Below are 57,671 nucleotides of genomic sequence, written 5' to 3'. Positions count from 1 at the left end.
ACCAGTCAACTTGCCTTTTTCAGCCACTGAATAGTTTTCCCTAACTGCTGTTACTGCAGCAGGTAAAGATCGTTTGAGGATCTCATAATCTGTATTGAATTGGTCTTTTGTGGCGATGTTGATTTTCCATACACCATAACGATTTGACAGTTGATTAAGCTGATTTAACGGTGCTGTTAATAGGATTTCATCGGTTTTGCTATCGATTAATTGGAATTTTCCTTCGTTTAACTTTAAACGTAGCGTTTTATCGAGGAAGTTTTGTGGCACCTCAAACTGACGAAATTCAAGTGCTTTTTCAGCGTCACGGAAAATGACCGCTTTGGGTAAGTACTCTGTGGCATAACTGGGTTTGCTGAGTAAACGCTGAGCAAAAGTATCTTCGACACTGGAAATACTGAGGTCAAGGTGCAATGCTTCAATCACTGAACCTAACACTAAGCGTGATTTTAAGATTTCGATCTCAGATTGAGCAGGAGACTTTTGATCGATCATTTGTGAAAGATCACCCAACAGCGCAGCAGAAGCACCTTTGCTGTTTTCAACCTGTACTAGGGCATCAACTGCGTATGTATTTGGTGTCGTGCGCAAATACAATAATGCACATACAAGACTCAGGATGACGCATAGCGCAATAAGCTTCCATTGCGCGAGCAAGGAGAAGAACAGTTCTTTTAGGTCAATTGTATCTTCAGTATTGGTATTTTGGCTCATAATCTTAAATCTAAAAGTTAAATGTAATTTTTCCAATCAGTCACACACTGCTGAATCAGCTGGCATGTACTATCAAAAAAAGCTTGATCGTGTTGATAGGGATCAGACACATTTTTATTTTGCCAATGTCCGAGGCGGAAGACTTTACCTTTAGCAAAGGGCCAGGTCTGCTCAATATGTTTTTGCTGATTTTGACTCATTACTAACACTAAATCCGCTTTTTTAAGATGCTCTGCGGTGAGTTTTTTGGCGATATGTGCACTCATGTCAATATTGAGTGTGCGCATACAGTATTGCGCTTTTTCATCCGCTGGATGGCCAGTCAGACCAGCGATACCAGCAGACTCAATATCGAGCTGGGGATGAGCTTGTTTCAGCAAATACTCTGCCATCGGGCTGCGACAGATATTTCCCACACAAATCACCAAAATACTTTTAATCTGCATCAGTTCCCCAAACGATCAATATTATATAAGGCGTTGGAGAAAGGAATGACTTGATTGATGACACGTTGCCAACGCGTTAAACCTGTTGCATCAACATACACAATATCATTGCTACGTAACTTAAACTGATTGGCCAAGCCAAAATCACCCAAGCTCATCAAGTTCATATGATAGAGCGCGGTGCTACGATCATTTGGATTACTTCTAAGTACATAGATCCGACTAGCACTGGCAGAGTTTGGATTGATGCCTAAACTTTCACCTAAGGCATCACTGAGGGTCATACCTTGATCACGCATTGGCAAGGCTTGGTTTTTACCAGACTCACCCATAACATAAATTTTTTGATTTTCTTTGGTGCTGACATAAATGGTGTCATTGGACTGGACCAAAAGCTTATGCAGTGAATAGCCAGCCTTTTCAAGTTCGATGGTGTTGAGATCGTAGGTTCGACCATTGCGAATCAACTGGATATAAGTATTTGCACCTTTATCATTGATACCACCTGCCATACCGAGTGCTGTATAAATACTGGTCGGTTGATCATTTAAATAGAATTGTCCACCTCTAAGTACACTACCCTGTACCGAATAGCGCTGTCCTTGGTATGACAAGACGCGAACAATCACATCAGGTGTTTTTACATACCGTGCAAACTGGTTGCGTAGTTCAGTATTGAGTTGAGCCAAGCTTTTTCCAGCGGCTTTATAGCGTCCAACTAAGGGGAGTTGAATATAACCGCTCGCATCAATTGGGTAGCCCAAAGCCTGAACAGCTTGTTCGTTGTTGACCGTTGTGGTCGGTGGGGTAATTTCTGGATATGCCCAAAGCTGGATCGAAAGTACATCACCAGCACTTAAACGATAGCCTGTTTGTTGTTTTTGAAATAGTGCTTTGTAGTCGTGCTGGTAGTCAACTTGCGCTGGTTGTACTGCATACATATTTTCTTGGTCAATTTTAATGACATTCACGGTTGTCCCAAGATCGGTGGTATACACCCCTTCAGTTGGAATATCATAGGTTTGCAAACCAGAGGTAACAGCACAACTTGTAGCAGCAATACTTATGCTAAGAATAGAAAAAAGCTGATAGTACTTCACACACGACCCTTGGATTATTTATATCTAATTAATATCAGTCGCCAAAACGATTCGTCTTGAGGCCCAGAATTTGTCCAATTCTAGCTGAAAAGTAGCAAAAAAGCATTGAGAAATGTCTTGGCTTTGTATGTTTAGTATTTCTAAAAAGAAATCCACACAAATGGGCTTTTGACTAAAATGTGAACCAGTACACAGCTTGTTAACACATTCATACAATTGAAATGTGGTAGTAATAAATATTCTGATATAGTACGCGCAAATATTCATGACTGTTTATATAAACAGCGAAAAATTGTAAGGATCAAGGCTTTATTTATGCTAACACTTGCCGAATTAAAAATAGCAATTATTGGTTTAGGATATGTTGGACTGCCGCTAGCAGTTGAATTTGGGAAAAAATTTCCTGTTGTTGGTTTTGATATTCATCAAAAACGTGTAGATGAACTTAAGAGTGGACAAGATCATACGTTGGAAGTTTCTCCTGAAGGTCTAAAGCAAGCAGAGTATCTCACCTATACAGCAAATCTAGATGACTTAAAAGACTGTAATTTTTTTATTGTCACCGTTCCTACACCTGTTGATCATGTGAATCGTCCAGATCTTAGCCCTTTGAAAAAAGCGAGTGAGAGCCTCGGTAAGGTGCTAAGCAAAGGCGATATTGTGGTTTATGAATCCACTGTCTATCCTGGCGCAACCGAAGAGGTATGTATTCCTGTATTAGAACAAGTATCGGGTTTGAAGTTTAATCAGGACTTTTTTGCAGGTTATAGTCCCGAGCGCATTAATCCTGGTGATAAAGTTAATACATTAACTAAAATTACAAAGATCACCAGTGGTAGTACTCCTGAAGTGGCGGATTTTGTTGATCAAGTTTATGCCAGCATCATTACTGCTGGAACGCATAAAGCTTCGAGTATTAAAGTGGCTGAAGCGGCTAAGGTGATTGAAAACACCCAACGCGATTTGAATATTGCTTTGGTGAATGAACTCTCTGTAATCTTTGATCGGATTGGCATTGATACTCTAGATGTACTTGAAGCTGCTGGTAGTAAATGGAACTTTTTACCTTTCCGCCCAGGTTTGGTGGGTGGACATTGCATTGGTGTAGACCCATATTATTTAACCCATAAAGCCGAAGAAGTTGGTTACCATCCGCAAGTGATTTTGGCTGGACGTCGTATTAATGACAATATGGCGCGTTACGTTGCACGTAATACGATTAAGCTCATGTTGCAAAATGGAATTGATGTGCCACGTGCTAGAGTTGGCGTCTTGGGTGTTACTTTTAAGGAAAACTGTCCAGATATTCGTAACAGTAAAGTCTCAGATTTAATTAAAGAGTTTGAGTTGTGGGGAACTCAGGTTGTTGTTGCTGACCCATGGGCAGATGCAAACGAAGTGAAGAGTGAATATGGCATCGAATTGGGAATTGTGGACGCAGATCATCCTGTCGATAGCCTAGTGGTTGCTGTAGGGCATAATGAGTTTCGCTCACTATCAGCAGCAGAACTTAAGTCATATGTCAACAGCGCAAAACCAGTATTGGCGGATGTGAAATGTTTGTTTGACCGCGAAGAGATGGCAGATCAAGGCTTTACTGTATTCCGCCTCTAACTGATAACGATTGAATTAAATGGTTTTAAATATGAAAAAATTTGCCCTTATTGGTGCTGCTGGATATATTGCACCACGTCATTTGAAAGCGATTAAAGAAACTGGAAACACATTAGCTGTTGCCATGGATGTAAATGACTCAGTTGGAATTATGGATAGCCACTTCCCAGAAGCGGAATTCTTTACTGAATTTGAAGAGTTTGAGGCATATGTCGAAGACCAAAAACTCAAAGGTGAAAAGCTGGATTATGTCGCGATTTGCTCTCCGAACTACTTGCATGCACCACATATGAAATATGCTTTAAAAAATGGCATTGATGTGATTTGTGAAAAACCATTGGTATTGACATCGGAAGACCTTGACCTTTTATCAACCTATGAAAAACAATATGGTGCAAAAGTAAATTCAATTTTACAGTTACGTTTACACCCTTCAATTATTGCCTTGCGTGATAAAGTGCAATCTGCGCCAGCAGGTAAAATTTTTGATGTTGATTTAACGTATTTAACTTCACGTGGTAAATGGTATTTAAAATCATGGAAAGGAGTAGACAATAAATCAGGTGGTGTAGCAACCAATATCGGTGTGCATTTTTACGATATGCTGCATTTTATTTTTGGCAAAATTGTAAAAAATGAAGTGCATTTCCGTGATGAAAAAACAGCATCTGGTTACTTAGAGTATGAGCGTGCTCGTGTGCGTTGGTTCTTGTCTATTGATGCGAATAACTTACCAGAGAATGCAGTGCAAGGTGAAAAACTGACTTATCGCAGTATTACCATTGAGAATGAAGAATTAGAATTCTCGGGTGGTTTCACCGATTTGCATACACAAAGTTACCAACGTATTTTAGAAGGTAAAGGTTACGGTGTAGAAGAAAATCGTGCAGCGATTGAAACTGTTGAAGTGATTCGCGTATCTCCAATTGTTGAAAACCCTGCGAATCCTCATCCACTTATGGCGAAGGTGAAGCAAAGATGAGTTTCTACAAGCATGACAGTGCAATCGTCGATGATGGTGCGCAGATTGGTGAAGACTCCCGAGTTTGGCACTTTGTTCACGTATGTGGTGGTGCCAAAATTGGTAAGGGTGTATCCCTAGGACAAAACGTCTTTGTTGGTAATAAAGTCGTGATTGGCGACTATTGTAAAGTACAAAACAATGTTTCTGTTTACGATAATGTGACTTTAGAAGAAGGTGTCTTTTGTGGCCCAAGTATGGTCTTTACCAATGTCTATAACCCTCGTTCGCTTATTGAGCGCAAGGATCAATATAGAAATACTTTGGTGGAAAAGGGTGCCACGCTTGGGGCAAACTGCACCATTGTGTGTGGTGTAACGATAGGTGCTTATGCTTTCGTTGGGGCAGGGGCTGTCGTAAATAAAGATGTTCCTGCCTATGCACTTATGGTTGGTGTTCCTGCAAAACAAATCGGCTGGATGAGTGATTTTGGTGAACAACTTGATTTGCCATTACAGGGGCAAGCCCAAGCAGTATGCCAACATACAGGCGCAGTTTATCAACTTGATGGAACGACACTGACAAAGCAAGGTTAATATGATTGACTTTATTGATTTAAAAGCACAGCAACACCGAATTAAAGATAAAATTGATGCAGGTATTCAAAATGTATTGACTCATGGTCAATATATTTTGGGTCCAGAAGTCACTGAGCTGGAAGAAAAATTAGCCTCATATGTTGGCGCAAAGTACTGTATTACTTGTGCCAATGGGACTGATGCCTTGCAAATTGTGCAAATGGCATTTGGTATCGGATCAGGTGATGAAGTCATCACGCCAGGTTTCACTTATATTGCAACGGCTGAAACAGTTGCCTTATTAGGAGCAAAGCCAGTCTATGTCGATGTTAACCCTAAAACTTATAATCTTGATGTAGAAAAACTGGAAGCGGCGATTACACCGCGTACCAAAGCCATTATTCCTGTAAGTTTGTATGGTCAATGTGCGGATTTAGATGCGATTAATGCAATCGCTGCGAAATATAATATTCCAGTAATCGAAGATGCAGCACAAAGTTTTGGTGCAACCTATAAAGGTCGTAAAAGTTGTAACTTAAGTACGGTGGCTTGTACCAGTTTCTTCCCAAGCAAACCTTTAGGTTGCTATGGTGATGGTGGTGCTATTTTCACCAATGATGATGAGTTGGCGAAAGTGATTCGTCAGATTGCACGTCATGGTCAAGATAAGCGTTATCATCATATCCGTATTGGCGTAAATAGTCGTTTGGATACGTTACAAGCCGCAATTTTGTTACCAAAACTAGAAATTTTAGATGATGAAATGCAGGCACGCCAAAAAGTAGCTGAAGTTTATAATCAGTTGTTTAGTGAAGCAGGTATTCATACGACGCCATATCTTGAGTCACATAATACCAGCGCTTGGGCACAATATACGATTCAGGTCGATAACCGTGCAGAAGTTCAAGAGAAATTAAAAGCTGAAGGTATTCCGACGGCTGTACATTATCCAATTCCTTTGAATAAGCAACCTGCTGTGGCTGATGCAAGTGTGATGTTGCCTGTCGGTGATGCGATTGCTGAAAGAGTGATGAGTTTGCCGATGCATCCTTATTTAACTATTGAAGCTCAAGAAAAAATAGTTAATTTTATAAATGATAGTCAATTTTCGCTATGAGTCCCGCAGTTCAGAAAAATAGTTTTGCAAAGAATGTAATAACACTATTAACAGGTACTGTTGTTGCTCAGGCATTGCCAATTGCGGTAATGCCTATTCTTACAAGACTATATTCTCCGAGTGATTTTGGTGTTTTAGCAGTATTTGTAGCTATTATTACAATATTGGGAGTAATCGCTAATGCTCGATATGAATTAGCAATTGTCTTGCCAGAAGAAGATGAAGATGCTGTTAACTTAGTTGCTTTAGGCTTGTTAATAGCTTTGGTCTTATTTTTTATATCTCTTGTAATCGTTGTACTCTTTGGGTCGTATATAGCAGGTTGGATTGGTTATACAGATTTTTGGTGGTTGTATTTAATACCATTTAGTTTGCTTTTTTCTGGTTTATATAATGTTCTCAGTTATTATAATATTAGAATCAAGGCTTACAAGGATATATCTCTATCTAATGTATATAAAGGTATTGTTTTAGCAGCTAGTCAGATTTTGTTAGGGATATTATCCTTTAATAAGGTCGGGTTGATTGTAGGGCAGTTTTTATCTCAGTTTTTTTCTAATTTCCGTCTCCTTAAGAATATTTGGGGTAAAAGAAAGCTTGTGACAGTTGAATTAATAAAAAGTAATGCAAAGAGGTATATTGATTTTCCAAAATATTCAGTATGGGGAGTTTTTGCAAATAGTTTATCTGTGAACTTAATACAATTAATTATGCCTATTCTTTACAGTTTAACCATACTTGGATTTTACTCTGTTGTACAAAAGTTACTAGGAATGCCTACAAGTCTTATTGGGAACTCAATAGGACAAGTATATTTTCAAGAGGCTAATAAAGAAAAAAAAGAAAAAAACAACTGTAAATCAATTTTCGAAAGAACTCTAAAAAAATTAACCTTAATTAGTATAGTTCTTTTCGTTCCATTATACTTTTTGTGTGAATTCTTATTTGGTTTTTTCTTGGGGAGAGAGTGGTCTGGAGTATATCAGTATGCACAAATATTAATTCCTATGTTTGCAATTAGGTTTGTTGCTATCTCATTAAGTAATACTACTAATATTTTTGAGAGACAAAAGCTGGCTCTCTTGTGCCAACTTTTATTACTTGTGATTAACCTCTTAGTTATAGGATTTGCTTTAGTTTATCATATGGAAATATTTTCATTTTTAAAGCTTCTTGCATTTAGCTTGTCAATTTATTACATAGCATTATTATATGTTTTGTATTGTGTTTCGAGAGGTGAGAAGTGAAAATTTGTTTAACTGGTGATGTTTTTTTGGGTGGTGATCTTCTGAATTTTGATAGTAAAGTGATCTATTCGGAAGTTTTTAATCAATCTAACGTTAGAATTATTAACTTGGAGCAATCGGTAAGTAATAGTGAATTTAGTGAAAATAAATCTACACTATATACTACATCTTCAGCAATAAAGAAGTTGAAAGACTGGAATGTCAATGCTGTTAATCTTGCAAATAATCATATTCATGATAAGGGGTTGGATGGTATTAATGAAACCATTCAACACCTTAATGATGAAGAAATACCTTCTTTTGGTGCTGGTAAGAATATAAGAAATGCTAAAGAGTTCTTTTCTATTGGAGATGGTATTGTAATATTAGGGTATTGTGATTTTAATAAACCTACCCTAAATAATATCGCTGTAGCATCAAATGATTGTAGCGGGATTAACCCTCTGAGATATGAAAATATAATTGATGACTTGTCTGCTTTAAAAGGAAATATGCGAGCTATTTTATATTTTCATTGGGGGCGTGAGCATATGTGGTTTCCATCTTATGAAAATATTCAGTTAGCTAGAAAATTATTGGAACATGATAAGGTGCTTACAATTGTTGGAATGCACCCTCATAGAATACAAGGGTATATCAAACATAATAACAAGAAAGCCTATATGTGTTTAGGTAATTTTATTTTCCCTAATTTTTTTATGCTTCCACCTACTGCTATTTGTGAAAACCCAGTACATGGAGAGAGTTATCTAATAACAAGAAAATATCATGTTGTAAGCAAGCTTACTTATAAAAAATGGAGCGTAGTGAATCGGATTTCTATGATACTTGAGCTTGATTCAAAAAGTAATAATATTGTACATCATTTTGTTTACCAAAAGGATGATAAACCTGAGGTGCATGATGTTTCAGTTTTTTGGCAAAAAATATTGAACAGTTTTGTAGCGATGCTATCATTTATTTATTGTTTGCCAAGAGTCTTATATCTACCAATAGAGAAAATAAATATTATTTTGTTTAAAATTTACTGGAATATATCTATATATATATTCAGGTTGAAACAAGATGGTTTCATGATTTTTTTTAAAAAATGTTTAAAAAAGTTGAAATTATTATGAATATGAAGAATTCTGTAGCACTCGTTCTGGGTGGTTATATCAATGGTTACTCAATTATAAGAGAGCTAAAACAAGAGGGCGTTGACAATATTTGGCTTTTTGACTATGGAAACTCTATTTCTAGGCATAGTAATTTGATTTCAGGTTTTACAAAAATAGAAAAAAACTCTGAGAGTATAAGGCAGGCATTGCTCCCGTTAAAGGATAATTTCGATTATATAGTTTGTTATCCAACGGATGATATACAGTTGGAGCTCTTTCTTGAATTGTATGATGAAATTAAAGAATTCTGTTTTTTGCCTTTTAATCAGAAAAACTTAAAGAAAGGTTTAGATAAAAGCATTCAATATCAATTTTGTGAAAAACTTGGAGTACCATATCCAAAAACCGTAGAATTAAAAGTTGAAAGTGATTTTTTTAATGTTGAAAAGTTACTATTCCCATTACTTATAAAGCCGAATACTAGACAAGATGTTGTAAGCAATGTTTTTAGAAGTCTATATGTAAATAGCATGGATGATTTTAATAAAAAAAAGCAATTGTTAAAGGACTATTTAAGTCAAGGTTTTAGTTTCTTAGCATCTGAATTCGTTCCTGGTGATGATACTCAAATTTATGCTTATACAGCATATAGATCAAAAAATGGTGAAATTTTAAATGAATGGACTGGGAAGAAATTAACACAATTTCCAGATGCTTTCGGTATTTTTTCCAGCGCAAGTAATGAAGCTCCGGATATTGTTTTAGAGCAGGGGCGTAAACTATTAAATGGGATGGATTTATTTGGAATCGCAGAGCCAGAATTTAAATATGACCATCGAGATGGACAGTATAAGTTAATGGAAATTAATTTACGGTCAATGATGTGGCATCGTGTTGGTAATTTATCTAATGTGAAGTTGCATATAACACAATGGAATGACGCACTTGGATTACCAGTTAAGAAATACACTCAAGAAAAAGAAAAAATTATTCATTTTGTGTATATGAAACATGAACTTTTGAATTTGATCTCTCGTTGGGGATATCTGAAATTTTTTATTAAGAATGTTTTTTTAGGTGGTAATAGATATTTTGCCGTACTTAATGGTAAAGATTTAAAACCCTTTTTTATTGATTTGTTGACCTATCCAAGGAATGTGGTGAGTGTATGGATAAAAGTCTTACGCAGATTGTTCTCTTAATGTTTAGAAAGTTCATTTTAAAGACAAAAGGAGTCACAATACATCATCATACGGCTTTTTCTAATATTGTCTTTAAAGGAAAAGCAACAATAGAGCCTTATTGTCGGTTAATTGGACTGCCTACAATCACGATTGGTAAAAATTTTTATATGAATTCAGGCTGTCATCTATTAGGTGAAATAGTAATTGGTGATGATGTTATGATTGGTCCTAAAACCGTTATTTGGGGGCGTGATCATGGTATTGGAAAAGGAAGGTTAGTTCGTGAACAGGAACATAGTGTAGCTCCTATTGAAATAGGTGATGATGTCTGGATTGCTGCAAATGTAACGATTCTTAAAGGTGTTAAAATAGGAAAAGGTGCTGTAGTTGGAGCTGGAGCTGTAGTCGTTAAAGATGTTCCTGATTATGCAATAGTGGTGGGAAATCCTGCAAAAGTCGTTAAGTATCGAGAGTAGGCATAGATGAACATAGCTTTTTCATTTGAGCAATTAGATTGGTTCCAGCGAATCCTTGGCGAGCGTTTTGGTATTGCATTTTTGCTTAGAAAGGCGGATAACTCTTTAATTCTAGGCGTGGCTGGTAGTGGAAAAAGTATAATTTTTCCAGTCAACAAATCATTCTATGAATTTGGTGAGACTGATTTAAACTGCTATGAATGGAATGCTCAAAAAGAAAACTATCATGGTGTTGTTGAAGCTACTCTTAAAGCACCTGCGAGTAATGAATTTTTAGCTCCTATTGTTGATTTACATGTAAATGGTGCCACAATCAATTACGATATATTAGGTTTAACCTATTGGATGCTAAACCGATTGGAGGAAATAGGTAGGGTTGATTTAGACAATCATGAGCGTTTTTCAGCAAAAGCCTCGCATGCTTGGAAACATAATTATTTAGATAGACCGATCGTAGATGAATGGTTGGAAATATTAAAACAAGTAATTCAAAGGGTTTGGCCTAACCTTAAAGTAAAAGAACATCAATTCCAATTAAATGTTACACATGATGTTGATAGACCTGCTCGTTTTGGTTTTGCAACTCCTGTTAACTTGGTAAAGTCTATACTTGGTGATGTTATAAAGAGAAAGGATTTTAGTAGTTTATTATTAGGCCCATATATTCGTTTTAATACGAATAGTGAACTACATTCTAAAGACCCCTTTAATACATTTGAATGGATTATGGATATTTCTGAACAAAATAATATTAAAAGTTCATTCTATTTTATTTGTGGGAACACTGACCCAAAAAAAGATGCAGATTATACTTTAGAGCATCCAGCGATCCAACAGCTTTTACTGAATATTCATGCAAGAGGCCATAAGATAGGATTACACCCTAGTTACAATTGTTACACAAATCCACAAGCTTTGATGGGCGAATTTACTAATCTAAAAAAAATATGTAAAAGTTTAGGAATACAACAAGATGTATGGGGTGGACGAATGCATTTTTTACGCTGGAAGCATCCTGAAACAATGTTGTACTGGAATGAGTGTGGATTAAGCTATGACAGTACTTTAGGATATGCTGATTGTGCTGGGTTTCGAGCAGGTAGTTGCCATGAGTACACTGCTTTTGACCCAGTTAACCATAAAGTACTGAATTTGAAAATTAAACCTTTGATTGTCATGGAGTGTACTGTTCTACATGATAGATATATGGCGATAGATGAAAATCCTTTAGAAGTATTTTTGGAGCTAAAGGAAAAATGTCAAAAGGTTAATGGTTCCTTTACATTGTTATGGCATAACTCAGAATTTATCTCAACGAAATTTAGAAACATATATCAGGGTATATTCTGAATGCTATATGAAATACTTATTCTTTCTCTATTAACGATATCAATTTTATTTATTAATTTTTATTTATTACGAGACACAATATTTGGAATTAGTTTTTCTAGGAAAAACTATAATGGAATATTGCTTGCTAGAGAGTTCATAATCGTTATCACATTTGGTGTATGGGTTGTTTATATTCTAGGGTTGAATAATATACCTACATTCTTTGTTAAACAAGAATCGCTTTTTTTGTCTTCTATCATTATTTTATCCACATTTAATGCTTTTCTTATTTCTGTTCTTTTCTTTAGTCGCTATTTTTTTAGAAATTACTTTATATTACATGATAATAAATTGAATTTTAGGAATGGTAAATTTGTCTTAACTATTTTTTCTTTGAATCTTTTTGCTTGTGTTCTATTGATACATTTTTTAGGTGCAAAACATGCCATTATAAATAGCATTATTACGGGAAGTAACTTGTTGGATGTGAGGATGGAGAACAGATATTCCTCCAATATTCCAACAGTTATAGCATCGTACTTAAAGTTTCTATATATTATGTGTTCGGCATTACTAGCGGTTAACTTCAAAAATAAGGGTGTTTCTGTTGGGCAGAAATTTTTCGTTATTTCTCTAGTTTGCTATGCTAGTAGTTTGTATGGTGGTAAGGCTCCATTATTTAATTGTCTTCTCATATTTTTGTTTGGCTATATGTGTAGCATCGATAAAAAAATAGACGTTATAAAGTTTTTAAAATTCACTGTTCCGATTTTAGTTTTTGGTATCGGTATTATATACTATCTAACAAAAATACAGTTTTCTGAATTAAAGTCATCAGAGGTTGTCGAGTATATCCTATTGAGAGTTTCGACAGGGCAGATGATGGGAGTCTATGAACAACTTGATTTCAAACTTAGAGGCTTCGATTATATTTGGAGGTCAGTTCCTTTTGCCAATATGTTTTTTGATTATAAGGAATATAGTAAAGATTTGATGATGAATACGTGGGGAAGTTATAAAGATGCCAGTGAAGTGGGTGTGATGAATTCTTATTTCATTGGAGAGGCATATGCAATTGGGGGAGTACTATTTATGTTGGTTTCCCCATTTGTGTTTGGACTAAATTATTGTATTTCTATATTTTTGTTAATTTTTTTACTGCACAGAGTATTTGGTTTAGATAAAACTTTTTCGATTAAGACGGTTGGTTTGTCAATAGCATTTCTGTTTCCATTGACAGGGGATATTGCCGGAATGGTATTCCTGAAACAAATAGTTATGTATATAGTTTTTTTAATTCCATTAATATTTGTTGTTGAAGTTTTTAGGTCGAATAAAGGGTAGTTCTAATGGCGATATACCATGTTACAAAAGTTCCTTTAGAAAAGTCATCTAGAGTTTTATCACAATTAAATATTTTTCCAGATAATTCGCATGTCATAGAGTTGAGGAGTCTGAGAGGAACATTAAAATACCTTTCAGTGTTACGTGGTGAAACTATTATATTTCATCAACAAGCCTCATTAGTATGCATGTTATTGTTTATTTTTTTTAACTTTATTAATAAAAGAGAAAATAGAGTAATTTATGATATGCATGATTTAGTTATATTTGATTATTCTGGTTTGTTTAGAAGAGTGAGGGCCTGTTTAATCTATGTTTTGGAATTTATTGTCACTAAATTTGATTTTAAAATTATAACTGTATCGAATGGTTTGGCTAAAACAATAAAAAAAAGATATGGTAGGGATGCATGTGTTGTATATAACTTTCCTTCAGATTATAAGGAAAATAACTTCTCTTTGGATTTTACTTGTTCTGAAAATAAGCAAATATGTTATTTTGGTATAATAGATGAAAAGAGAATACCTGTAAAACTATTCAAGGAGGTTTCTGAATTGAATGGAGGGGATAATATAGATGTGTATGGGTATATTAGTCCAGTTTCAAACTTTTCTTTTTCTGGGGTTGAGTTTCTTAATTATAAAGGGGAGTTCAAGCCGAATAACATGTCTTTTTTGAATAACTATAATGTATTGGTGTTTGTTACAGATCAGGAGCTTAACTTAAACTATAAATATTGCATGCCAAATAAGATATTTCAGGCACTGACATATGGAATGGATATTTTAGTTTCTGATTTTTTTGAGGAAATTGTAGAAACATTTTCTGAAGCTAAAGAAGAAAACAATATGTTTGATTCAATTAATGGAGTCAAATATTTACGTGCTGACAAAATGTCTAAGAAGTTAGATCAGCTTTTTATCCAATCTAAAAGTAATTTTATCTCTGTTATTTTAGGTGAAAACGCCAATGCAACAACTGGTTAGTATAATTATGCCTGCTTATAAAGCGGCAAAAACAATTTCAGACTCAATTGAAAGTGTCTTGGCACAAACATATCAAAATTTTGAGTTAATCGTGATTGATGACTGTTCTCCTGATAATACTAGAGATATTGTTAATCAATATGTTAGCTTAGATAATAGAGTGAAATTAATTTCTAAAGAAAATAATCAAGGTGTTGCTGCTGCTAGAAATACAGGGCTGGATATTGTTACAGGTGATTATGTCGCTTTTTTGGATTCTGATGATAAGTGGGATACAAAAAAATTAGAAAAACAAATCCAAGTTTTTAAAAATCAAGATGTTGATGTCATCTTTAGTTCTTACTATCGTTTTAATAGTACAGGAATTAAAAACTTAGTTAGCGTTCCTCTTGCAGTAGACTATTCTCAACTTTTAAAAGGGAACTGTATTGGAAATTTAACAGCTATTTATAAATTTGATCGATTTAGCTCGGTTCGTCAAAAAAAAATTGGTCATGAGGACTATCTTTTCTGGCTGGAAATTTTTTCTAACTCACCTGCAGTTAAAGGTATTGGAATACAAGAGCCTTTAGCATTTTATAGAGTTTCCGAAGATGGTTCGAATGTTTCAGCAAATAAATTAGAAGCTGCTAAATGGACATGGAATATTTATAGAAAACATTTAAATATTGGTCTTACAAAATCTATATTTTATTTCATTTGCTATGCAATGAAAGCTGTGACTAAACGAGTGTGATAAATGAAGATTCTAGTTACAGGTGCTACAGGTTTTGTTGGTCATGCTCTAATTTCTAATTTAATTAAGAAAGCCGAGTATAAAATATTTATTTTATCTCGAAATTTTGATGAGAGATTTCCTAGTAATGTTGAGCAGATCGTCGGCAACTCTGAAGGAAGTTTTTTTAAGACCTCAGTACCTAAACATATAGATACGATTGTGCATTTAGCCGGAAGAGCACATATTTTAAATGAACAGGTTGATAACCCACTGCATGAGTTTAGAGAAGTTAATGTTGAAGGTACATTGCATCTAGCTCATCAGGCCTTAGAAAATAAAGTGAAACGTTTTATTTTTATGAGTTCGATAGGAGTCAATGGTTCAAGTACAATAGATAAGCCATTTAACGAGTTGGATGAACCGCATCCTCATGCAGACTATGCAGTATCAAAATTAGAAGCAGAACAAGCACTCAAAGAATTATTTAAAAATACTGAAACAGAGTTAGTCATTATTCGTCCGCCTTTGGTTTATGCTTCAAATGCACCGGGAAATTTTGCTCGATTATTAAAGTTAGCATCAACAAATCTCCCTCTACCATTTAGTGGAGTAAATAATAAGCGTTCATTTATTGCACTTGATAATCTGGTGGATTTCATTGAATGTTGTATTAAGCATCCTTGTGCTAAGAATGAATTATTTCTAATTTCAGATAATGAGGAATTATCCACAAAGCAATTGGTAACCTACCTTAGACAGGGAATGGCGAAATCACCAAACTTGATTTATGTACCTAATTTTGTCATGAAATTAGGTGCAATTTGCCTTGGAAAAATGAAATTATATGAACAGCTTTTTGGTTCATTAGAAGTTGATGCCTCGAAAGCAAAAACATTGCTAGGCTGGCAACCACCTTTGAACGCAATATCTGCTGTGAGACAAGCAGGTGAGGCATATAGTAAGTTAAAGTGAGTAAAACATGTCAATTCTTTTAATGGCTATAGTGAGCTTTTTGGTTGCATTTTTCTTAGTAGGGTATATGCGAAATTACGCATTAAAAAGAAATATCATAGATAACCCCAACGAGCGAAGTTCACATAGTACCCCGACACCACGAGGCGGAGGTGTTGCAGTTGTTGTTAGCTATCTTTTAGGGCTGATGTTGCTTATTTATCTTGGGTATTTATCTCAACACATTGGCTTAACCCTAATCTCAGCTGGTTTTACAATCGCATTGTTGGGTTTCTTGGACGATCACGGACATATTAATGCTTTGGCGCGATTAGCAGTTCATTTTCTTGTTGCGATTGGTGTCGTGGTTTCTTTAGGTGGTTTTTCTGAAGTCGGATTATTTAATGACAGTCTTCAGTTGGGATGGTTCGCCAATATTATTGCGGTACTTTTTTTAGTTTGGTTACTGAATCTATATAACTTTATGGATGGCATTAACGGTATTGCCAGTATAGAAGCGATCACAGCGACCTTGAGCATCGGTGGCATTTATCTCTTATTCGCATCGGATTTGTCGAGTCAGGCACTTTTTCTATTAGCAGCGTGTACTGCTGGTTTTTTATTATGGAACTTTCCCAAAGCGCGTATCTTTATGGGAGATGCATGTAGCGGCTTTCTAGGGTTAGTTTTGGGTATTCTTGCTTTGATTGCATTAAAACAAGATGTTGCCTTATTTTGTGCTTGGTTAATCTGTTTGGGGATATTCGTCGTTGATGCAACCTTTACTTTGATTCGCCGTGTGATCAATGGTCATAAGATGTATGATGCACATAGAAGCCATGCCTACCAATACGCCTCTAGAAAGTATAATAGTCATACTGTTGTTACTTTCGGGGTGTTGGCATTAAATGTTCTATGGTTATTGCCGCTTGCTTATTTAGCCACTCAACATTATATAATGCCTGAATTCTTAATTTTGATAGCCTATACTCCGTTGGTTTTTTTAGCTGTATATTTCGGTGCAGGTAAGACAGAAAATGCTTAAGCAAGATATTTTATTAATCCTAGGGGCTGGTGGCCATGGCAAATCTGTCGCGGAAGCCGCATTACTATCAGGTCAATGGAGTAGTATTGTATTTGCAGATGATAGCTGGCCTCAAAGAACGGAGGTCGCTGGTTTTCCTATTGTTGCGAATATAGAGACGATTGCACAAATTGTGCCTAATATTTCAGCTGCCATTCCAGCTGTCGGAAACAATCAGGTTAGACAGGTTTGGTTTCAACGACTAAAAGAGCTGGCTATTCCTATCGCTACAGTGATTCATCCGTCTGCGACCATTAGTGCTACTGCCGAACTTGGAGAAGGCGTTTGTATTATGGCAGGATGTATCGTTGGCGTTGATGTCAAAATTGAAGATGGTGTAATTGTAAACTTAACTTCAGCGATTGATCATGATAGTGAGATCGGTATGTTTTCACATCTCAGTGTTGGGGTTAAAATCACAGGAAATAAAACAGTAGCGCCGTTTACTTTTTTAGCTGCGGGCTCAATCCTTGCGCATTAAATATGTAGCTAAAATTGCAAATGAAATCAAAGAAAACCATAGGATAAGAGACGTATATCCTACTATTTTAAGTATTGCGTATTTGATGTGTAAAAGTTATTTTCAGTTACATTAGAAGTGCGTATAAAGATCAAACTGAATGTGGGATGATTAGAAGATCACTGTGAAAAAGATTATTCATCAATTTGCCTCAGCGCCTAGGCTGTATAAACAATTTTTCCTTGTTATTTTGGATATCTTAGCTTTTCCTGTCATTTTGTGGCTGTGTTATGTCATTCGTTTATTTGATTTGAAAGCAGATGTTGTTTCAGGCATTGATCATGGATCTTTGCTCGTTAGTTTGATTGCGATTAGTTGTCTTGCCCTTACAGGCGTCTATCGTTTTATTGTCCGAACCTTTAATGAAGTCTTTATAGTCAAACTCGCATTGGCTGTTTTTTTGACTATGTTGGCTTTATATGCACTGACATATATCACCAAAGCACATATTCCGATGTCTATTCCGTTTATGTTTGGTTTTATGATGTTTACGTGGGTTTGGACGAGTCGAGCGTTTATTCGTTTCGTGGTCAAAGTTTCATTTTATTCAGAGTTGGGACGCAAACGGATCGCGATTTATGGTGCAGGTGATGCAGGACAACAAATTGCAGCGGCATTACATCGTTCAGATGACCATCTTCCGATCTTTTTTATTGATGATTATGCTTCGTTACAAGGGCAAATCGTTGGCGGTTTAAAGGTTTATTCTGTTGAAAAAGCTTTACAGCGTTTTGAAAAAGAACATATTGATGAAATTTTACTTGCACTTCCTTCGGTTGGGCGAGTACGAAAAACTGAAATTATTCAACAATTTGAATCTTCTGGTTTAAAGATAACTGAATTACCCGGCTTGACCCAGTTAGTCGATGGAGAAATCCGAGTTTCTGATATTCAAGAAGTTGATATTATTGATTTACTCGGGCGTGATCCTATTCCGCCTATCGCCCATCTTTTGGTTAAAAATATTCAAAATAAAGTTGTGATGGTCACTGGTGCAGGTGGTTCGATTGGTTCAGAGCTGTGTCGTCAAATTATTAAGAATCAGCCGAAATTATTGGTTTTATATGAGTTAACGGAATTTGCCTTATATAGTATTGATAAGGAATTACGCTTAACTGCAAACTGTGAGATTGTATCGATTTTGGGTACGGTGCAAGATCAACAAAAGCTAGAACGAATTATTGAACAATATCAAGTGCAAACGGTCTATCACGCAGCCGCGTATAAACATGTGCCTTTAGTTGAATGTAATCCAATTGCAGGTTTAAAAAATAATGCGATTGGTACTGCAAATAGTTTAAATGCAGCGGTAGAAAAAGGCGTTGAAACATTTGTATTGATTTCGACCGATAAAGCAGTTCGACCAACCAATGTCATGGGGGCATCTAAGCGTATGGCAGAGTTATATTGCCAAGCGGTTGCTGAAACTAAACCCCCTACTCAAATTAGTATTGTCCGTTTCGGTAATGTTTTAGGTTCTTCAGGTTCAGTGGTGCCCTTGTTTAAACAGCAAATCGCAGTGGGTGGTCCGATTACCGTGACTCATCCAGATGTAACGCGTTATTTTATGACCATTCCTGAAGCATCGCAGCTTGTGATTCAAGCGGGAGCATTAGGGTCAGGTGGAGATGTGTTCTTGTTGGACATGGGTGAACCTGTTCGAATTCAAGATTTGGCACGTCAAATGATCAAATTGAGTGGTCTAAAAGTTCGTGAGACTGGTTCAAGCACAGGGGACATTGAAATTGCTTATAGTGGTTTACGCCCAGGTGAAAAGCTATATGAAGAACTTTTGATTGATCAGGATAATACTGAATATACGCAACATACTCGGATTTTACGGTCATTTGAAAAGCATTATCCTTTACAAGAAGTACAAGCGATCTTTGCTAAAATTAATCAAATGACCGCAGTTGACCATGATGTGGATTGGGCTTTAACGCAGCTTGAACATTATGTTGATGGGTATAAACGTAGCGGTGACGTTCGAGTTAACTAAATTGAGAGAGAATATGATTAAAAAAGCCATTTTACCTGTTGCAGGTTTAGGTACACGGTTTTTACCAGCGAGTAAGTCAATTCCAAAGGAAATGGTCACGGTGGTCGATCGTCCAGCAATTGAATATGTGGTTCGGGAAGCGGTCGAGGCAGGTATTGAACAGATTATTTTAGTCACGCACTCCTCCAAGGCTTCGATTGAGAATTATTTTGATCGTAATTTTGAGCTTGAAACCACGCTAGAACAAAAAAAGAAATTTGATTTACTCAAAGAAATTACTGATATTTTACCTAAGCATGTCAGTGTGGTCAGCGTACGCCAGCCCCAACCTTTAGGATTAGGTCATGCAGTATTGTGTGCCAAAGATATTGTGGGTGATGAAGCTTTTGCGGTGTTATTACCCGATGTTTTAGTTAAAAATAATCAGCATACAGAGAATGATCTGTCTTTGATGATTCAGCGGTTTCAACAATCCCAAGCGTCCCAGATTATGGTTGAGGCTGTACCTGATCATTTGGTTGATCAATATGGTATTGTGGATGTGACGGTTTCACCGAGTGAAGGCGAAAGTATCGTCATGCAAGGGATTGTTGAAAAGCCAGAGGTTGGAACAGCACCTTCAAATTTGTCGGTGGTGGGGCGTTATATTCTGCCAGCTCAAATTATGCAATTATTGGAAAATACCCCGCGTGGGGCAGGAAATGAAATTCAGTTGACCGATGCAATAGCAGCATTACAACAAACACAGACAGTCGAAGCTTATCGCATGAAAGGTCAAACTTTTGATTGCGGGAGCAAGATCGGATATCTCAAAGCGGTATTGCATTATGGTCTTGAACATCCCAAATTGGGTGTAGAGTTTAAGGGCTTAATTCAAGAATTAGCGCTTTAAGGTAAGTAGTTATGAAAGTCGCAATCTTTGGTAATACTTTATATGCAGGGGTGATGTCCGCGTTATTGTCGGAGTCAGGGCATAACGTATATTGGTGTTCGCATCTCCATGTTGCAACGGATGAACTGCAATATTCATTTCATGATGAAAATGTCAGTCATTTATTGGAGAAGCAACGACAAAGCGGTTTTCTAAAGTATAGTGACTTGGAACAAATACCTTTAGATATTGATGCCTATCTGTTTAGTTTTAATCAGACACAAGAACCGCAAGTTTATCAATTATTAAATGCTCTTAAACAACGTCCGATTATTCATCCAAAATTGATGATCAATGCTTCAACTTTTGGTTTGCATGGCACAGAAAGATTCCAACAGATATTGTCAGATGATGACTGGGTCTATTTACCTGATACCATGCAGGAAGGAAATGCTTTACAGAGCTTAACAGAGGCAAAACAACTAATCGTTGGATGTATTCAGGTGGATGTACAAGCCAAAGTGAAAGAGTTGTTAAGACCCTTTTTTCCTTTAGCGCAGCATTATTTATTTATGCCGGTTTTAGATGCGGAATTTACTAAGTTGAGTATTTCTGGCATGTTGGCGACACGGATTAGTTATATCAATGATCTTGCGGTTGTGGCAGAAAAGTTAGGCATTGATATTGCTTCAGTCCGTCAGGGAATGGCTGCCGATAATCGGATTGGCACGGCTTATTTAGCGCCTGGTGCTGGTTTTGGTGGTGAAAACTTTTCACATGATATTTTGACGCTTTCCAATACTGTGGCCAATACAGGGGTCAAAAGCCAATTGCTTGCTCAAGTTTGGGAGATCAACGAGCAGCAGAAAGAAATCTTATTCCGTAAGTTTTGGAATTATTACCACGGTGATTTACAAGGCAAAACAGTTGCCATTTGGGGAGCTTCTTTTAAAGAGAATACCTCGAGTATTCAACAGTCCCCGATTCATCAAATGTTGGCTGCACTCTGGGCGCAGGGGGTAACTGTTCAGTTACATGATCCGCAAGCCTTAGAAGAAATTAGTACGATGTATGGTCAGCGTGATGATCTTATCTTATGTGATGATCAATATGCGGCTGTTCAAAATGTTCATGGTTTATGTGTTTTGACGGCATGGAAACAATATTGGAGTCCTGACTTTAAGCGATTGGCACATTGTATGAGACATCCGTTGGTGTTAGATGGACGTAATATATATGACCCACAGTATGTGAAAGCACAAGGCTTTGCATACATGGGCGTGGGGCGTTAATTATGATGAATCCTATGCATCCATTTCCAGTCAAAGATCAGCGTACTGTATTGGAACACTTATCTAGTTTGAAAGCACAATTTAAAGAAATGCACCTGAATCAATTATTTGCTGCGGATGTATCACGTTTTAACAAGTTTTCAGTGGAATACGATCAAATTGTTTTAGATTTTAGTAAACACCGGATTGATCAGCCTATTCTAGATGGATTAGTGGATTTAGCGCACAGCCAAGATTTAACGCAATGGATCAAAAAACTATTTTCATCAGCGCAGATTAACTTCACAGAGCATCGTGCTGCGATGCATTGGGCTTTACGGTTACCAAAAACCAGCCCAGATTTTTCTAATATTAATCAGCATGTTCAATCACAACTCGAACACATGTATGCCTTGGTGGAAAAGATCCATACTGGACAATATCGTGGTGCAACAGGTGAAGTGATTCAGGATGTGGTGAATATTGGGGTGGGCGGATCTGATCTGGGTCCATTGATGGTAACGCATGCACTGTCAGATTTTAAGGTCAAGACAGCAAAACCCTTGGATGTTCATTTTGTTTCAACCATGGATGGTAGTCAGCTTTCGGCATTACTCCATCAGCTACGCCCCGAAACGACTTTATTTATTATTTCGTCAAAATCTTTTGGTACGATTGATACGCTTTCGAATGCCGAAACGGTACGTCAATGGTTAGAAAAATCCTTGGGTACAGATGCCAAAATTCTGACCAATCATTTTATTGGGGTTTCAACCAAAGCAGAAAAAATGACGGAATGGGGAATCGCTCCTGATAAGCAATTGTTATTGTGGGATTGGGTGGGCGGTCGTTATTCACTGTGGTCATGTATTGGTTTGCCCATCGCATTAATGATTGGTGTGGATGGGTTTAAGCAGCTTTTAGCGGGTGCTTATGCGATTGACCAACATTTCCAAACCGCACCGTTTGCTCAAAATATTCCAGTATTAATGGGCTTGTTGGGCGTGTGGAATAATAACTTTCTTGATATTCAGACCCATGCGGTCTTGCCTTATGATGGTCGACTTAAGTATTTTGCCTCCTATCTACAACAATTAGAAATGGAGTCCAATGGTAAGTCAACTCAACGTAATGGCGAAAAGGTGGAGATGGCAACCTGTCCAATTGTATGGGGGGAAGTGGGTCCAAACGCTCAGCATGCATTTTATCAGTTGTTACATCAAGGCACACATTCGGTCAGCTGTGATTTTATTGCCCCTGTTAAACGGTATAATGCCAATCAATTTACCTATGTCGAAAGTGCTGATGCATTGGTTGAACAGCATCATCTCGCATTATCAAATTGTTTAGCCCAATCTCGTTTATTGGCATTTGGTAATCAGGCACTCGCAGCAGATGAACTCAGAGATTTACCCGCATATAAACAATACGAAGGCAATCAGCCAAGTTCGACCATTTTATTAAAAGAGTTGAATCCTTATAGTTTAGGTATGTTGATTGCGCTTTATGAACATAAGGTTTTTGTGCAATCTGTACTATGGAATATCAATCCATTTGATCAATGGGGCGTAGAAAAAGGCAAAGAAATCGCTAATCAGCTTTTGCCAATTTTAAACCGCGAACAAGATGATTTATCTGTATTTGATGCATCGACACAAGGTCTATTGAGAGTATTATTAGGCAAGACAGAAACTTAAAATACAATGGTGTTATAGAAGGAAATCTTTTGCTCTAAAAAGATTTCCTTCTTTTATTTGCTAAGCTGAAATTAAACGCGTCAACTCATCGACATAAACTTGCATCGGTTGAGGATTTTTGTCGGAACGGCTTTCGATATTTAAGCGCAGCAACGGCTCTGTATTTGATGCGCGTACATTTAAACGCCAAGCGCCAAAATCAAGACTTACCCCATCAGTCCGGTCAATTTGTGGATTTTGATCGGCATAGTGATCAAAAATCTTTTGTACTGTTATTTGAGTATCAGCCACTTTAAAGTTGATTTCACCGCTACATGGAAATTTTTCAATCATATTTTCAACGAGAGTCGAAAGTGATTGATCTGTCTCAGAGAGTAGGGCAATTGTCAGTAGCCAAGGGATCATCCCGCTATCGCAATAAGCAAAATCACGGAAATAGTGATGTGCACTCATTTCACCGCCGTAAACGGCATTGTGTTCACGCATCACATCTTTAATAAATGCATGACCAGATTTTGACTGTACCACAATCCCTTGATATTTCTCTACAATATCAAAGGTGTTCCAAACAAGACGTGGATCATGCACGATCTTCTCACCTGATTGTTTGATCAGGAACGCTTGAGCCAATAAGCCAACAATATAATAGCCTTCTATGAACTGACCTTTTTCATCAAATAGGAAGCAACGGTCAAAGTCGCCGTCCCATGCAATCCCCATATCGGCTTGATGTTTAAGTACTGCATCACGAGTGCTGTCACGATTCTCGATCAGGATCGGATTGGGAATACCATTTGGGAATGTGCCATCTGCTTCGTGATGAATCTTAATAAATTCCACTGGAATATTGAGCTGTTGGAACTTCTGTTCGATCGCATCAATCACATGACCAGCTGCACCGTTACCAGCATTTACCACCAATTTAAGCGGTTTAATTTTTTGTGGGTCAATATACGTCAGTAGGTGTTCGATGAACTCAGGCAGAATATTATAGTTTTCTGTCGTACCTTTTTGTGCGACTTCAACGAACTGACCTGATTCAGCCAATGCTTGAATCTCTTTTAAGCCAGTATCCTCACTAATCGGACGGGCATTTTCACGGACCAATTTCATGCCGTTGTAATCCATTGGATTATGGCTGGCAGTGATTTCAATACCGCCCTGAACATCGAGGTGGAATGCACCGAAATAGACTTCTTCAGTCCCTGTCATCCCTAAATCAAGCACATTGATGCCTGCATCATTGAGTCCACGAATGGTGGCTTGTTTTAAGCCTTCACTGCTTAAACGGATATCGCAACCGATCACCACAGTTTTCGGTTGATAGATTTGCCCATAAGCGCGACCAATCTTATAGGCAATCTCTTCATTGAGTTCTGTACCAAGTTTGCCACGAATATCATAGGCTTTAAAGCAAGTGAGTTGTGTCATATTTGAAAGCGCTGTTTGTTGTTTATTAATACCTTGCAGTATACAAAGACAGCGGGAAATAAAAAATGGCTGCTTCAATTGAAACAGCCATTCTTAAGTAAAGATGTGTAGACGTTACAGGTTACGCAGATTTCGCTAAAACTTCAGCAACCGCTTTCGCAACCTTATAGACATTATTCATGTTCAAACCAGCAACGCAGATACGACCACTACGAACGAGGTAGATTGCGTATTCTTCACGTAAGGTATCTACTTGTTCAGCCGTTAAGCCTGTGTAGCTGAACATACCTTTTTGATTCACAAGATAGCTGAAGTCACGTTCTGGCAATGCTTTGGTCAGCTCATCTCTTAAGATGCTGCGCATTTTAAGGATGCGCTCACGCATCTCTTTGACTTCGTCTTGCCATTGTTGGTTCAGTTCAGCGTCATTTAATACTTGATCCACTAACCATGCACCTGTTGTTGGTGGGCTAGAGTAGATACGACGAACCGTTGCTTTCAACTGACCGAATGTGCATTTTGCTGCTTCTGCATCGTCACAAACGAAAGTCAAACCACCAACACGCTCACCGTATAGAGAGAAGATTTTAGAGAATGAGTTACTGACGATGAAGTTTAAGCCAGATTGATCTAAGGCACGGATTGCATAGGCATCTTGTTCCATACCATCGCCAAAACCTTGGTATGCGATGTCTAGGAATGGAATCAAATTACCTTGTTTTAATACCGCAATCACTTGATCCCATTGCGCTGGATTCAAATCCGCACCTGTCGGGTTATGGCAGCAAGGATGTAACAACACAATGCTTTGTTCTGGCAATGTTTTTAGCGTAGACAACATGCCATCAAAATCGACACCACGCGTTTCAGCATCGAAGTATGGATAGAAATTACTTTTGATGCCTGCACCATTGAAGATGGCAACATGGTTATCCCAAGTTGGTTGGCTGACCCAAACTTCTGAATTTGGGAAATATGTTTTAAGAAAGTCAGCACCGACTTTCAATGCACCTGAACCACCCAATGTTTGAATCGTCGCAACACGACCTTGTTGAATTGCTGGGCTATTTGCGCCAAACAATAAGGCTTGAATCGCTTCACGGTAAGGTTTGAAACCTTCCATTGGAAGATAAAGCTTGGTTTGCGTATTCTTCGGTGCAATCCGTTTTTGCGCTTCGATAATGGTATCAAGCTGAGGAACGATGCTGTCTTCGTTATAGTACAAACCAATACTGAGGTTCACCTTTTCAGCGCGTGGATCAGCATTGAACTGTTCCATTAATGAAAGAATTGGATCGCCTGCATAAGGTGGGATATGTTGAAACATTAACAATGTCCTTTTATTCAACAAGGTGCATGGAGGTGTTTTTGAATGCCCAATAATGTACCAATAAAGTGCAGATGAAGCACTCTATTATTTGCATTTCTAGTGCAGTATTTACTTACAAAATCAGTCAAAGACCAACAGATTATCAGGATTGTCGACAATCAAGCTGTCATACCATCGTCGTAGAATAAAAAAGATAAAGTCAGCTTTGTAACAAGGATCAAAACAACATTGAGTTGATCGTGTTCTATAAGTTTTTGTTTTATTTGTTATTAATATTACTCTTGATTTGGTTGCTGATTTGTTTAGGCAGGGACTGCCACTGGTGAGGTTGTCCGAGACTTGATTTTTATTGTCGACAATCCTATTGCATTTTTGCTTATATTTCGTTATAAAATCATCAAAATGATAGAGATTGTTGACAATATGCAAGATACCCTTGTTCCACAAGCCATCAGCACAAGTCAGGGAAGAACACTGACGGAACACGTATTTAAGCAAATTCAGTCTGCGATTGTTTTGGGGCAGATTCCTGCGGGAAGTAAAATTTCTGAACCGGAACTGGCACGTGTGTACGGGATTAGTCGTGGGCCTTTGCGTGAAGCGATTCATCGCCTAGAAGGGCAGAAGTTGGTGGAGCGTACTGCACATATTGGCGCACGTGTTGTTTCTCTCTCGCTGCAACAGTTCCAAGAGCTGTATCAGATTCGTGCTTCTTTAGAAGGGTTGGCCTGCAAACTCGCTGCGCAACATATTGATAAAAAACAAATATTGGCATTGCGCGATGTATTGCGGTTGCATGCTGAGGATGAAAATTTTAAAGCAGGTAAAGGCTATTATTTACAAGAAGGGCAGGATGATTTCCATTACTGCATTATCAAAAGTAGTGGCAATAAGACCCTCGAAAAAATGTTGTGTGATGAGCTATATCACCTCATTCGCATGTATCGAATCCAGTTTTCAAATACCACTGATCGACCAAGCAAGGCTTTGGACGAACATATCCGCATTTTAGATGCGATTGCTGAAGGTGACGGTGAACTCGCCGAAATGCTGATGCACCGTCACATCAATGCATCCTACAAAATTGTTGAGCAAACATTGCTGCAAACTCAAGGAGAATATCAACATGGCTAAACAGTCTGCTGGTCAGCTATTCCGCGACGCGGTCGCACAAGAAAAACCATTACAAGTGGTGGGTGCAATTAATGCAAACCATGCTTTACTGGCAAAACGTGCAGGTTATAAAGCCATTTATTTATCAGGTGGCGGTGTCGCGGCAGGTTCGTTGGGCTTACCTGATTTAGGCATTAGCAACCTTGATGACGTATTGACAGATGTGCGTCGTATCACTGATGTTTGTGACTTACCATTATTGGTGGATGTGGATACGGGTTTCGGTGCATCTGCATTTAATATTGCACGTACCACCAAGTCGATGATTAAGTTCGGTGCAGCAGCGATGCATATCGAAGATCAAGTCGGTGCTAAACGTTGTGGTCACCGCCCAAATAAAGCAATCGTGACACAACAAGAAATGGTTGACCGCATCAAAGCAGCGGTTGATGCACGTACTGATGACAGTTTCGTAATCATGGCACGTACGGATGCTTTGGCGGTTGAAGGCTTACAAGCAGCGATTGATCGTGCAGGTGCATATATTGAAGCAGGTGCGGATATGTTATTCCCTGAAGCAATTACTGAATTGGCAATGTATAAGCAGTTTGCTGATTTGACCAAAGTGCCTGTATTGGCGAACATTACTGAATTTGGTTCTACGCCATTATTCACCACGGAAGAGTTAGCTTCTGCCGATGTCAGTATTGCTTTATATCCACTTTCTGCATTCCGCGCGATGAATAAAGCAGCAGAAAATGTCTATGAGACTTTACGCAAAGAAGGTACACAAAAGAATGTGGTGGACACCATGCAAACTCGTCAAGAATTGTATGAGCGTATTAACTACCATGCGTTTGAACAATATCTAGATGGAACTTTTGAAAAGAAATAAGTAATAAATCTCCCGCCCTTGCGGAACCATGTTCCTCATCTTTGAAAAAGAGGGGAATAACATAAATCTTAGATTGTCTAGGATGAATGTGAAGTCCCCCCTTTTAAAAGGGGGATTTAGGGGGATTTAGGGGGATTAGGGAATTTGCAAGTTTTAACCTAAAGATATAAAAAAAGGACAATCTTATGAGCAGTAATGAAACGCCAACAGGCTTCAAACCAAAAAAATCAGTTGCACTCAGTGGTCAAGTTGCTGGTAACACGGCATTGTGTACTGTAGGGCGCAGCGGCAATGACTTACACTATCGTGGCTATGACATTCTTGACCTCGCAGTGGGCAGCCAATTTGAAGAAGTGGCACACTTGCTGGTCCATGGCAAACTACCAAACAAAGCTGAGCTGAAAGCTTATAAAGCAAAATTAAAAGCATTACGTGGCTTACCTGCTGCACTTAAAACTGCGCTTGAGCAACTTCCACCTTCAGCACACCCGATGGACGTGATGCGTACTGGCGTTTCAGTTCTGGGTTGTTTAACGCCTGAACACGAAGATCACAACGAAGCGGGTGCAAAAGACATTGCTGATAAATTGATGGCAAGTCTAGGCTCAATGTTGTTGTATTGGTATCACTTCAGCAACAATGGTCGCCGTATCGAAGTCGAAACTGATGATGACTCGATCGCTGCACATTTCCTGCATCTACTTCATGGCGAAAAACCATCAGAGCAATGGATTGAAGCGATGCATACCTCATTGATTCTGTATGCAGAACATGAGTTCAATGCATCAACATTTACCTCACGTGTCGTGGCAGGTACAGGTTCAGACATGTATTCAGCAATTACAGGCGGTATCGGTGCATTGCGTGGACCAAAACATGGTGGTGCGAACGAAGTTGCGTTCGTGATTCAACAGCGTTATGACAATGCCGATGAAGCAGAAGCAGATATTCGTAGTCGTGTTGAAAAGAAAGAAGTGATCATCGGTTTTGGTCACCCTGTATATACCATTTCTGATCCACGTAACGAAGTGATCAAGAAAGTGGCTTATGATCTTGCTGAAGCGCAAGAAAATAACAAAATGTATTTGATTGCTGAACGTCTAGAAGCGGTGATGAAAGAAGTGAAGAACATGTTCCCGAACCTTGATTGGTTTAGTGCAGTGAGCTATCACTTGATGGGTGTTCCTACCGCTATGTTTACGCCATTGTTCGTGATTGCACGTACCGCAGGTTGGTCAGCGCATGTGATTGAGCAACGTCAAGACGGCAAGATCATTCGCCCAAGCGCGAACTATACAGGTCCTGAAAATCTAGAATTCAAACCTTTGGCGGAGCGCGGCTAATATGAATAACACACAATATCGTAAACCGCTGGCAGGTACCCAGCTCGAATACTATGACGTGCGTCAAGCCGTTGAAGATATTCAGTCAGGCGCATACGCAACTTTGCCGTATACCTCGAAAGTATTGGCAGAGCAATTGGTACGTCGTTGCGACCCAGCATTGCTCAACGATGCCTTAACTCAGTTAATCGAACGCCGTCAGGACATGGATTTTCCTTGGTATCCTGCACGTGTAGTTTGTCATGACATCTTAGGTCAAACCGCTTTGGTTGATCTCGCAGGTTTGCGTGATGCCATTGCGGAGCAAGGTGGCGATCCAGCGAAAGTCAATCCAGTGGTTCCAACACAATTGATTGTGGATCACTCACTTGCAGTCGAGTTTGGTGGTTTTGATCCTGACGCGTTTGAAAAAAACCGTGCCATTGAAGACCGTCGTAACGAAGACCGTTTCCACTTTATTGAGTGGACCAAAACAGCATTTAAAAATGTCGACGTGATCCCTGCGGGTAACGGCATCATGCACCAAATCAACTTGGAGAAAATGTCTCCAGTGATTCAGGCGCGTGATGGAATTGCATTCCCAGATACCTGTGTCGGTACAGATTCACACACACCACATACCGATGCGTTAGGTGTGATTTCGATTGGTGTCGGCGGTTTAGAAGCTGAAAATGTCATGTTGGGTCGTGCATCGTGGATGCGTCTACCTGACATTATTGGGGTTGAGTTTGTCGGTCAACGTCAAGCAGGCATCACTGCAACTGATATCGTTTTGGCGCTCACAGAGTTCTTGCGTAAAGAGCGTGTGGTCGGTGCTTACCTTGAGTTCTTCGGTGAAGGCGCAGACACCATGTCGATTGGTGACCGTGCGACCATTTCCAATATGACCCCAGAATATGGTGCAACTGCGGCGATGTTCTACATCGACCAAAACACCATTGATTATTTAACCTTGACAGGTCGTGAAGCTGACCAAGTCAAACTGGTTGAGCAATACGCTAAAGAAATCGGTCTTTGGGCATCGGATATGACCCAAGCACAATATCCACGTGTACTTCGTTTTGATCTTTCAAGCGTAACGCGCAACATCGCTGGTCCATCAAACCCGCATGCGCGTGTTTCTACGGCTGATTTGAAAGCCAAAGGCATTGCTGGTGTGGTTGAGCACCGTACTGATGGTTTGATGCCTGACGGTGCAATCATTATTGCTGCGATTACATCATGTACCAATACTTCAAATCCACGTAATACCGTGGCGGCAGGTCTATTGGCACGTAAAGCCAATGAACTTGGTTTAACACGTAAGCCATGGGTGAAGTCATCATTTGCACCGGGTTCAAAAGCTGCTGCGCTATATCTTGAAGAAGCGGGCGTACTGAAAGACCTAGAGAAACTTGGTTTTGGTATCGTGGCGTATGCATGTACGACGTGTAACGGTATGTCCGGTGCGCTTGATCCAGCGATTCAACAAGAAATTATTGACCGTGATTTGTACGCGACTGCAGTACTTTCGGGTAACCGTAACTTTGATGGGCGTATTCATCCATATGCAAAACAAGCATTCTTGGCATCGCCGCCACTGGTTGTTGCTTATGCGATTGCAGGAACGATTCGTTTTGACATCGAAACCGATTCACTTGGAAACGATAAAGATGGTAATCCAATTTACCTGAAAGACATCTGGCCATCGGATGCTGAAATTGATGCCTTAGTGAAAGAATCGGTCAAGCCTGAACAGTTCCGTAAAATCTACATTCCAATGTTTGATTTGGGTGTCAATGAACAAGCGGCAAGCCCATTGTATGATTGGCGTCCAATGAGTACTTATATTCGCCGTCCGCCGTATTGGGAAGGGGCATTGGCTGCGCCACGCACTTTATCCAATATGCGTCCACTTGCGATCTTGGGTGACAACATCACCACCGATCATTTGTCTCCATCGAATGCGATTGTACTCGACAGTGCTTCTGGTGAGTATTTGGCGAAAATGGGTGTACCTGAGGAAGATTTTAACTCATACGCAACCCATCGTGGCGACCATCTCACCACGCAACGTGCGACATTTGCCAACCCGAAATTGTTTAATGAAATGGTCGTTCGTTCAGACGGTACTATTAAGCAAGGTTCAAAAGCGCGTGTCGAGCCTGAAGGCGAAGTGATGCGGATGTGGGAAGCGATTGAAACTTACATGAATCGTAAGCAACCGTTGATCATCGTTGCGGGTGCGGACTATGGTCAGGGTTCTAGTCGTGACTGGGCTGCCAAAGGTGTTCGTCTCGCGGGTGTTGAAGCGATCGTGGCTGAAGGTTTTGAGCGTATTCACCGCACGAACTTAGTGGGTATGGGTGTTTTACCGCTTGAGTTTAAGCCAGGTGTCAACCGTAAGACCTTAAAGTTAGATGGTACTGAGCTTTATAGCGTGATTGGTAATATCTCACCACGTTCTGATCTGACTTTAGTGATTGAACGCTCGACGGCTGATGGTCGAAATGAAATCGTTGAAGTGCCTGTAACTTGTCGTTTAGATACAGAAGAAGAAGTTTCTGTGTATGAAGCAGGCGGTGTATTACAACGTTTTGCACAAGACTTTTTAGAAGGTCAAGTGGCTTGATTAAATATTAAAAAATAGCTTGATTTTTGTACAATAAAGCCATACTTTAAATATGGCTTTATTTTTAGGCCTTTATTTTTAGGCCTTTATTTTTAAATGATAAATGGGGACGTTAATGGATAAATATATTATTAATAAAAATGCTCAACCTAATGGAGATCATGAAGTACACAATGTCACAAGGGGGTGTAATTATCTACCAAATTTAGAAAATCAAATAGCTTTAGGTAATTTTTCTACTTGCCAGCAAGCTGTAGCTCAAGCTAAATCTAATTGGCCAAATAATAGAATTAATGGTTGTTATTGGTGTGCAACAGCATGTCATACATCATAACGTTGAGTTGATATTGTTGTGAAAAGATCCTACTTTAGAGTAGGGTCATTTATTTTTAGAGGCTTTAATGAGGTTTAAAGATAGAAATTTGAGAAGTATTGCTGAATGTATTATTGGAGATCAGAAATATTTTCCTTACAGAAGCAGCAGTTATATTACAGAGTTTTTTGATGAATGTGATTTATCTTATGTACATGATGGTACTACCAGATGGTGGTGGACATCAGAAAGATTAAAAGAATTATTAGAAGAGCCATGTCTTAATGATTCTTTACCAGATAGATTTATTCATGTTCTTAGAATATTAATGCATAAATCTGATGCGACAGAAGATGATCCTGAACGTATAAATGCCTTAATTGAATTAAATAAGCCTTTAAGTAGAGAAGGGTATGAGGCTTTTTATGGTATAGACAATAATTTATATATTAAAAATTTACATAACAATCAGACTATAAAACCTGTTGAAAATCCACATAGAATATTTTCTGAAATTGAAATTAAAAAAAGACAGCAATTAATAAGTTATTTGGACGTGTGCTCTGAGGATCAACTTATAGAAAATATATTACTACCATTATTTCGAATTTTAGGCTTTCAGCGAATTACTGTGGCTGGGCACAGAGACAAAGCACTCGAATATGGCAAAGATATTTGGATGAAGCTTATGCTACCAACACAGCATATAATTTATTTTGGTATACAGGTGAAGAAGGGAAAACTAGATTCTTCTGGTATGACAAAAACAGGTAATCACAATATTGCTGAGATATATAACCAAACAACAATGATGTTAGGACATGAAATTTTTGATCCAGAAACGAATAAAAGAGTTTTAGTTGACCATGCTTATATTATCGCTGGTGGTGAAATAACTAAAGCTGCACGAAATTGGTTGGGGGGTAAATTAGATGCAAATAAAAGAAGTCAAATAATTTTTATGGATAGAGAAGATATTTTAAATTTATTCACGGTTAACTCGATTGATGTTCCTGAAATAGTTTAGGTAATTGTTATTTTAACTTTTCCGCCACAACTACTCGTCAAAAAGGTCAATAAATAATCAATACTATCAAGTTATAGTATATGTACCATTTCTAAAATCTATGGAGAACAAAGATGGTGACTGCTGGCGAAAGACCCGGAACTGGTTTCTATTTTTGTGTCCAATGCGGACATCGCGCTTATTTAGAAATTGGTACTGATCGTTTACCTCCGTGTACCAAATGCCTTGGCAATCAATTCAACAGTAAGATTGCTTAAGCCGCAAACACCAAACAGTTATCCACTGTTTGAATAAAAGCCCTGTCACTTGATGGGGCTTTTTGTTACCTTAAAAACATGAAACAACAAGACCGATCATCGGCATCAAACAAGGAAAACCAATATGGAAACAATATTAGCTTTATGTATTGGCGTAGGCTTAAGTGCAGCCTGTGGTTTTCGAGTATTTGTTCCCTTATTGGTCATGAGTATAGCCACTCTAATGGGATGGTATGAACCCGCTAAAGGTTTTGAATGGTTGGCGATGCCCACCGTTTGTGCAGCGCTCGGTTTTGCGACGATCTGTGAAGTCGCGGCATACTATGTGCCATGGGTCGATAATCTGTTGGATACCGTCGCAACGCCTGCGGCAGTGATTGCTGGAACGCTGACCACGATGGCAGTAATTAGTGGAGAAATGTCTCAGTTTGCAACTTGGGCAGCCGCGATTATTGTTGGTGGTGGAACAGCAGGTGCAGTTCAGTTAAACACCGTCGCTTTGCGTGGAATATCTACAGCCACTACAGGTGGTTTAGGAAATTTTATGATTGCGACTGGGGAATTGATTGGCTCAATTTTATTGTCAGTTTTGGCTTTTGTGATGCCTGTGGCGATTACGGTATTGGTGATTGTTTTTGTTGTGGTGGCTGTACGTTGGGTGCGGGCAAACAAGCGAGAAAATATAAGCCCTTCATTGTAAGTTTATATATGGTGCGATGAATCTGGAGTTTATGGTCATTGCTGGAGTATTAGATAAATAAGCCGAAAATGTATCGAGCAGTGCCACAGTTTTTTTAAGATTTAATGCTAATCTTTTGAGAATAAAATTTCGACAAAAAGGGTTCTCATGAAAATTGTGGCGATTCAACCTGCATTATTAGTTGGACAAGTCGAAGCAAATTTAAAAAAGCTTGAACTACTGATTTTAGCGGCATATCAGGAGCATCAACCTGACGTTATCGTGCTGCCTGAGTCCATGACTTCCCCAAATGTTTATTCACCACTGGCATTGCAGACACCACAACCATTACAAGGCGAACCTTTACAACTATTAGTTCGATTAGCAACGCAGCTCAATGTCGTTATCACCGGCGGATTTGTTGCAATTCGAGATGGGCACGCCTATGGCACTTATATCTTGGTCGAGGCGAATGGTGACTATCATCTGCATGACAAAGATATCCCAACGGCATGGGAGCAAAACTTTTATCGTGGTGGTGTCGATGATGGCGTAGTCGATTCAACCACCTTGAAATGCAAAGTTGCTTTAGTATCAGGGTGGGAGTGGGCACGTTATGGTACTGCGAAACGCATCCGAGATCAGCGCGCACAATTGATTTTAGGCGGCATGTGTTGGTACTCCATGCCGATTAATTGGTATGGGGTGTTAGGTAAGTGGATGCGACACGAACATCAAATCTATAAACAACAAAGTGAAGCTTTGCCTGCCCAAATGGCACGTTTGACAGGCATACCTGTGGTGCATGCCGCACATGTAGGTGAGGTAATGAGTGATATGCCGCTGTTACCGCATGTGAAATGGTTAACTGAAATGGTGGGTGAGACTCAAATCTGCGATGCATCAGGCAAGGTGTTGGCACGGATGAGTTTGGAGGATGGCGAGGGCTATATTGCCGCCGAAGTTGAAATCGCTGAGCCGCAGCCTTTGGATCAAGTGCAGCCGCGTTACTGGATTCCAGACATGACCGTAACTTCAAAATTGGCGTGGCATCTAGGCAATCTTCATGGTGGCTTAATGTATCGACTCCGTCATCGTTTTAAAAAGTTTCCATGGCAAAAATAAGCATCAGCCCACTATTTTTGATTTTTAGTAACGCTGTACTTTCGGTGATCTTTCACTTAAAAACAAGCAATTAAAACCGTATCAATCAAGGTGATTTTTCTAAACTAACGCTCGAAAAATCACAGTGAAGCGAGTAAATTACACGCATATTTGATTTTGCGCTCAAGCTTATGGCAATCACTTGGATCTTGTTCACCCTTATGGCTGCATTTATGCAGGCTTGGCGCAATGCATTTCAAAAACAACTCAGCACCACCGTTGATGTGTATGGAACAACATTAGCGCGGTTCGTATTTGCTCCGATTTTTGCCTTTAGTTATTTAGCTTTTCTCTATTTCCACCAACCTGTTACTGCTGACGTGCATTTTTCCAATAAATTTTGGTTCTATGTAGTGATTGCCGGGATTAGTCAAATCTATGCCACAGCATTGATGGTCAAATTGTTTCAACAAAAAAACTATGCGATTGGGGTTGGACTGGCCAAAAGTGAAGCGATCTTGGCGGCCTTAGTCGGGGTACTGTTCTTACAGGAACATTTAAGCGTTTGGGGCTGGATTGGTGTTTCAATCGGCGCTATGGCGGTTTTTCTCCTGAGTAAAGGTCATCAGCAGGCCCAACTATCACTCAAAACCTTGTTAATTGGTTTAGGTAGTGGTTTATGCTTTGCGATTACGTCATTGTTGGTGCGCGAAGCCAGTTTAGAACTGGGCATGTTGCCATTTTTACATCGTGCAGCTTGGGTGCTGTGCAGTCTAATCAGTTTTCAATGCATCATTATGCTGTTGTATTTAGGTCTATTTAGTCGAAAAACCTTGTATAGCATGTGGCAACGACTCGGACTCACTTTTAAAGTCAGTGTCTGTAGCTTCCTTGCTTCATTAGGCTGGTTCAGTGCTATGAGTATGCAGACGGTGGCGATTGTTAAAACGCTGGGACAGGTTGAAATTCTATTTAGCTTATTGATTTCAGTATTTTTCTTTAAAGAGAAACTGGCAAGAACAGATCATCTCGGATTGTGGTTAGTTATTGTGGCGGCAATTATGGTGATTTGGGCCTAGTGTCTGTTTATCTTGGAAACATACCATTTCTCTAAGTCTTTTTTGATTAAAATTTCTATTAAATGTGGTTTATAGAGAATTTTAACTGTATTTAAAACTCAATAATGGTAAATAATTCTGATTTTAAAAATAAAGATGCAAAATTATTTCAAAACTGGCAAAAAATGACATTTTTTAGGAAAACAATCCCACACCGATCCCCCTAAACTATATCGCAAGGGTGTGAAAGGGATCGAAAAGAGTAGCATGCACCGAAGCTTATAAAGCAAGTGTGTACTTACCCAAAAGGTCTTGATTCGGCTTAGGACGCTATAAATCAAAAGTTTATAGGCAAAGGTTATGACTTACAAAGTCATAGGTGTTGAAGTAAACAACATGTTTTCCCTTAATACCCTTAAAAATTCTGCAAGACAACAATAAATAAGAAAAATAAAAAAAACCTCTCACTTTTCCTCGCTGCAAAGCTTCCCATCCTCCTCAATGACCATATCTAAGTGATTGATTGTCAATAATTTGCCGCTGACTAAACATCATGTGACATTTTAATAAGTTAAATATTTTCAATTGTTTAGCTCTCACTTCCTCAGTTTAAATGAAGGTACATTGATTGACAGGGTTATGTTGAGTTGTTAGTTTGGGCCTAACTTTGGCGGGCTGGGGATTTTTTACACTATTTATTTATGAGATGGCTCGCATCTGATAGATCTTTATAGGGGGATAGTTGGAAGCCCTTAAGTGCAGAAAAGGACAATTAAAATGAAAGTGGGTATCATGGGCTTTGGTAAAACAGGCCGCGCAGTTGCATCCGTATTATTAGAGTCAAAAAGAACCAGTTTACAATGGGTTATTCGTCAGTCTAAACAGCTTGAGCACCGATCTGTTCCTGAGTTTTTGGGGGTAGAGGCAGATGATCCAGGGATTATCCATTCAAAAGATGAGTACTCTATCGTAGAGCTTCTAGATCGTTATCCTGTCGATGTGATTGTCGATTTTTCCTCAGAACAAGGCTTAGATTATTACGCTGAAGAAGCGGCAAAAAGAGGCATTACCATTGTCAGTGCCGTGTCCCAGTATCCCGATGAAAGAATCAATCAGCTCTATCAATTGGCTGAAAGCACCTGTGTCCTGCATTCACCGAATATTACGATCGGAATTAACTTTCTAATTCTTGCTGCCAAAATATTAAAAAATATCGCACCTTATACGGATATTGATGTCATTGAAGAACACTTTAAAGCCAAATCTGAGGTGTCAGGCACAGCCAAAGTGATTGCACGTGAATTGGACTTAGCAGAAGACACGATTAAATCCGTGCGGGCAGGGGGTATTGTGGGGGTGCATGAGATTTTATTTGGCTTCCCCTTTCAAACGGTCAGACTCAAACATGAATCGATTACCCGTGAAGCTTTCGGCAATGGCATCTTATTTGCGATAGAAAACCTCAAAGATAAGCCCAAAGGCTTTTATAGTATGGAGGGATTGTTATTGCCATTTTTCAAGTTAGATGAACCTGACAGCAGTTTGTTGATCAATTCAAACAACCTAGAACAAAGATAGATTTACTTGTTTCACGTGGAACAAATATTTTTTTGATGTGATGATCCACCATAAAATGCTTTTGCTGAATGGTGTAAATTTCTTTATGATTTGCGCTTTTCTTTAACACCATTTTCTGCTCATGCCTTTAAATGACAACTTTATTTATATGCCCCCTCAAGCGCCGCTTGAAATCTTGTATGAAGATGAGGACTTGGTGGTTATAGATAAGCCTGCAGGGCTTTTATCGGTGATGGGGCGTTTGCCTGAGCATCAAGACAGTGCTTATTTGCGGATATTAGAACGTTATCCATCAGCCAAAGTAACGCATCGTTTAGATATGGCAACCTCAGGTTTGTTAATGTTTGCCAAGCATCGTGATGCCGAAGTTGCAGTCAGTAAAATGTTTCAGGCACGAACCGTCAAAAAATATTATGTGGCTTTGGTTCAGGGCCAGATATCGGCTGAAGGCAGTGTCGATGTTCCATTGATCACGGATTGGGAAAATCGTCCGCGTCAGATGGTGCATTTTGAATTAGGCAAAGCAGCCAAAACCTTATTTCAATCGCTAGACTATGATGTCACAACCGATCAGAGTCGAGTCCGTTTGGAGCCTGTGACGGGGCGTTCGCATCAACTTCGGGTACATATGATGCATATTGGGCATCCGATTATGGGGGATAAACTCTATCATCCTGAACCTGCCAAGTTTCATTTAAAACGGATGGCTTTGCATGCCGCTTATCTGGCTTTTCAACATCCTTTAAATATGCAAAATGTTGAAATTCACGCAGAGGTAACGTTTTAATCATCATTCGCAAGAGGTAGAACCATGTATCCCGTTCAACACAGGTCGTGGGTCGCATTATCGGAACAACAGCAAGCCCAATTAAAGTTGTTGTTATTGGAAGCAGACCCTGATTGGGCGCAAATCTCGACCTATCTAGGACAAGCAAATATCTTTGTGATTGTTGATGAGCAGGATCATCTCCTTGCGCAACTGTGTCTAACTCAAAATGATCATGGGGCGGAGATTCAAAATCTCGCGGTAGATCAACGGATGCAAGGGCAGGGTTTGGCGAAGGTTTTAATTCAATCTGCGATTGAATATGCCGCGCAAATGGCAGTTCAAACCTTATGGGTGAAAACAGGGAATTCGAGTTTAAATCAACTCGGACTGTATCAAAAATGCGGTTTTCGCATGTCGTATATCGAGCGCGATGCTTTTAAAAACTATCCTGAACCAATTTTTGAAAATGGCATTCGATGTCTTGATCAAGTGGTGCTTTCAATTGAATTTAAGCATCCTGTGCGATAATTCACAGCGATGATTTGGCTCAAGTTCTGGCTACAATAATTATATTAATGCGTCTAAAAACTGACATAAAAATGGGTTAATCTATAGCCAAACAATCAAGTCAAATACATAACAAAGGATATTCTTATGACACGTGACCATGAACAATTTCCTGATGACGACAACGGCAATGTGCTATGGCAAATGTTTGAAGATGGCAATGACCTGAGCGAACCCCATGAGGTGGAATTTTCGATTGTGTTTGAGAAACAAGAGCAAATTGAAAAATGTGCTTTGCATCTTTTACACCAAGAGCAAAAAATCTCAATGTTTCAAGAAGAATTGCATTCAGATGGTTCGGATATGTGGGTGCTGAATATTCATGTCAACATGATGCTTGAACATGAAGATATTGTAGATTTGGAAGAGTGGATGACTCGGATCGCCCAAGAGTTTGATGGTGAATATGATGGTTGGGGCTGTATGAGCTACATCTATGATGAAGATGAATAATAATAACTGAGTTGAAGCACTCAGCTGCTGTGACACAAGCTGAGTGCGGTTTCATTAAAATTTAAACTGTGCAGAAATAGAGGCATTCAAAGGTTCACCCGGTTGAACCCACAAATCACTATAACTTGAAACATAATAGGTCTTATCAAGTAGATTATTTAGGTTGAACTGATAGCGCAAGCGATCAGACGGTGCGTAATAGGCATTTAAATTGACCAAACTATAACTTGGCAAATCAAAACCATTATCTAAATTGTGTCCACTACGTTCGCCAACATAACTGATGTTTGCGCCCACGCCAGCGCGTGTTGCACCTTGTTGTAAGAACTCATAGTTGCTGCTGATCGAAGCTTGATGCTTAGGAATATTACTCAGACGAGCGCCTGCTGCTAGATCTTGATCTTTTTCAATCTTGGCAACGGTATAACTATAATTGGCGTTGAGTGACCAGCGATCCGTGAATTGGCTGTTGAAGTCAAGCTCGATTCCTTGGCTGCTGACTTCCCCCGCAGCAGTTTGAAAATTGCCATCCATAGGGTCGGTCGTAAGCACATTTTGCTTCTGCATTTTGAATAATGCGAGGCTGAGCAGACTGCGATCATTGAGCTGATATTTGCTTCCAACTTCATAGCTTTGACCTTTTTCAGGAGCAAAGTTTTCACCGTTGCGATCCATCCCGCTGTTCATTGCAAAGGAACGACCATAGTTACTATAGAGCGACCATTGATCTGATGCTTTGAAATTGATACCGAAGCGTGGACTGGCTTGGTTGAGGGTCTGCTTGTGTTGAGTTTGGCTCAGATGATTTTCAAAGTTTTGTTCGACTCGATCAAAGCGAGTACCGACTAAGATACTCCATTGATCATTCAAGAACATCTGATCTTGTAAGTTGAGTGCAAAATAACGTTGTCGCTCATCGGTATCTGTAAATGGCGCTAAACTTGGCAAATATTGCCCATAACGTGGTTGATAAATATCAATCGTATTGGGATGCTCAGCACTATGGTTTCGACGTTGTTGATATTGACGATAGTCCAATTGTCCCAATTCTGTTGAAACAACGACCTCATGACGTGCCCAAGAACTGTCTAACTTTCCCAGTAACTCCGCTTGCGCTAATAGGTCCTCACTTTGATAATTACGGTAGCGACGTTGACGTTCCAAAGTCCGTCCATCGGCTTGCAAACGGCGGGGTTCAGTCGAGAAACCTGTCAATTGCGCATCTTTATAGCTTAACGCGCTGTTAAGCTTCCAAGCATCATTAAATTCATGGCTTAGACGCAATTGATAAAAATGATCTTTGACCCGCATGTCACCATCACGTGGTTCACCTGTGAAGGTTTTAGGATTCATCACAAATTTTTTCTGAACGGTGCTGATGCCACGGTCAAATGTGCCGAGCTGTTGGGTCAATTCACTGTCAAAATCGAGTCGGGTTTGATCGGAAATTTTCCATGTCAGTTGTGGTGAGAAAAACCAACGTTCGCTACTGACATGATCACGGAAGCTTTGGTTGTCTTCATGAGCCATCGCAAATCGATAAGCCAATGTATCATTGATCGGGGCAGTATGTTCGAGGCTGATGCGGTATTGCTCTTGGCTATTGGCACGAAGATGAATTTCGCTCTCGCTTTCCCACTGTGGTTTTTTACTATTGATATTGAGTAGACCTCCCGTTTCACCGCGACCATATAATGCAGCCATGGGGCCTTTTAAAAAATCCAGTGATTCGATATTGACCATATCTTTCGGTGCGCTAATGCCTCGGTTGACACTTAAACCATTTCGGATCATGGCCGCCCCCCAATTCGGATCGGTGCTAAAGCCACGGATGGAGTAATTATCCCAAAATCCGCCCCCCAGCGTGCTTTGATGAAACACGCCACTTACCAGTGTTAAAGCATCATCGATGCGTTGCACATCTTGTTGTTCGATCACTTGTTGAGAGATAAAAGAGCGGTTAAAGGGGATATCGAGTACATCGTGGGAGAATTTGGTTCCGCTACTGTTTTGTTGGACATCCTGTTGAGATGTATCCGCTTGAATACGGATGGTTTCAAGTACCGTGGTCGGGTCATTTGCCCATGTTGTTGTAGAGAAAAGACCAAGCCCCAAGCAAGACCAAAATCCAAGTGTGCGTTGCATAAATCATCAACCAAAGAAAGACAAAAAGAGCATTTTGTAATAGTATAACATTACATTAATTTTTAAATCTTTTTTTGTTATGTCCTTAGTGAAAACGAGCCAACGGTTACAGTCGATTGACGCATTACGAGGTTTGGTCATTCTGATCATGTTGCTCGATCATGTCAGAGAAACTTTCTATCTGCATAAACAAGTACCAGATCCAATGGATGTATCCGCGACTGAACCCGCTTTATTTGGCAGTCGTGTGTTGGCACATCTTTGTGCACCTATTTTTGTGTTGTTGACGGGTATTTCAGCTTTTTTGTTCTATTCAAAAACACAAAGTTTGCAACAAACACGGGCTTTTTTATTAAAGCGTGGTCTGTTTTTAATTGCACTTGAGCTGACGTTGGTCAATTTTGCTTGGACCGCAACATTCCCACCTGACGTGATTTATTTACAAGTGATTTGGGCGATCGGGATCAGTATGGTGGTCTTGGCGGCGTGTGTTAGTTTGCCTTTACCTGTGATGGTCCTGAGCGGCTTGACTATTATTTTTGGGCATAATCTTTTGGACAGCGTGCATTTCTCCGAAGGAACTGCAATGCAGCCATTTTGGCTGGTTTTGCATGAGCGTGGCTGGATCGAGTTTGCAGGAATCAAATTACGTACTTCATATCCTATTTTACCGTGGATTGGGGTGATTTTATTGGGCTATGCCTTGGGACATTTCTTTAGTCAAAAATACACCGCCAAACAAAGAAATCAGTATTTATTGGGCATCGGCTTGATCAGTCTCGGATTGTTTATTTTACTGCGTTTGATCAATATCTATGGTGATCAGCCTTGGCAGCATTTTGATAGTTTACAACTCAGTATCATGAGCTTTTTTAATCTGACGAAATATCCACCCTCATTACTTTTCCTTTTGTGGAATGTCGGTGTGGGGCTGATCCTTTTGGTGGTATTTGATCGTTGGCAACAACGACAATGGTTTAAACCGTTGGTGGTGTTTGGTTCAGTGCCGATGTTCTTTTATCTACTGCATTTGTATGTGTTGAAGTTGCTCTATGTGCTTGCGGTAAGTATTTGGGGTGTCAATCAAGGCGCTTATCTTTCGGTTGCGCATGTATGGATGCTGTGGCTGATTTCGATTGGGTTGTCTTTTGCGCTTTATCCTGTGGTGAAGTGGTTTTCAACATTCAAACATCAAAATAAACACATCGCGATTTTAAAATATTTTTAATCGTGAAATATCTGTATCTCTAAAGCGTGTCCGAGCCAGACGCGCTTTAGCTTAGAGCTACCTTAAACGACTGTGAACGTCAGCTCCTACTCATATCTAAATATAAAGACTCTTTTACTTCCTCCATCACCACATAGCTATGTGAAGATGCAGATGCGGGTAATTTTTTCAATAAGTCACCCAATAAGCGTCGATAAGCACTCATTTCTTTGAGTCGTGCTTTCACTAGATAGTCAAACTCACCTGAAATCAAATGGCATTCCAATACTTCAGGAATATCGACCAGATCTCTCGCGACCTGATCAAATACATCGCCTGATTTGGCAGATAGCTTAATTTCTAAAAATACCAATAAGCTGCGATCCACATATGCAGGGTTGAGCCGAGCGTAATAGCCCATGATCACACCTTCACGCTCCAATCGTTTTACACGTTCTGAGCAGGGCGTGGTCGATAAATTGACACGTGATGCCAGCTCACTTATTGCAATACGACCTTCGCGCTGCAAAATCTCTAAAATCAGGCGATCAATACGATCTAATGTACGCATAGATTATTTCCTTTTATTTTAATTTTTTCATGACAAATCGATTAAATCACCTAGATTATAAGCATAAAAACAGTCAAAAAAACTATTTATACGAAAATATACTAGTTAAATAAACTAGTGGGCGAGAGGGACCTATTATGCGCGTTATCGTTTTAGGAAGTGGTGTTATTGGTGTGGCAAGTGCTTACTACCTTGCGCAACAAGGTGCCGAAGTGACTGTACTTGATCGTCAGTCTGGTCCTGCCCAAGAAACTAGTTTTGGTAATGCAGGGCAAATCTCGCCGGGCTACTCAACACCGTGGGCTGCACCCGGTATTCCGTTTAAAGCAGTGAAGTGGATGTTCCAACATCATGCACCGCTTGCAATAAGTGTGGACGGTAGTATGTGGCAGCTACAGTGGATGGCACAAATGCTAAAAAACTGTAATCCACAAAGTTATGCGGTCAACAAAGAACGCATGATGCGTGTGGCTGAATATAGCCGTGATTGTTTACGTGACCTCAGAGCGCAAACAGGGATTCATTATGAAAATCGTTCTAAGGGCACGCTACAAGTGTTTCGCAATGACGCACAACTTGAAGCGGTACAACGTGATATTCAAGTGTTAAAAGAATGTGGTGTGGACTTCAATTTGCTCAATGCTGAACAACTGGGCAGTGTCGAACCGGCATTGGCGCATAGCGATAAACTGGTGGGTGGTTTGCATTTGCCGAATGATGAAACAGGTGATTGTTATCTTTTTACCAATGCTTTGGCAAAAATCGCCCAAGACTTGGGTGTCGAATTCAAATTTGATCAAAATGTGGAAAAACTGATTGTTGAAGGCGATCAGATCAAAGGCGTGATGGTCAATGGTGAAATCCTGACTGCAGACCGATTTGTGCTGGCCTTTGGCAGTTATTCACGTGACTTCCTGAAACCACTCGAACTGAATTTACCTGTTTATCCAGTGAAAGGTTATTCACTCACCGTGCCGATTGTTGATCCTAGCCTTGCGCCACAATCAACTGTATTGGATGAAACCTATAAAGTTGCGCTTACGCGATTTGATCAACGGATTCGTGTCGGTGGTATGGCGGAGTTAAGCGGTTTTAATCTGGGCTTGAATGAAGACCGCCGTGGCACTTTAGAAATGGTGACACGAGATCTATTTCCCGGTGGAGACTTAGAACAGGCATCATTCTGGACGGGCTTACGTCCGATGACCCCAGACAGTACCCCGATCATTGGTGCGACCAAATATAAGAACCTATTCTTGAATACAGGGCATGGCACGCTAGGTTGGACCATGGCTTGTGGTTCGGGCAAGTTGATCAGCGATTTGGTCATGAATCATCGTACTGAGATTAGTACCGATGGTCTGTCAATTCAGCGTTATTCACACGCGGCATAATTTTAAGTTACAAGGAAGTTGATTATGCCTCGTCCAATTACTGCGGTGATTCACAACCAAGCATTACGCCAAAATCTTGAGCGTGTTCGGCAATCTGTGCCGAATAGCAAGGTCTTTGCTGTGGTGAAAGCCAATGCTTACGGACATGGGATCGGACGTGTTTACGATGCTTTTAAAACAGCGGATGGCTTCGCCTTACTCGATATTGATGAAGCCAAACGTTTACGCGCATTGGGTTGGTCAGGACCGATTCTGTTGCTTGAGGGTGTTTTTTCACCTCAAGACTTGTTTGACTGCGCGCAATATCAACTCAGTTTCACCATTCATAATGAGCAACAAGTAGAATGGTTGCAACAACATATCTATCCTGCCCAGTTCGATATTTTCCTAAAAATAAACAGTGGGATGAACCGTTTAGGCTTCAAGCCACAACAGTATCGTCAAGTTTGGCGACATCTTCAGCATCTCAGCACTGTCGCCAAAATCACCCATATGATGCATTTTTCTGATGCGGATGGAGAGCGTTTCGGTCAAGTCGGGGTGGATTATCAACTGACCGAATTTGAGAGCAATATTCAAGATTTGCCCGGTGAAAGATCGATCAGCAATAGTGCCGCCATCCTCAGATACGCCACTCAACTGCAATCTGATTATGTCCGTGCTGGCATTATGCTTTACGGCAGTTCGCCTGATTATCCAAAACACACGATTCAAGATTGGGGACTCGCCCCAAGCATGAGTCTACGCAGTGAAATTATTGCAATACAACAATTAAATGCCCATCAAAGCGTCGGTTATGGCTCTAGTTTTGTCGCAGAACAGCCAATGAGCATAGGCATCGTCGCCTGTGGTTATGCCGATGGTTATCAACGTATTTCACCGACAGGCACACCTATTTTAGTGGATGGCATTCGTACCCGCACCATTGGTCGAGTCAGCATGGATATGTTGGCTGTCGATTTAACGCCCATCCCAAATGCTGTGATTGGCAGTGAAGTTGTGCTTTGGGGCAGATCAACAACAGGAAACATTTTATCCATTGATGACGTTGCAGCAGCGTCAGGCACAGTTGGCTATGAGCTGATGTGTGGCGTAACTGCCCGTGTCACATTTACCAATCAAGACTAATATCTAACAAGACGAAGGAAATCATCATGTCACATTCTGATATTCAGAAAATCAACTCGACCGAAGTCATGAGTGCCGTCACTGTTTTTAACAAGGTGGTGTATTTATCAGGTCAAGTGCCTAAAAATCCAGACCTCGATATTGAAGGACAAACGCGAGATATTCTGGCGACGATTGAGCAGCTCTTGGCTTCGGCAAATACCGACAAATCACGTTTATTGTCGGTTCAACTGTTTTTAAAAGATCTCTCTGATTTTCCGACGGTCAATGCGATTTATGTGGATTGGTTAAAAGGTTGTGTCGCACCGTCGCGTGCCACGATTCAAGCCGATTTGGTCAATCCGAACTGGCTCATTGAAATTGCAGTGATTGCAGCACAAAAATAAAGCAAACAGTGATCGTTTTGCTTAAATAATATTAAAAAAGATGAAAAGTAACGTATTTATTGTAGATAAAACAGCAGCAGATGCGTATTTTCTTGCAATGAATATGCGCCAGCCATTTTAACAGAGCGTGAATCAACGCAACAAAATAAAAAGGCTGGCTCATACAGGAATAAGAAAAAGGGAACTTTTTATGACGGTTATGCAACAGCATTCAGAAGATCAACACGCACCGAACGATTTACAACGCAAGCTTTCCAATCGTCATTTACAAATGATTGCCATTGGTGGTGCGATCGGCACTGGACTATTTATGGGTTCAGGCAAAACCATTTCTCTGGCAGGTCCCTCGATTCTCTTTATTTACATCATCATCGGGACGATGTTCTTTTTTTTGATGCGAGGACTTGGTGAGTTATTGCTTGCCAATTTACAGTATAAATCTTTCGTAGATATGGCACATGATCTGATTGGACCATGGGCAGGGTATTACATCGGTTGGACCTATTGGCTCGGTTGGGTGCTGGTTGGGATAGCAGATCTAGCTGCGGTGATCAATTATCTGGGTTTCTGGCTGCCTGAGGGGATTTCATTCACCCCAATGGGTCAGGCTTTGATTAGTGCGGGTTGTGTGCTGTTTGTACTGGGTCTTAATTTGCTGACCGTACGTCTATTCGGTGAGATCGAATTTTGGTTTGCCTTGATTAAGATCCTCGCGATTCTCGGCTTGATTGGTGTCGGTGGTTATATGATTTTTAGTCATTTCCAAGCGCCTGAAGGTGCTGTGGCATCGTTAAGTAATGTCTGGTCACATGGTGGCATGTTCCCCAAAGGTTTGGATGGCTTTTTAGCGGGTTTCCAAATTGCAGTTTTTGCCTTTGTTGGGGTGGAGCTGGTTGGAACCACTGCGGCTGAAACCAAAGATCCACATAAGAATCTTCCGAAAGCCATTAATGCGATTCCGATTCGGATCATCTTGTTCTATGTCTTGGCATTGTTGGTGGTGATGGCGGTCACGCCGTGGGACAGTATCCGTGCGGATAAAAGCCCATTCGTGGAGTTATTTATGAATGCAGGGATTGTCACTTCTGCGATTATTATGAATTTAGTGGTGCTCTCGTCAGTGATGTCATCCATGAACAGTGGCGTGTTCTCGACCAGTCGGATGTTGTTTGGTTTATCTAAAGATGGGCAAGCGCCTGCGGCATTAGGGCGACTGTCGAAAAAAGCCGTACCTGCCAATGGCTTATTTTTCTCTTGTGTTTTTATCATGGGCGGGGCGGTGCTACAGTACTTTGTACCGAATACGCTGGAAGCCTTTACTTTGGCGAGCGCACTGTGTGTGATTTTATTTATCAGTGTTTGGAGCCTGATTATGGTGTGCTATATCCGCTACCGTAAGTTACGCCCTGAGTTACACTTGCAATCGAATTTTAAAATGCCGGGTGGGGTTTGGATGTCTTATCTGGTGATTGCATTCTTGCTGTTTGCCTTGGTGATCTTGGCACTTGAACCCGATACTTTAAAAGCACTCTATGTCAGTCCAGTTTGGTTGCTGATTTTAGCTGTGACCTACCAGTTCGTGTACAAACCACGGATGCGAAAATTGCAACGAGAGTTGGCATAATCTAGGTATCAAACGATAGCTAAAAGAGCTGATCCTAAAGGATTGGCTCTTTTTTATCTGCCCTTTAAATCGTTAATCAATGAGCAAATGTTGATATTGATCAGCTTGTTTACGCAAATAATCCCAAACCAGTTTAATCCGTGGTTCATGTTGTAAATCGACAAAGGTCAGCATCCAGAAGGTATGGTTAAAGCGAACCTGTTGCTCTAAAACTTCTTCAAGTTCAGCTTTGTCATCTGCCAAAAACTTGGGCAAAATCGCCAATCCTGCACCTGCACTCACCGCAATCTGTTGTGCCAAAATACTGCTACTGCGAAAGTTCGCATTCAGTTTTAGGGGTAAGCGTTCTAGACAATACAATTCTGGGCTATACACCAGATCATCAATGTAGTTCACAAAACGATGTTGGGTTAAATCTTCCAGCCGACGAATCGGTGGGTTTTGCGATAGATAATTTTTGCTGCCATAAATTTTTAAACAATAATCTGACAGACGCGTGATGATATAAGGGCCTGAAGTGGGGCGATCAATCGATACCACGATATCGGCTTCACGATGTGAAAGCTTGATCATTTTGGGAACGGGGATCAGGTCGATGGTCAGCAGAGGATATCGAATCGAAAACTCTGCCAATAAACGTGCAAGAAATGCCGTACCAAAGCCTTCAGGTGTGCCAATTCGCACACGACCTTGCAAGGGCTGATGTGGTTTTTCGATTTGTAAGAACGCTTGTTCCATTTGTTCAACCTGAGGAACAAGTGCCAGTCCCTCGAAAGTTAGTTCATATCCAGTGGCTTCACGTTTAAAGAGTGTGGTGCCTAAAGCCTGTTCCAAAGCCTGAATACGCCGTGCCACGGTACTGTGTTCGACACCAATGATCCGTGCGGCACTGGTCAAGGTCTTGGTCCGTGCCAGAACCAGAAAAAATTGCAGATGATCCCAATCCACTTTCATTGTTATTGTATCCATTGTGCATTTTTGCACACCAATCGTGCATTAATTTGCGTTGGTGGTCAAAGATTTGTTTGTTAGTCTCAACCAAAGGTTAAAAAAAGAAAATACGACGAATCGCTATTTTCGAACATGTGAACACAATAAAAATAGTGCCTATGGAGAGGTTATGAATACAATCCAAAAAATCGAATTGGAAACCGCTAAATTACTCATTAACGGACAATTCATCGAATCTGAAACACAGCAATGGCAAGACATCGTCAATCCTGCAACTCAGGAGGTAATTGGTCGTGTTCCTTTTGCGACGATTCAGGAAGTGGATGCTGCCATTCAAGCTGCACAAGATGCTTTTGCTACTTGGCGTCAAACCCCGATTCAGGCACGTATGCGTATCATGCTCAAGTTGCAAGATTTGATTCGTGCCAACATGAAAGAAATTGCACAGGTGCTTACCGCTGAACAGGGTAAAACTTTGGCAGATGCGGAAGGTGATATTCAACGTGGCTTAGAGGTGGTTGAGCATGCGTGTTCCGTCGGTACACTGCAAATGGGTGAGTACATCGAAGGTGTGGCACGTGGGGTTGATACTTATACCTTGCAACAACCGTTAGGTGTTTGTGCAGGTATTACCCCATTTAACTTCCCAGCCATGATTCCGTTGTGGATGTTCCCAATGGCAATCGTCTGCGGCAATACTTTTGTATTGAAACCCTCTGAACAAGATCCTTTAAGCACCATGATGTTGGTTGAACTTGCGCTTCAAGCCGGTGTACCTGCTGGTGTGTTGAATGTGGTTCATGGCGGCAAAGAAGTGGTGGATCGTCTCTGTACACATCATCATATTAAAGCGATTTCATTTGTCGGTTCGACTGCAGTGGGTACCCATGTGTATAACCTCGCAGGACAACATGGCAAACGTGTGCAATCGATGATGGGCGCGAAAAACCATGTAGTGGTGATGCCAGATGCCAATAAAGAACAAACCCTCAATGCCTTGGTTGGTGCGGCTTTTGGTGCAGCAGGACAGCGTTGTATGGCGCTATCGGTTGCCGTGATGGTCGGTGAGAGCAAGCAATGGGTTCAAGAGCTGGTTGAAAAAGCCAAAACTTTAACCGTGAATGCAGGGCATGAGCCGAACACAGATATCGGACCTGTGATTTCACAACGAGCCAAAGCACGCGTGATTGACTTGATTAATAGCGGTGTCGAGCAAGGTGCAGAGCTGTTGCTCGATGGTCGTGATGTGCAAGTTAAAGGTTATGAATCAGGTAACTTTGTTGGTGCGACCATTTTTAATGGCGTGACCACTGATATGCGCATTTATAAAGAAGAAATCTTTGGACCAGTGCTCGCAATTATTGCTGTAGACACTTTAGAAGAAGCGATTGAGCTGATCAATGCCAATCCATTTGGCAACGGTGTCGGTTTATTTACTCAAAGCGGTGCGATAGCCCGCACTTTCCAAAACTTAATTGATATTGGTCAAGTTGGGATCAATATTCCAATTCCTGTACCTGTGCCATTCTTTAGCTTTACAGGTTCGCGTGGTTCAAAACTGGGCGATTTGGGACCATACGGCAAGCAGGCCGTGCAGTTCTATACCCAAACCAAAACCATTACCAGTCGTTGGTTTGAAGACAGCCATGAAGTGGGCAGTGTAAACACCACCATTAGTTTACGTTAAGGGGATCACGGATGAATATCGCCTTTATCGGTCTCGGAAATATGGGCGGCAGAATGGCCCATAACCTGCTTAAAGCAGGACTTACAGTCTATGGTTATGATCTCAGTGACGTGGCAAATCAGCACTTCGCTGACGCGGGTGGCATCGTTTGTGACAGTCCACAAGCTGCAGCCAGACATGCAGATGTGGTCATCAGTATGTTGCCAGCAGCCAAGCATGTTAAAGAGGTTTATCTCCGTGAAGATGGTGTGTTGGAGGTCTTGAAAGCAGGTGCTTTGTGTATAGACAGCAGTACCATTGACCCACAAACCATTAAAGATATTGCGGCAGTTGCACAAAGTAAAAATATTCACATTTGCGATGCACCTGTTTCAGGGGGCACCATTGGCGCGCAAGCGGGTACCTTAACGTTTATGGTGGGTGCCAATGATCAGACCTTTGAGGAAGTTAAACCTGTACTCAGTCACATGGGCAAAAATGTCATTCATTGTGGCGATGTTGGCGCAGGACAAATTGCCAAGATTTGCAATAACTTAATTCTCGGGATCTCGATGGCTGCTGTGGCAGAGGGCATGGCATTGGGTGCGAAACTGGGGATTGATCCACAAGCATTGGCAGGTGTTGTGAATACTTCAAGTGGTCGTTGCTGGAGTTCAGAGATCTGTAACCCGTGGCCACATATCAATGAGAATGCACCTGCCTCTCGTGGCTATCAAGATGGTTTCGCGACACAGTTGATGCTGAAAGATTTAGGTCTCGCAGTCGAAGCGGCAGGGCAGGTTAAACAGCCGATTTTGTTGGGCGGCATGGTGCAACAGCTATATCAGCAAATGTGCATGCGTGGTAATGCCAACCTTGATTTCTCCAGCATTATCCAGCAGTACCTTCCAGAAGAAGTCTAAGTACCAAGCTATAAGCACGAAGCCATAGGATGGCTTTGAATCATGAAACTCTGTCATGAATAACTACAAATCCAGACTGAGGGAATAGAGATGTTAAATTATAAAGATGTCGCACAAGCTTTTGATTTAGAAAGCACAGCGAAACAAATGCTGTCAGGTTCATTAGATGCACTGAATGCGTGTTATGAGTGTTGTGACCGACATGTAGACGGTGAAAAAGTGGCTTTGTATTGGCAAGGCAAAGATGGACGCAAGCAACAATATAGCTTTGCTCTATTACAACAGTGGTCCGGTCAATTTGCCAACTTTTTAAAATCACAAGGTGTACAGGCGGGCGATCGTATTTCGGGATTATTGCCAAGAACACCTGAATTGATCGTAACGATTTTAGCCGCATGGCGAATAGGTGCAGTGTATCAGCCATTATTTACTGCCTTTGGTCCTAAAGCCATTGAACATCGTATTCAACTTGCACAAAGCAAGTTAGTCGTGACCGATGTAGGCAATCGCAGCAAGCTGGATGAAGTTGAACAATGCCCCGCCATTGTGACGGTTGCGGATGCTGCAGGCATAGCACTGCATGTAGATGATTTTAACTTTTGGGATGAGCTGAATCAGCAATCTGATCAATGTGAATTGGTCATGCGTACGATCCAAGACCCGTTCCTATTGATGTTTACTTCAGGCACAACGGGACCGGCCAAGCCACTCGAAGTACCACTAAAAGCCTTAATTGCTTTTGGACGATATATGCAAGATGCGATTGGCTTAACTGAAGACGATGCCTTTTGGAATATTGCCGATCCGGGTTGGGCTTATGGTTTGTACTACGCGATTACTGGGCCATTATTCTTAGGACATGCCACTTTGTTTTATGAGGGCGGTTTTAGCTCAGACAGCCTATGCCAAATCGTGAAAGATTATCAGATTACTAACTTGGCAGGCTCACCGACAGCTTATCGTATGTTGATGGCGGCGAATCCTGTACAAATGGCATCGTTAAAAGGGCAATTCCGTGTGGTGAGTAGTGCGGGTGAACCGCTCAATCCTGAAGTGATTCGTTGGTTTAAACAGGCTTTAGATGCACCGATCTTTGATCATTATGGACAAACAGAAGTGGGTATGGTGGTGTGCAATCATCATGGCCTAAGTCATGAAATACGTGCAGGTGCCGCAGGTTTCCCAACACCGGGATATCGCGTTGCGGTGGTGAATGAACAAGGCGAAGAACTTCCGCCAGACACCGCAGGAATTTTGGCGGTGGATATTAGCCAATCACCGATGATGTGGTTTGGTGGCTACAAGGAAAGTCGTAAATCGCCTTTTGTCGGTCATTACTATTTGACGGGTGATACCGCTGAATTACATGCCGATGGGAGCATGAGTTTTGTTGGGCGAAGTGATGATGTGATCACCACATCAGGCTATCGAATTGGACCCTTTGATGTCGAAAGTGCGTTGCTCGAACATGCTGCTGTGATCGAAGCCGCCGTGGTTGGTGTACCTGATCCAGATCGGACTGAATTGGTCAAAGCCTTTGTGATTTTAGCGGCAGGCGTTCAGCCTTCAAGTGTGCTGATTGAAGAATTGAGCCAATTTGTCAAAAAACGCCTTTCCGCACATGCCTATCCACGTTTAGTTGAATTTGTGACAGAACTGCCGAAAACACCAAGTGGCAAAATTCAGCGCTTTTTATTACGTAATCAGGAAATTGCGAAACAACAAGCGAAAGCAGGTTAAAGGACGAGAATATGCAATTGACCGAAGAACAATTACTCATTCGTGATATGGCGAAAAGCTTCGCCCAAGAACAAATCAGACCGTATGCCAGTGATTGGGATCGAGACGGCACCTTTCCCAAAGCCGCTTTGGCGCAAATGGGGCAGCTTGGCTTTATGGGCATGCTGGTGCCAGAGCAATGGGGAGGATCTGATACTGGCAATCTCGCTTACGTGTTGGCACTGGAAGAAGTCGCTGCTGCGGATGGCGCGACCTCGACTATTATGAGCGTGCACAACTCGGTCGGTTGTGTGCCGATTTTAAAATTTGGCAATGACGAGCAAAAACAACGTTTTTTGAAGCCCTTAGCACAAGGTGAAATGATCGGTGCATTTGCTCTAACTGAACCACATACAGGTTCGGACGCCGCTGCGCTTAAAACCCGCGCGGTCAAAGATGGCGATGATTACATCCTCAATGGTGCGAAACAGTTTATTACCTCGGGCCATAATGCTGGGGTGATTATTGTGTTTGCGGTTACTGATCCGAGTGCAGGCAAAAAAGGGATTAGTGCCTTTTTAGTCCCACGCGATACGCCAGGTTATGAAGTCATTCGTGTCGAAGAGAAATTAGGTTTACATGCTTCGGATACCTGTCAGATCGCCTTGACTGATGTTCGTGTGCACAAAAGTTTGATGCTGGGCAAAGAAGGTGAAGGTCTAAAAATTGCACTCGCGAACTTGGAAGGTGGTCGTATTGGTATTGCTGCACAAGCGGTGGGTTTAGCACGAGCGGCACTAGAAGAAGCGACGCGCTATGCCAAAGAACGTCTGACTTTTGGCAAACCGATTTTTGAGCATCAAGCGATTGCCTTTCGCTTGGCCAGCATGGCCACCGAAATCGAGGCAGCACGACAGTTGGTGCACTATGCCGCACGTCTGAAAGAAGCAGGTCAACCCTGTTTGAATGAAGCATCTATGGCGAAACTGTTTGCCTCGGAAATGACGGAGCGCGTTTGCTCAAATGCGCTACAAGTCTTTGGTGGCTATGGCTATCTCAAAGATTTTCCGATTGAGCGTATCTACCGTGATGCACGAATTTGTCAGATTTATGAAGGCACCAGTGACATCCAGCGTTTAGTGATCGCACGTAGCCTATAAAACCAAAACAAGGAATGAATGATGCAGTGGCAAACTATTTTATTGGAAAAGCGTAATGGTGTTGGGTTAATTACCCTCAATCGTCCTAAAGCGTTGAATGCCCTAAACAGTGAATTGATCAGTGAAGTGAATCAAGCCCTCGATCAATTAGAAAAAGATCGTGAGATTGGGTGTATCGTGTTAGCGGGTTCTGAAAAAGCCTTTGCAGCAGGTGCGGATATTAAGGAAATGGCGGAGCTGAATTTTCCTGATATTTATTTTGATGATTTTTTCCATCTTGCTGATCGTATTGCTCAACGCCGTAAACCTTTGATTGCTGCGGTGAGTGGTTATGCTTTGGGTGGTGGTTGTGAATTGGCACTGATGTGTGACTTTATCTACTGCGCTGACAATGCCAAGTTTGGTTTACCTGAAGTGACTTTGGGCGTGATTCCCGGAATCGGTGGTACACAACGTTTAACCCATGCGATTGGTAAAGCCAAAGCCATGGAAATGTGTTTGACCGCACAACAAATGGGGGCAGTTGAAGCTGAGTTGAGTGGTTTAGTCGCCCGTGTGTTTAACAAAGAAGATCTACTCCAACAAACTTTACAAGCAGCAGAACAAATTGCGGCACGATCACTTACCGCCAATATGATGCTGAAAGAAACCATTAATCGTGCATTCGAAGTCAATTTGACCGAAGGATTACGATTTGAACGACGCATGTTCCATTCGATTTTTGCGACTTCGGATCAGAAAGAAGGTATGCAAGCTTTTGTTGAAAAGCGGCAGGCAAATTTTAAAAATCAATAAGAGATCAACAAAATGAACAAAGAAAATCACTTAATGATTGAGCAACAAGGTGGTCTTGGCATGATCACATTGGATCGGGTGACCCATCTCAATGCCTTGTCTCTTGAAATGATTGATGGGGTTCGAGTACAACTTGAACTTTGGCGAGATAATGCTTCTATCCAAGCGGTTTTGATCAAATCGAATAGCCCAAAAGCTTTTTGTGCAGGTGGCGATATTCGCTATCTGTATGACAGCTATAAACAGGGAACAACCGATCATCAAGGCTATTTTAGTGCTGAATATAAAATGCTCACCACCATCCGTGACTACCAAAAACCGGTCATCGTTCTGCTCGATGGTTATGTACTCGGTGGTGGTTTTGGTCTCGCACAAGCCTGTCACATTATTGTGAGTAGCGAAAAATCTCGTTTCGCGATGCCTGAAACTGCGATTGGTTTTTTCCCAGATGTTGGGGCAACGCATTTCCTTTCCAGACTGGATGATATTGGTGTGTATATGGCGATCACGGGCGAGCAAATCAGTAGTAGTGATGCCCTTTATCTTGATTTGATTGACTATCACGTACCGAGCGAGAAGTTACAAGCGCTGCAAGATGCACTGATCGATGCGTCAGATTTGAGCAAAGAACACATAGAACAAATTGTCAGCCGTTTTATTACGCGTCCTGTTGAAAGTGAATTAAAGCAATTGGCGGAAGCGATTCGTAAACATTTTGGTTTTCAACATTTGGATGAGATTGAGCAGAGCCTTGCAAATGAACAAGACGAGCAGCTACAACCGTGGGCAAACAAAATGCTCCATCTTCTGCAACAACGTTCTTTTGTCGCCAAACAAACCAGTTTAAAACTGCAACATTTAGGGCGTGGTCTTTCATTAGAGCAATGTATGCAACTTGAGCGTGATTTGCAGGATATTTGGTTTGAGCATGGCGACTTTATTGAAGGGGTACGTGCGCTGATTGTTGATAAAGACAAACAACCTCAATGGAAGAAAGCCAACCCTGAACTGGAGCAAATTTTAGAAAAACTTAGCTAAACACATTATAAAAAAAATAAAAAAGCGCACAGAAAGACAGCGGGATTTGAAATGCTTATGGTCAGGGTTGCCCATAAGCATCAAAACGCAAAAACAAGAAAATCCAAGAAAGGAAAATTGTGATGCAAACAGCAAATGGAAACGGTTCAACCCCTAAAAAGTCGTCACATCGATTGGCAGGGATTTCTAGCATGGTCGGCACCACCATTGAGTGGTATGACTTTTTTATTTATGGCGCGGCAGCAGCGCTGATTTTTAATAAGTTATTTTTTCCAAATCTTGATCCACTGACAGGTGTGTTGGCTGCATTTGGTACTTATGCCGTTGGTTTCATTGGACGACCGTTAGGTGGTTTAGTGTTCGGACATTTTGGTGACAAGATCGGTCGTAAATCCATGTTGTTACTGACCCTGATGCTCATGGGTATTCCAACGATTCTGATCGGGCTGTTACCCACTTATGAAACAATCGGCTATTGGGCTGCAGTCTGCTTGGTGATCTTGCGCTTTGTTCAAGGTATGGCGATGGGTGGCGAGTGGGGCGGTGCTGTGCTCATGGCAGTTGAACATGCACCTGAAGGCAAAAAAGGATTTTGGGGCAGTTTGCCTCAAGCCAGTACAGGTGGTGGTTTGATGTTGGCCTCGATTGCACTTGGGCTTGTGTCCTTGCTTCCTGAACCAGCATTGTTTAGTTGGGGTTGGCGTATTCCATTCCTCGCGAGCATTGTTTTACTCGGTGTGGGGTGGTACATCCGTGTCAAAGTGCCTGAGTCACCTGACTTTGAGAAGGTCAAGCAACAAGCTGAAAACATCAAAGTTCCTGCTTTAAAGGTGTTTAAACAACATCCGAAACAGCTGATTACCATTATCGTGGCACGTGCTGCTGAAAACGCATGGTTTTATATTGCATCCACTTTTACTTTGGCCTATACCACGACCCAATTGGGGATTCCGCGACAAGATATTTTATTTGCCACCATCTGTGGTGCAGCGGTGATTTTATTTATGACACCGCTGTGTGGACATTTGTCAGATAAAGTCGGTCAGCGCAATATGTTTATGTTTGGCTTATGTGTGTTGGCACTGTTTAGCTATCCATTCTTTAGTATGTTAAACACCAAAGATCC

53 protein-coding genes (2 of these 53 cut by a window edge) are annotated in these 57,671 nt (G+C 40.5%); 45 read left to right on the top strand and 8 right to left on the bottom strand.

From position 1 onward, the window contains the following. The 3 genes in view from EAH57_RS13035 to EAH57_RS13025 are tightly spaced (at most 17 nt apart) and all read right to left on the bottom strand, a layout consistent with a single transcriptional unit that may run on beyond the window. Positions 1-714, bottom strand: the 5' end (the start) of a protein-coding gene (locus EAH57_RS13035) for a polysaccharide biosynthesis tyrosine autokinase (RefSeq protein WP_121930427.1). It extends 1,470 nt beyond the left edge of the window; 714 of the gene's 2,184 nt are visible here — the first part of the coding sequence; its start codon is at positions 712-714; the stop codon falls past the left edge of the window. A 17-nt stretch (positions 715-731) separates the two neighbouring features. Continuing rightward, positions 732-1,160, bottom strand: coding sequence for a low molecular weight protein-tyrosine-phosphatase (locus EAH57_RS13030; RefSeq protein WP_121930426.1), 429 nt, complete (start codon positions 1,158-1,160; stop codon positions 732-734). After that, on the bottom strand, positions 1,160-2,260 hold the full coding sequence (locus tag EAH57_RS13025; protein ID WP_121930425.1) for a polysaccharide biosynthesis/export family protein: 1,101 nt from the start codon (positions 2,258-2,260) through the stop codon (positions 1,160-1,162). The genes EAH57_RS13030 and EAH57_RS13025 overlap by 1 nt, the downstream gene beginning before the upstream one ends. A gap of 315 nt (positions 2,261-2,575) precedes the next feature. On the opposite strand from EAH57_RS13025, the gene EAH57_RS13020 reads away from it, so the two are divergent. From EAH57_RS13020 to pgi, 19 genes are all read left to right on the top strand, one after another. Then, positions 2,576-3,874, top strand: a complete 1,299-nt coding sequence (locus tag EAH57_RS13020; protein WP_121930424.1) for a nucleotide sugar dehydrogenase — start codon at positions 2,576-2,578, stop codon at positions 3,872-3,874. A gap of 31 nt (positions 3,875-3,905) precedes the next feature. Then, positions 3,906-4,856: a Gfo/Idh/MocA family protein gene (locus tag EAH57_RS13015; RefSeq protein ID WP_121930459.1), complete on the top strand. Its 951-nt coding sequence runs from the start codon at positions 3,906-3,908 to the stop codon at positions 4,854-4,856. Beyond that, complete coding sequence (gene wbpD / locus EAH57_RS13010) at positions 4,853-5,431, top strand: UDP-2-acetamido-3-amino-2,3-dideoxy-D-glucuronate N-acetyltransferase (protein ID WP_121930423.1); 579 nt, start codon at positions 4,853-4,855, stop codon at positions 5,429-5,431. The genes EAH57_RS13015 and wbpD overlap by 4 nt, the downstream gene beginning before the upstream one ends. Position 5,432: 1 nt before the next feature. Beyond that, a complete protein-coding gene (locus EAH57_RS13005; protein WP_121930422.1) occupies positions 5,433-6,530 on the top strand; it encodes a DegT/DnrJ/EryC1/StrS family aminotransferase in 1,098 nt (365 codons plus the stop codon). Continuing rightward, on the top strand, positions 6,527-7,777 hold the full coding sequence (locus EAH57_RS13000; protein ID WP_121930421.1) for a lipopolysaccharide biosynthesis protein: 1,251 nt from the start codon (positions 6,527-6,529) through the stop codon (positions 7,775-7,777). The genes EAH57_RS13005 and EAH57_RS13000 overlap by 4 nt, the downstream gene beginning before the upstream one ends. Further along, the gene (locus EAH57_RS12995; protein WP_121930420.1) at positions 7,774-8,895 is read left to right on the top strand and encodes a CapA family protein; all 1,122 of its coding nucleotides are present in this window, start codon (positions 7,774-7,776) and stop codon (positions 8,893-8,895) included. Before EAH57_RS13000 ends, EAH57_RS12995 begins: the two co-directional genes overlap by 4 nt. Then, positions 8,892-10,079, top strand: a complete 1,188-nt coding sequence (locus EAH57_RS12990; protein WP_147440126.1) for a hypothetical protein — start codon at positions 8,892-8,894, stop codon at positions 10,077-10,079. Before EAH57_RS12995 ends, EAH57_RS12990 begins: the two co-directional genes overlap by 4 nt. Further along, a complete protein-coding gene (locus EAH57_RS16160; protein ID WP_121930418.1) occupies positions 10,046-10,537 on the top strand; it encodes an acyltransferase in 492 nt (163 codons plus the stop codon). The genes EAH57_RS12990 and EAH57_RS16160 overlap by 34 nt, the downstream gene beginning before the upstream one ends. A gap of 6 nt (positions 10,538-10,543) precedes the next feature. Continuing rightward, positions 10,544-11,887, top strand: coding sequence for a polysaccharide deacetylase family protein (locus EAH57_RS12980; RefSeq protein ID WP_171407465.1), 1,344 nt, complete (start codon positions 10,544-10,546; stop codon positions 11,885-11,887). Next, positions 11,888-13,213: an oligosaccharide repeat unit polymerase gene (locus EAH57_RS12975; RefSeq protein WP_121930417.1), complete on the top strand. Its 1,326-nt coding sequence runs from the start codon at positions 11,888-11,890 to the stop codon at positions 13,211-13,213. Positions 13,214-13,218: 5 nt separating this feature from the next. Next, entirely contained in the window at positions 13,219-14,199 is a 981-nt protein-coding gene (locus tag EAH57_RS12970) for a hypothetical protein (RefSeq protein ID WP_121930416.1), read from the top strand. Further along, positions 14,183-14,935, top strand: a complete 753-nt coding sequence (locus tag EAH57_RS12965) for a glycosyltransferase family 2 protein (RefSeq protein ID WP_121930415.1) — start codon at positions 14,183-14,185, stop codon at positions 14,933-14,935. Before EAH57_RS12970 ends, EAH57_RS12965 begins: the two co-directional genes overlap by 17 nt. A 3-nt stretch (positions 14,936-14,938) precedes the next feature. Beyond that, positions 14,939-15,889 (top strand): NAD-dependent epimerase/dehydratase family protein, encoded by a 951-nt coding sequence (locus EAH57_RS12960; RefSeq protein WP_121930414.1) that lies wholly within the window; start codon positions 14,939-14,941, stop codon positions 15,887-15,889. A gap of 7 nt (positions 15,890-15,896) precedes the next feature. Further along, positions 15,897-16,913 (top strand): MraY family glycosyltransferase, encoded by a 1,017-nt coding sequence (locus EAH57_RS12955; protein ID WP_121930413.1) that lies wholly within the window; start codon positions 15,897-15,899, stop codon positions 16,911-16,913. Then, the gene (locus EAH57_RS12950) at positions 16,906-17,433 is read left to right on the top strand and encodes an acetyltransferase (protein ID WP_121930412.1); all 528 of its coding nucleotides are present in this window, start codon (positions 16,906-16,908) and stop codon (positions 17,431-17,433) included. Before EAH57_RS12955 ends, EAH57_RS12950 begins: the two co-directional genes overlap by 8 nt. Positions 17,434-17,596: 163 nt before the next feature. Further along, the gene (locus tag EAH57_RS12945; RefSeq protein ID WP_121930411.1) at positions 17,597-19,471 is read left to right on the top strand and encodes a polysaccharide biosynthesis protein; all 1,875 of its coding nucleotides are present in this window, start codon (positions 17,597-17,599) and stop codon (positions 19,469-19,471) included. 13 nt (positions 19,472-19,484) lie between these two features. Continuing rightward, on the top strand, positions 19,485-20,363 hold the full coding sequence (gene galU / locus EAH57_RS12940) for a UTP--glucose-1-phosphate uridylyltransferase GalU (RefSeq protein ID WP_121930410.1): 879 nt from the start codon (positions 19,485-19,487) through the stop codon (positions 20,361-20,363). An 11-nt stretch (positions 20,364-20,374) separates the two neighbouring features. Beyond that, a complete protein-coding gene (locus tag EAH57_RS12935; RefSeq protein WP_121930409.1) occupies positions 20,375-21,634 on the top strand; it encodes a nucleotide sugar dehydrogenase in 1,260 nt (419 codons plus the stop codon). A gap of 2 nt (positions 21,635-21,636) precedes the next feature. Next, the gene (gene pgi / locus EAH57_RS12930; RefSeq protein ID WP_416240492.1) at positions 21,637-23,310 is read left to right on the top strand and encodes a glucose-6-phosphate isomerase; all 1,674 of its coding nucleotides are present in this window, start codon (positions 21,637-21,639) and stop codon (positions 23,308-23,310) included. A gap of 60 nt (positions 23,311-23,370) precedes the next feature. Here pgi and EAH57_RS12925 read toward each other — a convergent pair whose 3' ends face one another. Together EAH57_RS12925 and EAH57_RS12920 are read right to left on the bottom strand one after the other, a co-directional pair. Further along, positions 23,371-24,741: a phosphomannomutase CpsG gene (locus tag EAH57_RS12925; protein WP_121930407.1), complete on the bottom strand. Its 1,371-nt coding sequence runs from the start codon at positions 24,739-24,741 to the stop codon at positions 23,371-23,373. A gap of 121 nt (positions 24,742-24,862) precedes the next feature. After that, entirely contained in the window at positions 24,863-26,068 is a 1,206-nt protein-coding gene (locus EAH57_RS12920) for an aromatic amino acid transaminase (RefSeq protein WP_121930406.1), read from the bottom strand. Positions 26,069-26,494: 426 nt separating this feature from the next. Here EAH57_RS12920 and EAH57_RS12915 point away from each other — a divergent pair, with 426 nt between their 5' ends. The 14 genes from EAH57_RS12915 (at position 26,495) to EAH57_RS12850 (ending at position 39,838) form a co-directional block, all read left to right on the top strand. Continuing rightward, on the top strand, positions 26,495-27,205 hold the full coding sequence (locus EAH57_RS12915) for a GntR family transcriptional regulator (protein WP_121930457.1): 711 nt from the start codon (positions 26,495-26,497) through the stop codon (positions 27,203-27,205). Beyond that, positions 27,198-28,079: a methylisocitrate lyase gene (gene prpB / locus EAH57_RS12910; protein ID WP_004667983.1), complete on the top strand. Its 882-nt coding sequence runs from the start codon at positions 27,198-27,200 to the stop codon at positions 28,077-28,079. The genes EAH57_RS12915 and prpB overlap by 8 nt, the downstream gene beginning before the upstream one ends. 185 nt (positions 28,080-28,264) lie before the next feature. Beyond that, a complete protein-coding gene (gene prpC / locus EAH57_RS12905; RefSeq protein ID WP_121930405.1) occupies positions 28,265-29,422 on the top strand; it encodes a 2-methylcitrate synthase in 1,158 nt (385 codons plus the stop codon). Position 29,423: 1 nt separating this feature from the next. After that, entirely contained in the window at positions 29,424-32,033 is a 2,610-nt protein-coding gene (gene acnD / locus EAH57_RS12900) for a Fe/S-dependent 2-methylisocitrate dehydratase AcnD (RefSeq protein WP_121930404.1), read from the top strand. A gap of 115 nt (positions 32,034-32,148) precedes the next feature. Continuing rightward, positions 32,149-32,367: a hypothetical protein gene (locus EAH57_RS12895; RefSeq protein WP_121930403.1), complete on the top strand. Its 219-nt coding sequence runs from the start codon at positions 32,149-32,151 to the stop codon at positions 32,365-32,367. 67 nt (positions 32,368-32,434) lie between these two features. Beyond that, positions 32,435-33,373 carry a hypothetical protein gene (locus EAH57_RS12890; RefSeq protein ID WP_121930402.1) on the top strand — a complete coding sequence of 313 codons (939 nt, stop codon included), beginning with the start codon at positions 32,435-32,437 and terminating at the stop codon, positions 33,371-33,373. A 113-nt stretch (positions 33,374-33,486) separates the two neighbouring features. Further along, the gene (locus EAH57_RS12885; RefSeq protein ID WP_004667998.1) at positions 33,487-33,630 is read left to right on the top strand and encodes a zinc ribbon-containing protein; all 144 of its coding nucleotides are present in this window, start codon (positions 33,487-33,489) and stop codon (positions 33,628-33,630) included. Positions 33,631-33,754: 124 nt separating this feature from the next. Continuing rightward, entirely contained in the window at positions 33,755-34,330 is a 576-nt protein-coding gene (locus EAH57_RS12880; RefSeq protein WP_121930401.1) for a DUF4126 domain-containing protein, read from the top strand. A gap of 147 nt (positions 34,331-34,477) precedes the next feature. Next, positions 34,478-35,434, top strand: coding sequence for a carbon-nitrogen hydrolase family protein (locus tag EAH57_RS12875; RefSeq protein ID WP_121930400.1), 957 nt, complete (start codon positions 34,478-34,480; stop codon positions 35,432-35,434). Between the two features lie 170 nt (positions 35,435-35,604). Then, entirely contained in the window at positions 35,605-36,492 is an 888-nt protein-coding gene (locus EAH57_RS12870) for a DMT family transporter (RefSeq protein WP_121930399.1), read from the top strand. 756 nt (positions 36,493-37,248) lie between these two features. Continuing rightward, positions 37,249-38,049, top strand: a complete 801-nt coding sequence (locus EAH57_RS12865; RefSeq protein WP_121930398.1) for a 4-hydroxy-tetrahydrodipicolinate reductase — start codon at positions 37,249-37,251, stop codon at positions 38,047-38,049. 121 nt (positions 38,050-38,170) lie between these two features. Next, entirely contained in the window at positions 38,171-38,836 is a 666-nt protein-coding gene (locus tag EAH57_RS12860) for a pseudouridine synthase (RefSeq protein ID WP_121930397.1), read from the top strand. Between the two features lie 24 nt (positions 38,837-38,860). Continuing rightward, the gene (locus tag EAH57_RS12855; RefSeq protein WP_121930396.1) at positions 38,861-39,346 is read left to right on the top strand and encodes a GNAT family N-acetyltransferase; all 486 of its coding nucleotides are present in this window, start codon (positions 38,861-38,863) and stop codon (positions 39,344-39,346) included. A 126-nt stretch (positions 39,347-39,472) separates the two neighbouring features. Further along, on the top strand, positions 39,473-39,838 hold the full coding sequence (locus EAH57_RS12850; RefSeq protein ID WP_121930395.1) for a ribonuclease E inhibitor RraB: 366 nt from the start codon (positions 39,473-39,475) through the stop codon (positions 39,836-39,838). Between the two features lie 54 nt (positions 39,839-39,892). Here EAH57_RS12850 and EAH57_RS12845 read toward each other — a convergent pair whose 3' ends face one another. Further along, positions 39,893-41,983, bottom strand: coding sequence for a TonB-dependent siderophore receptor (locus EAH57_RS12845; RefSeq protein WP_121930394.1), 2,091 nt, complete (start codon positions 41,981-41,983; stop codon positions 39,893-39,895). A gap of 79 nt (positions 41,984-42,062) precedes the next feature. Between EAH57_RS12845 and EAH57_RS12840 the strand changes: the two genes are divergently transcribed. After that, complete coding sequence (locus EAH57_RS12840; protein WP_121930393.1) at positions 42,063-43,211, top strand: DUF1624 domain-containing protein; 1,149 nt, start codon at positions 42,063-42,065, stop codon at positions 43,209-43,211. A gap of 79 nt (positions 43,212-43,290) precedes the next feature. Here the strand turns inward: EAH57_RS12840 and EAH57_RS12835 are convergent, their stop codons facing one another. Then, entirely contained in the window at positions 43,291-43,761 is a 471-nt protein-coding gene (locus EAH57_RS12835) for an Lrp/AsnC ligand binding domain-containing protein (protein ID WP_004668012.1), read from the bottom strand. A gap of 137 nt (positions 43,762-43,898) precedes the next feature. Here EAH57_RS12835 and EAH57_RS12830 point away from each other — a divergent pair, with 137 nt between their 5' ends. The 4 genes from EAH57_RS12830 to EAH57_RS12815 all read left to right on the top strand — a co-directional run bounded on the left by EAH57_RS12830 (position 43,899) and on the right by EAH57_RS12815 (position 48,293). Continuing rightward, positions 43,899-45,155 carry a D-amino acid dehydrogenase gene (locus EAH57_RS12830; RefSeq protein ID WP_121930392.1) on the top strand — a complete coding sequence of 419 codons (1,257 nt, stop codon included), beginning with the start codon at positions 43,899-43,901 and terminating at the stop codon, positions 45,153-45,155. Positions 45,156-45,179: 24 nt separating this feature from the next. Then, the gene (gene alr, locus EAH57_RS12825; RefSeq protein ID WP_121930391.1) at positions 45,180-46,283 is read left to right on the top strand and encodes an alanine racemase; all 1,104 of its coding nucleotides are present in this window, start codon (positions 45,180-45,182) and stop codon (positions 46,281-46,283) included. 26 nt (positions 46,284-46,309) lie between these two features. Further along, positions 46,310-46,669 carry a RidA family protein gene (locus EAH57_RS12820; RefSeq protein WP_005194535.1) on the top strand — a complete coding sequence of 120 codons (360 nt, stop codon included), beginning with the start codon at positions 46,310-46,312 and terminating at the stop codon, positions 46,667-46,669. 199 nt (positions 46,670-46,868) lie between these two features. After that, positions 46,869-48,293, top strand: a complete 1,425-nt coding sequence (locus tag EAH57_RS12815; RefSeq protein WP_171407469.1) for an amino acid permease — start codon at positions 46,869-46,871, stop codon at positions 48,291-48,293. Between the two features lie 72 nt (positions 48,294-48,365). On the opposite strand, the gene EAH57_RS12810 is transcribed toward EAH57_RS12815, so the two are convergent. After that, positions 48,366-49,247, bottom strand: coding sequence for a LysR family transcriptional regulator (locus EAH57_RS12810; RefSeq protein ID WP_121930389.1), 882 nt, complete (start codon positions 49,245-49,247; stop codon positions 48,366-48,368). Between the two features lie 166 nt (positions 49,248-49,413). On the opposite strand from EAH57_RS12810, the gene EAH57_RS12805 reads away from it, so the two are divergent. The 7 genes from EAH57_RS12805 to EAH57_RS12775 all read left to right on the top strand — a co-directional run. Beyond that, positions 49,414-50,931 carry a CoA-acylating methylmalonate-semialdehyde dehydrogenase gene (locus EAH57_RS12805; RefSeq protein WP_121930388.1) on the top strand — a complete coding sequence of 506 codons (1,518 nt, stop codon included), beginning with the start codon at positions 49,414-49,416 and terminating at the stop codon, positions 50,929-50,931. Positions 50,932-50,942: 11 nt separating this feature from the next. After that, entirely contained in the window at positions 50,943-51,833 is an 891-nt protein-coding gene (gene mmsB, locus EAH57_RS12800) for a 3-hydroxyisobutyrate dehydrogenase (RefSeq protein WP_121930387.1), read from the top strand. Positions 51,834-51,923: 90 nt separating this feature from the next. Next, positions 51,924-53,573, top strand: a complete 1,650-nt coding sequence (locus EAH57_RS12795) for an AMP-binding protein (RefSeq protein ID WP_121930386.1) — start codon at positions 51,924-51,926, stop codon at positions 53,571-53,573. Positions 53,574-53,584: 11 nt separating this feature from the next. Further along, positions 53,585-54,712 carry an acyl-CoA dehydrogenase family protein gene (locus EAH57_RS12790; protein WP_121930385.1) on the top strand — a complete coding sequence of 376 codons (1,128 nt, stop codon included), beginning with the start codon at positions 53,585-53,587 and terminating at the stop codon, positions 54,710-54,712. A gap of 21 nt (positions 54,713-54,733) precedes the next feature. After that, positions 54,734-55,507, top strand: coding sequence for an enoyl-CoA hydratase (locus EAH57_RS12785; protein ID WP_121930384.1), 774 nt, complete (start codon positions 54,734-54,736; stop codon positions 55,505-55,507). Between the two features lie 12 nt (positions 55,508-55,519). Next, positions 55,520-56,545 carry an enoyl-CoA hydratase/isomerase family protein gene (locus tag EAH57_RS12780; protein ID WP_121930383.1) on the top strand — a complete coding sequence of 342 codons (1,026 nt, stop codon included), beginning with the start codon at positions 55,520-55,522 and terminating at the stop codon, positions 56,543-56,545. Positions 56,546-56,667: 122 nt separating this feature from the next. Next, positions 56,668-57,671, top strand: partial view of an MFS transporter gene (locus EAH57_RS12775; RefSeq protein WP_121930382.1) — the 5' portion only. It continues 358 nt past the right edge of the window; only the first 1,004 of its 1,362 coding nucleotides appear in the window; the start codon lies at positions 56,668-56,670; its stop codon lies beyond the right edge, outside the window.

Source organism: Acinetobacter sp. 2JN-4 (assembly GCF_003687745.1).
Classification (GTDB): Bacteria; Pseudomonadota; Gammaproteobacteria; order Pseudomonadales; family Moraxellaceae; genus Acinetobacter; species Acinetobacter halotolerans.
The sequence above is the reverse complement of the archived record's forward strand: the minus strand, read 5'-3'. Positions and strand labels throughout refer to the sequence as shown.

Bases quoted from the DNA above. Each gene is read 5' to 3' on its own strand.
- EAH57_RS13000 (WP_121930421.1), top strand. From the start codon at position 6,527: ATGAGTCCCGCAGTTCAGAAAAATAGTTTTGCAAAGAATGTAATAACA.
- EAH57_RS12865 (WP_121930398.1), top strand. From the start codon at position 37,249: ATGAAAGTGGGTATCATGGGCTTTGGTAAAACAGGCCGCGCAGTTGCA.
- mmsB (WP_121930387.1), top strand. From the start codon at position 50,943: ATGAATATCGCCTTTATCGGTCTCGGAAATATGGGCGGCAGAATGGCC.
- EAH57_RS12790 (WP_121930385.1), top strand. From the start codon at position 53,585: ATGCAATTGACCGAAGAACAATTACTCATTCGTGATATGGCGAAAAGC.
- EAH57_RS12950 (WP_121930412.1), top strand. From the start codon at position 16,906: ATGCTTAAGCAAGATATTTTATTAATCCTAGGGGCTGGTGGCCATGGC.
- EAH57_RS13030 (WP_121930426.1), bottom strand. From the start codon at position 1,160: ATGCAGATTAAAAGTATTTTGGTGATTTGTGTGGGAAATATCTGTCGC.
- EAH57_RS12805 (WP_121930388.1), top strand. From the start codon at position 49,414: ATGAATACAATCCAAAAAATCGAATTGGAAACCGCTAAATTACTCATT.
- galU (WP_121930410.1), top strand. From the start codon at position 19,485: ATGATTAAAAAAGCCATTTTACCTGTTGCAGGTTTAGGTACACGGTTT.
- EAH57_RS12785 (WP_121930384.1), top strand. From the start codon at position 54,734: ATGCAGTGGCAAACTATTTTATTGGAAAAGCGTAATGGTGTTGGGTTA.
- prpC (WP_121930405.1), top strand. From the start codon at position 28,265: ATGAGCAGTAATGAAACGCCAACAGGCTTCAAACCAAAAAAATCAGTT.
- EAH57_RS13020 (WP_121930424.1), top strand. From the start codon at position 2,576: ATGCTAACACTTGCCGAATTAAAAATAGCAATTATTGGTTTAGGATAT.
- prpB (WP_004667983.1), top strand. From the start codon at position 27,198: ATGGCTAAACAGTCTGCTGGTCAGCTATTCCGCGACGCGGTCGCACAA.
- alr (WP_121930391.1), top strand. From the start codon at position 45,180: ATGCCTCGTCCAATTACTGCGGTGATTCACAACCAAGCATTACGCCAA.
- EAH57_RS12990 (WP_147440126.1), top strand. From the start codon at position 8,892: ATGAATATGAAGAATTCTGTAGCACTCGTTCTGGGTGGTTATATCAAT.
- EAH57_RS12935 (WP_121930409.1), top strand. From the start codon at position 20,375: ATGAAAGTCGCAATCTTTGGTAATACTTTATATGCAGGGGTGATGTCC.
- EAH57_RS12895 (WP_121930403.1), top strand. From the start codon at position 32,149: ATGGATAAATATATTATTAATAAAAATGCTCAACCTAATGGAGATCAT.
- EAH57_RS12970 (WP_121930416.1), top strand. From the start codon at position 13,219: ATGGCGATATACCATGTTACAAAAGTTCCTTTAGAAAAGTCATCTAGA.
- EAH57_RS12925 (WP_121930407.1), bottom strand. From the start codon at position 24,741: ATGACACAACTCACTTGCTTTAAAGCCTATGATATTCGTGGCAAACTT.
- EAH57_RS12850 (WP_121930395.1), top strand. From the start codon at position 39,473: ATGACACGTGACCATGAACAATTTCCTGATGACGACAACGGCAATGTG.
- EAH57_RS12845 (WP_121930394.1), bottom strand. From the start codon at position 41,983: ATGCAACGCACACTTGGATTTTGGTCTTGCTTGGGGCTTGGTCTTTTC.
- EAH57_RS12890 (WP_121930402.1), top strand. From the start codon at position 32,435: ATGAGGTTTAAAGATAGAAATTTGAGAAGTATTGCTGAATGTATTATT.
- EAH57_RS13005 (WP_121930422.1), top strand. From the start codon at position 5,433: ATGATTGACTTTATTGATTTAAAAGCACAGCAACACCGAATTAAAGAT.
- EAH57_RS12915 (WP_121930457.1), top strand. From the start codon at position 26,495: ATGCAAGATACCCTTGTTCCACAAGCCATCAGCACAAGTCAGGGAAGA.
- EAH57_RS12855 (WP_121930396.1), top strand. From the start codon at position 38,861: ATGTATCCCGTTCAACACAGGTCGTGGGTCGCATTATCGGAACAACAG.
- wbpD (WP_121930423.1), top strand. From the start codon at position 4,853: ATGAGTTTCTACAAGCATGACAGTGCAATCGTCGATGATGGTGCGCAG.
- EAH57_RS12960 (WP_121930414.1), top strand. From the start codon at position 14,939: ATGAAGATTCTAGTTACAGGTGCTACAGGTTTTGTTGGTCATGCTCTA.
- EAH57_RS12835 (WP_004668012.1), bottom strand. From the start codon at position 43,761: ATGCGTACATTAGATCGTATTGATCGCCTGATTTTAGAGATTTTGCAG.
- EAH57_RS12860 (WP_121930397.1), top strand. From the start codon at position 38,171: ATGCCTTTAAATGACAACTTTATTTATATGCCCCCTCAAGCGCCGCTT.
- EAH57_RS12815 (WP_171407469.1), top strand. From the start codon at position 46,869: ATGCAACAGCATTCAGAAGATCAACACGCACCGAACGATTTACAACGC.
- EAH57_RS12870 (WP_121930399.1), top strand. From the start codon at position 35,605: ATGGCAATCACTTGGATCTTGTTCACCCTTATGGCTGCATTTATGCAG.
- EAH57_RS12975 (WP_121930417.1), top strand. From the start codon at position 11,888: ATGCTATATGAAATACTTATTCTTTCTCTATTAACGATATCAATTTTA.
- EAH57_RS12810 (WP_121930389.1), bottom strand. From the start codon at position 49,247: ATGAAAGTGGATTGGGATCATCTGCAATTTTTTCTGGTTCTGGCACGG.
- EAH57_RS12980 (WP_171407465.1), top strand. From the start codon at position 10,544: ATGAACATAGCTTTTTCATTTGAGCAATTAGATTGGTTCCAGCGAATC.
- EAH57_RS12955 (WP_121930413.1), top strand. From the start codon at position 15,897: ATGTCAATTCTTTTAATGGCTATAGTGAGCTTTTTGGTTGCATTTTTC.
- EAH57_RS12795 (WP_121930386.1), top strand. From the start codon at position 51,924: ATGTTAAATTATAAAGATGTCGCACAAGCTTTTGATTTAGAAAGCACA.
- pgi (WP_416240492.1), top strand. From the start codon at position 21,637: ATGATGAATCCTATGCATCCATTTCCAGTCAAAGATCAGCGTACTGTA.
- EAH57_RS16160 (WP_121930418.1), top strand. From the start codon at position 10,046: ATGGATAAAAGTCTTACGCAGATTGTTCTCTTAATGTTTAGAAAGTTC.
- acnD (WP_121930404.1), top strand. From the start codon at position 29,424: ATGAATAACACACAATATCGTAAACCGCTGGCAGGTACCCAGCTCGAA.
- EAH57_RS12965 (WP_121930415.1), top strand. From the start codon at position 14,183: ATGCAACAACTGGTTAGTATAATTATGCCTGCTTATAAAGCGGCAAAA.
- EAH57_RS12830 (WP_121930392.1), top strand. From the start codon at position 43,899: ATGCGCGTTATCGTTTTAGGAAGTGGTGTTATTGGTGTGGCAAGTGCT.
- EAH57_RS12920 (WP_121930406.1), bottom strand. From the start codon at position 26,068: ATGTTTCAACATATCCCACCTTATGCAGGCGATCCAATTCTTTCATTA.
- EAH57_RS12820 (WP_005194535.1), top strand. From the start codon at position 46,310: ATGTCACATTCTGATATTCAGAAAATCAACTCGACCGAAGTCATGAGT.
- EAH57_RS12840 (WP_121930393.1), top strand. From the start codon at position 42,063: ATGTCCTTAGTGAAAACGAGCCAACGGTTACAGTCGATTGACGCATTA.
- EAH57_RS12880 (WP_121930401.1), top strand. From the start codon at position 33,755: ATGGAAACAATATTAGCTTTATGTATTGGCGTAGGCTTAAGTGCAGCC.
- EAH57_RS13015 (WP_121930459.1), top strand. From the start codon at position 3,906: ATGAAAAAATTTGCCCTTATTGGTGCTGCTGGATATATTGCACCACGT.
- EAH57_RS12875 (WP_121930400.1), top strand. From the start codon at position 34,478: ATGAAAATTGTGGCGATTCAACCTGCATTATTAGTTGGACAAGTCGAA.
- EAH57_RS12885 (WP_004667998.1), top strand. From the start codon at position 33,487: ATGGTGACTGCTGGCGAAAGACCCGGAACTGGTTTCTATTTTTGTGTC.
- EAH57_RS12780 (WP_121930383.1), top strand. From the start codon at position 55,520: ATGAACAAAGAAAATCACTTAATGATTGAGCAACAAGGTGGTCTTGGC.